The organism is Pseudomonas sp. FG35 (assembly GCF_057809295.1).
Genome location: NZ_JBMDJR010000003.1, coordinates 1 through 57,671 on the forward strand (window position 1 = coordinate 1; position 57,671 = coordinate 57,671).

Annotated in this window: 44 protein-coding genes, 3 tRNA genes and 2 riboswitches (1 of these 49 running past the window's edge); of the genes, 19 read left to right on the forward strand and 28 right to left on the reverse strand. The window is 60.6% G+C overall.

What is annotated here, in order from left to right:
- The 7 genes from ACODTD_RS06560 to ACODTD_RS06590 form a co-directional block, all read right to left on the reverse strand.
- Positions 1-84: transfer RNA gene (locus tag ACODTD_RS06560), tRNA-Leu, on the reverse strand.
- A 195-nt stretch (positions 85-279) separates the two neighbouring features.
- A tRNA-Cys gene (locus ACODTD_RS06565) sits at positions 280-353 on the reverse strand.
- Between the two features lie 47 nt (positions 354-400).
- Positions 401-476, reverse strand: a tRNA-Gly gene (locus tag ACODTD_RS06570).
- Positions 477-536: 60 nt separating this feature from the next.
- On the reverse strand, positions 537-1,097 hold the full coding sequence (gene pgsA / locus ACODTD_RS06575; protein WP_085745522.1) for a CDP-diacylglycerol--glycerol-3-phosphate 3-phosphatidyltransferase: 561 nt from the start codon (positions 1,095-1,097) through the stop codon (positions 537-539).
- A 32-nt stretch (positions 1,098-1,129) separates the two neighbouring features.
- Positions 1,130-2,953, reverse strand: coding sequence for an excinuclease ABC subunit UvrC (uvrC, locus tag ACODTD_RS06580; RefSeq protein WP_489104617.1), 1,824 nt, complete (start codon positions 2,951-2,953; stop codon positions 1,130-1,132).
- 2 nt (positions 2,954-2,955) lie between these two features.
- Positions 2,956-3,597: a response regulator transcription factor GacA gene (gene gacA, locus ACODTD_RS06585; RefSeq protein ID WP_032829778.1), complete on the reverse strand. Its 642-nt coding sequence runs from the start codon at positions 3,595-3,597 to the stop codon at positions 2,956-2,958.
- 127 nt (positions 3,598-3,724) lie between these two features.
- Complete coding sequence (locus ACODTD_RS06590) at positions 3,725-4,168, reverse strand: GNAT family N-acetyltransferase (RefSeq protein ID WP_201818441.1); 444 nt, start codon at positions 4,166-4,168, stop codon at positions 3,725-3,727.
- 615 nt (positions 4,169-4,783) lie between these two features.
- Between ACODTD_RS06590 and ACODTD_RS06595 the strand changes: the two genes are divergently transcribed.
- Positions 4,784-5,860 (forward strand): 3-deoxy-7-phosphoheptulonate synthase, encoded by a 1,077-nt coding sequence (locus ACODTD_RS06595; protein ID WP_221614572.1) that lies wholly within the window; start codon positions 4,784-4,786, stop codon positions 5,858-5,860.
- A 63-nt stretch (positions 5,861-5,923) separates the two neighbouring features.
- On the opposite strand, the gene ACODTD_RS06600 is transcribed toward ACODTD_RS06595, so the two are convergent.
- Complete coding sequence (locus tag ACODTD_RS06600) at positions 5,924-7,036, reverse strand: hypothetical protein (protein ID WP_260411478.1); 1,113 nt, start codon at positions 7,034-7,036, stop codon at positions 5,924-5,926.
- Positions 7,037-7,376: 340 nt separating this feature from the next.
- Between ACODTD_RS06600 and ACODTD_RS06605 the strand changes: the two genes are divergently transcribed.
- The 10 genes from ACODTD_RS06605 (at position 7,377) to ACODTD_RS06650 (ending at position 20,221) form a co-directional block, all read left to right on the forward strand.
- Positions 7,377-8,246 carry an esterase/lipase family protein gene (locus ACODTD_RS06605; protein WP_285354468.1) on the forward strand — a complete coding sequence of 290 codons (870 nt, stop codon included), beginning with the start codon at positions 7,377-7,379 and terminating at the stop codon, positions 8,244-8,246.
- 97 nt (positions 8,247-8,343) lie between these two features.
- Entirely contained in the window at positions 8,344-8,625 is a 282-nt protein-coding gene (locus tag ACODTD_RS06610) for a peptidylprolyl isomerase (protein WP_007952068.1), read from the forward strand.
- A gap of 135 nt (positions 8,626-8,760) precedes the next feature.
- The gene (locus ACODTD_RS06615; RefSeq protein WP_011334468.1) at positions 8,761-10,629 is read left to right on the forward strand and encodes an extracellular solute-binding protein; all 1,869 of its coding nucleotides are present in this window, start codon (positions 8,761-8,763) and stop codon (positions 10,627-10,629) included.
- Positions 10,629-11,690 carry a microcin C ABC transporter permease YejB gene (locus tag ACODTD_RS06620; protein WP_007952064.1) on the forward strand — a complete coding sequence of 354 codons (1,062 nt, stop codon included), beginning with the start codon at positions 10,629-10,631 and terminating at the stop codon, positions 11,688-11,690. Before ACODTD_RS06615 ends, ACODTD_RS06620 begins: the two co-directional genes overlap by 1 nt.
- On the forward strand, positions 11,690-12,712 hold the full coding sequence (locus ACODTD_RS06625; protein ID WP_007952058.1) for an ABC transporter permease: 1,023 nt from the start codon (positions 11,690-11,692) through the stop codon (positions 12,710-12,712). Before ACODTD_RS06620 ends, ACODTD_RS06625 begins: the two co-directional genes overlap by 1 nt.
- A 13-nt stretch (positions 12,713-12,725) precedes the next feature.
- On the forward strand, positions 12,726-14,300 hold the full coding sequence (locus ACODTD_RS06630; protein WP_201818435.1) for an ABC transporter ATP-binding protein: 1,575 nt from the start codon (positions 12,726-12,728) through the stop codon (positions 14,298-14,300).
- A 40-nt stretch (positions 14,301-14,340) separates the two neighbouring features.
- Entirely contained in the window at positions 14,341-15,756 is a 1,416-nt protein-coding gene (locus tag ACODTD_RS06635; protein WP_285354471.1) for a sigma-54 interaction domain-containing protein, read from the forward strand.
- A 273-nt stretch (positions 15,757-16,029) separates the two neighbouring features.
- Positions 16,030-17,421: a GntP family permease gene (locus ACODTD_RS06640; RefSeq protein WP_007952055.1), complete on the forward strand. Its 1,392-nt coding sequence runs from the start codon at positions 16,030-16,032 to the stop codon at positions 17,419-17,421.
- Between the two features lie 7 nt (positions 17,422-17,428).
- The gene (hbdH, locus tag ACODTD_RS06645; protein ID WP_007952053.1) at positions 17,429-18,202 is read left to right on the forward strand and encodes a 3-hydroxybutyrate dehydrogenase; all 774 of its coding nucleotides are present in this window, start codon (positions 17,429-17,431) and stop codon (positions 18,200-18,202) included.
- A gap of 63 nt (positions 18,203-18,265) precedes the next feature.
- A complete protein-coding gene (locus ACODTD_RS06650; RefSeq protein WP_489104618.1) occupies positions 18,266-20,221 on the forward strand; it encodes an acetoacetate--CoA ligase in 1,956 nt (651 codons plus the stop codon).
- Positions 20,222-20,267: 46 nt separating this feature from the next.
- On the opposite strand, the gene ACODTD_RS06655 is transcribed toward ACODTD_RS06650, so the two are convergent.
- Positions 20,268-24,071, reverse strand: a complete 3,804-nt coding sequence (locus tag ACODTD_RS06655; protein ID WP_489104619.1) for a hypothetical protein — start codon at positions 24,069-24,071, stop codon at positions 20,268-20,270.
- A gap of 128 nt (positions 24,072-24,199) precedes the next feature.
- Positions 24,200-25,312 (reverse strand): PilT/PilU family type 4a pilus ATPase, encoded by a 1,113-nt coding sequence (locus ACODTD_RS06660; RefSeq protein ID WP_011334475.1) that lies wholly within the window; start codon positions 25,310-25,312, stop codon positions 24,200-24,202.
- 127 nt (positions 25,313-25,439) lie between these two features.
- Here ACODTD_RS06660 and ACODTD_RS06665 point away from each other — a divergent pair, with 127 nt between their 5' ends.
- Together ACODTD_RS06665 and ACODTD_RS06670 are read left to right on the forward strand one after the other, a co-directional pair.
- Positions 25,440-27,977 (forward strand): PAS domain-containing hybrid sensor histidine kinase/response regulator, encoded by a 2,538-nt coding sequence (locus ACODTD_RS06665; RefSeq protein ID WP_489104620.1) that lies wholly within the window; start codon positions 25,440-25,442, stop codon positions 27,975-27,977.
- Between the two features lie 49 nt (positions 27,978-28,026).
- Complete coding sequence (locus ACODTD_RS06670; RefSeq protein ID WP_007952044.1) at positions 28,027-28,302, forward strand: peptidylprolyl isomerase; 276 nt, start codon at positions 28,027-28,029, stop codon at positions 28,300-28,302.
- A 49-nt stretch (positions 28,303-28,351) separates the two neighbouring features.
- Here the strand turns inward: ACODTD_RS06670 and ACODTD_RS06675 are convergent, their stop codons facing one another.
- From ACODTD_RS06675 to ACODTD_RS06710, 8 genes are all read right to left on the reverse strand, one after another.
- A complete protein-coding gene (locus ACODTD_RS06675; protein WP_489104621.1) occupies positions 28,352-29,287 on the reverse strand; it encodes a sugar kinase in 936 nt (311 codons plus the stop codon).
- On the reverse strand, positions 29,287-30,507 hold the full coding sequence (locus tag ACODTD_RS06680) for an amino acid deaminase (protein WP_011334478.1): 1,221 nt from the start codon (positions 30,505-30,507) through the stop codon (positions 29,287-29,289). The genes ACODTD_RS06675 and ACODTD_RS06680 overlap by 1 nt, the downstream gene beginning before the upstream one ends.
- Before the next feature lie 39 nt (positions 30,508-30,546).
- A complete protein-coding gene (locus ACODTD_RS06685; RefSeq protein ID WP_236196894.1) occupies positions 30,547-31,311 on the reverse strand; it encodes an IclR family transcriptional regulator in 765 nt (254 codons plus the stop codon).
- A gap of 242 nt (positions 31,312-31,553) precedes the next feature.
- Entirely contained in the window at positions 31,554-31,943 is a 390-nt protein-coding gene (locus ACODTD_RS06690) for a RidA family protein (RefSeq protein WP_007912330.1), read from the reverse strand.
- A gap of 31 nt (positions 31,944-31,974) precedes the next feature.
- A complete protein-coding gene (locus tag ACODTD_RS06695; protein ID WP_011334480.1) occupies positions 31,975-32,772 on the reverse strand; it encodes an amino acid ABC transporter ATP-binding protein in 798 nt (265 codons plus the stop codon).
- The gene (locus tag ACODTD_RS06700; protein WP_085745506.1) at positions 32,769-33,431 is read right to left on the reverse strand and encodes an amino acid ABC transporter permease; all 663 of its coding nucleotides are present in this window, start codon (positions 33,429-33,431) and stop codon (positions 32,769-32,771) included. Before ACODTD_RS06700 ends, ACODTD_RS06695 begins: the two co-directional genes overlap by 4 nt.
- A gap of 9 nt (positions 33,432-33,440) precedes the next feature.
- Positions 33,441-34,103: an amino acid ABC transporter permease gene (locus ACODTD_RS06705; protein WP_007960243.1), complete on the reverse strand. Its 663-nt coding sequence runs from the start codon at positions 34,101-34,103 to the stop codon at positions 33,441-33,443.
- A gap of 51 nt (positions 34,104-34,154) precedes the next feature.
- Positions 34,155-35,003: a transporter substrate-binding protein gene (locus tag ACODTD_RS06710; protein ID WP_007960245.1), complete on the reverse strand. Its 849-nt coding sequence runs from the start codon at positions 35,001-35,003 to the stop codon at positions 34,155-34,157.
- Between the two features lie 338 nt (positions 35,004-35,341).
- On the opposite strand from ACODTD_RS06710, the gene ACODTD_RS06715 reads away from it, so the two are divergent.
- On the forward strand, positions 35,342-35,773 hold the full coding sequence (locus tag ACODTD_RS06715; RefSeq protein ID WP_011334483.1) for a thioredoxin family protein: 432 nt from the start codon (positions 35,342-35,344) through the stop codon (positions 35,771-35,773).
- 8 nt (positions 35,774-35,781) lie between these two features.
- On the opposite strand, the gene ACODTD_RS06720 is transcribed toward ACODTD_RS06715, so the two are convergent.
- The 6 genes from ACODTD_RS06720 to cobW all read right to left on the reverse strand — a co-directional run bounded on the left by ACODTD_RS06720 (position 35,782) and on the right by cobW (position 45,886).
- Positions 35,782-37,338 (reverse strand): TerC family protein, encoded by a 1,557-nt coding sequence (locus tag ACODTD_RS06720; RefSeq protein ID WP_489104622.1) that lies wholly within the window; start codon positions 37,336-37,338, stop codon positions 35,782-35,784.
- 335 nt (positions 37,339-37,673) lie between these two features.
- Positions 37,674-39,320 (reverse strand): phospholipase D-like domain-containing protein, encoded by a 1,647-nt coding sequence (locus tag ACODTD_RS06725; RefSeq protein ID WP_489104623.1) that lies wholly within the window; start codon positions 39,318-39,320, stop codon positions 37,674-37,676.
- Positions 39,321-39,360: 40 nt separating this feature from the next.
- A complete protein-coding gene (locus ACODTD_RS06730) occupies positions 39,361-40,023 on the reverse strand; it encodes a vWA domain-containing protein (protein ID WP_489104762.1) in 663 nt (220 codons plus the stop codon).
- 2 nt (positions 40,024-40,025) lie between these two features.
- Positions 40,026-41,027: a magnesium chelatase ATPase subunit I gene (locus ACODTD_RS06735; protein WP_201818400.1), complete on the reverse strand. Its 1,002-nt coding sequence runs from the start codon at positions 41,025-41,027 to the stop codon at positions 40,026-40,028.
- Between the two features lie 8 nt (positions 41,028-41,035).
- The gene (cobN, locus tag ACODTD_RS06740) at positions 41,036-44,809 is read right to left on the reverse strand and encodes a cobaltochelatase subunit CobN (RefSeq protein WP_489104624.1); all 3,774 of its coding nucleotides are present in this window, start codon (positions 44,807-44,809) and stop codon (positions 41,036-41,038) included.
- A gap of 3 nt (positions 44,810-44,812) precedes the next feature.
- Positions 44,813-45,886 carry a cobalamin biosynthesis protein CobW gene (gene cobW / locus ACODTD_RS06745; protein WP_011334489.1) on the reverse strand — a complete coding sequence of 358 codons (1,074 nt, stop codon included), beginning with the start codon at positions 45,884-45,886 and terminating at the stop codon, positions 44,813-44,815.
- A 99-nt stretch (positions 45,887-45,985) separates the two neighbouring features.
- Positions 45,986-46,195, reverse strand: a riboswitch (cobalamin riboswitch).
- A gap of 898 nt (positions 46,196-47,093) precedes the next feature.
- A riboswitch (cobalamin riboswitch) is annotated at positions 47,094-47,314 on the forward strand.
- A gap of 121 nt (positions 47,315-47,435) precedes the next feature.
- Here cobW and ACODTD_RS06750 point away from each other — a divergent pair.
- From ACODTD_RS06750 to cobM, 4 genes are all read left to right on the forward strand, one after another.
- On the forward strand, positions 47,436-47,633 hold the full coding sequence (locus ACODTD_RS06750; RefSeq protein ID WP_007959524.1) for a CbtB domain-containing protein: 198 nt from the start codon (positions 47,436-47,438) through the stop codon (positions 47,631-47,633).
- An 11-nt stretch (positions 47,634-47,644) separates the two neighbouring features.
- Positions 47,645-48,346 (forward strand): CbtA family protein, encoded by a 702-nt coding sequence (locus ACODTD_RS06755; RefSeq protein ID WP_489104625.1) that lies wholly within the window; start codon positions 47,645-47,647, stop codon positions 48,344-48,346.
- Positions 48,343-48,756 (forward strand): cobalamin biosynthesis protein, encoded by a 414-nt coding sequence (locus tag ACODTD_RS06760; protein WP_011334491.1) that lies wholly within the window; start codon positions 48,343-48,345, stop codon positions 48,754-48,756. The genes ACODTD_RS06755 and ACODTD_RS06760 overlap by 4 nt, the downstream gene beginning before the upstream one ends.
- 91 nt (positions 48,757-48,847) lie before the next feature.
- Positions 48,848-49,594 (forward strand): precorrin-4 C(11)-methyltransferase, encoded by a 747-nt coding sequence (gene cobM, locus ACODTD_RS06765; RefSeq protein WP_201819316.1) that lies wholly within the window; start codon positions 48,848-48,850, stop codon positions 49,592-49,594.
- A gap of 47 nt (positions 49,595-49,641) precedes the next feature.
- On the opposite strand, the gene nfuA is transcribed toward cobM, so the two are convergent.
- The 3 genes from nfuA to ACODTD_RS06780 form a co-directional block, all read right to left on the reverse strand.
- A complete protein-coding gene (gene nfuA, locus ACODTD_RS06770) occupies positions 49,642-50,226 on the reverse strand; it encodes a Fe-S biogenesis protein NfuA (RefSeq protein ID WP_007959519.1) in 585 nt (194 codons plus the stop codon).
- Positions 50,227-50,317: 91 nt separating this feature from the next.
- Positions 50,318-51,319, reverse strand: a complete 1,002-nt coding sequence (locus ACODTD_RS06775) for an acyltransferase family protein (protein WP_011334493.1) — start codon at positions 51,317-51,319, stop codon at positions 50,318-50,320.
- 59 nt (positions 51,320-51,378) lie between these two features.
- A complete protein-coding gene (locus ACODTD_RS06780) occupies positions 51,379-53,673 on the reverse strand; it encodes a fatty acid cis/trans isomerase (protein WP_489104626.1) in 2,295 nt (764 codons plus the stop codon).
- A gap of 158 nt (positions 53,674-53,831) precedes the next feature.
- Here ACODTD_RS06780 and metH point away from each other — a divergent pair, with 158 nt between their 5' ends.
- The gene (gene metH / locus ACODTD_RS06785; RefSeq protein ID WP_011334495.1) at positions 53,832-57,542 is read left to right on the forward strand and encodes a methionine synthase; all 3,711 of its coding nucleotides are present in this window, start codon (positions 53,832-53,834) and stop codon (positions 57,540-57,542) included.
- Positions 57,543-57,546: 4 nt separating this feature from the next.
- Here metH and ACODTD_RS06790 read toward each other — a convergent pair whose 3' ends face one another.
- Positions 57,547-57,671, reverse strand: the end of a protein-coding gene (locus ACODTD_RS06790; protein WP_489104627.1) for a dermonecrotic toxin domain-containing protein. It continues 4,657 nt past the right edge of the window; 125 of the gene's 4,782 nt are visible here — the last part of the coding sequence; its start codon lies beyond the right edge, outside the window; the stop codon is at positions 57,547-57,549.

Consider the following 57,671-nt stretch of genomic DNA (forward strand, 5'->3'; position numbering starts at 1 on the left):
TGCCCGAAGCCGGAATCGAACCGGCACGCCCTTACGAGCGGGGGATTTTAAGTCCCATGCGTCTACCAGTTTCGCCATTCGGGCGGTAGCGCGGTGTTGCTTGGCTCTGATGACGATTCGCAGTCCTGACAGGAACTGCATGTCGGCGGCAGAGGGGGAAATATATACATCACTTCCCGGTGAAGCAAGTTTGCAGTTGCCGTTTCAAAGACTAAATCTTTCCGTGCAACGCAAATAAAAAAGCTCCGTAAATCATGGATCTACGGAGCTTGTTTATAGTGGAGGCCGAGGTCGGAATCGAACCGGCGTAGGCGGATTTGCAATCCGCTGCATAACCATTTTGCTACTCGGCCTCAAAACATTTGCTGTCAGTAGCGCAACAACAAACGTTATACAAACTTGGAGCGGGAAACGAGACTCGAACTCGCGACCCCGACCTTGGCAAGGTCGTGCTCTACCAACTGAGCTATTCCCGCTTGGTGTGGCGCATTCTATAGATTCCAGATGCCCCGTCAACCCTTTGATTCAAAAAAGTTTTATTTCTTTTCAACATCGGTCTTCAGATGTGGCCAGGCAGCGCGGAGGTATTGAACCATCGACCACAGGGTCAGGCCTGCAGAGACCATCAGCAACGCATAACCGACCAGAACCCAAAAGCTGAAATCTTTTGGATTGGCCAGCAGGATCACCAGCGCGAGCATCTGTGCAGCAGTTTTCCACTTGCCCAGATTCGACACGGCCACATGGGCCCGTGCACCAAGCTCGGCCATCCACTCACGCAATGCCGAAACTACGATCTCGCGACCGATGATGACAGCCGCCGGAAGTGTGAGCCAAAGATTGCCGTGTTCTTGCACCAGTAGCACCAGGGCAACGGCAACCATCAGTTTGTCAGCGACGGGATCCAGAAACGCACCAAACGGCGTGCTTTGCTCCAGGCGTCGCGCGAGATAGCCGTCGAGCCAGTCCGTTGCCGCCGCAAAGGCGAATACCGAACTTGAGGCCAGATAGCTCCATTGGTAAGGCAGATAGAACAACAGAATGAAAATCGGGATGAGCAGGACGCGGAGAACGGTTATCAGATTAGGGATATTCATCGGCACAACTGGCTACGAGGTGAATGGGCATTCTACTCACTATGCAGGTTTGCATAAATCGACTCTGCTAGCTTTTTGCTGATCCCCGGTGCTTTGGCGATCTCTTCGATGCTTGCACGAGACAGCTCCTGCAATCCACCAAAATGTTTCAACAAGTCCCGACGCCGGGTCGGCCCGACGCCTGCCACACCTTCCAGCGTTGACGTGCGGCGGGTCTTGCCGCGTCGTGCACGGTGGCCTGTAATTGCAAAGCGGTGGGCTTCGTCACGAATCTGCTGGATCAGGTGCAGCGCCGGCGAATCCCCCCGCAAGGTGAACTCGTTTGCCGCATCATTTAGATACAAAGTCTCGAATCCCGCCTTGCGCGTGGCGCCTTTCGCGACCCCCAGCAAGATCAGATCCGGAACCGCCAGTTCGTTGAGCACATCACGCGCCATCGACAGCTGCCCCTTGCCGCCGTCCACCAACAGGATGTCCGGCAGTTTGCCCTCGCCTTCTTTCAGCTTGCTGAAGCGTCGGGTCAGGGCCTGATGCATGGCGGCGTAATCGTCGCCGGCGGTCACACCTTCGATGTTGTAACGACGGTAATCCGACTTGATCGCCCCTTCCGGGCCGAACACCACACAGGACGCAACCGTGGCTTCACCGCTGGAGTGACTGATGTCGTAACACTCCAGCCTTTGTGGCGGCTCATCGAGATTCAACACTTCAGCCAGTGCCTCGAAACGTGCTGCAACGTGTTGACGATTGGCCAACCTGGCGCCGAGTGCCTGTTCGGCATTGGTCACGGCCAGTTGCTGCCAGCGCGCCCGTGTTCCGCGCACCCGATGACTGATGCTCAATTCACGCCCGCGCAGCGCCTGAATGGCCTCGATCAGTGCAGGGAAGTCTTCGTGCACGACGTTGACGATCAGTTCGCTCGGCAAATCGCGCTCCGGGCTACTGATGAAATATTGCCCGAGGAAAGCGGCCATGACCTCGGCCACTTCCTCTTCAATCCCGACTTGCGGGAAGAAATTCTTGCTGCCAAGCACCCGCCCTCCCCGCACGCTGATCAGGTGGACACAGGCACCGCCCGGATTGACGAACGCAGCGATCACATCGATGTCGCCGGTACCGCCCTCCATGCTCTGTTGATCCTGCACCCGACGCAGCAAGGCAATCTGGTCGCGCAGTTCGGCGGCGCGTTCGAATTCGAGGTTGATTGCTGCCTCTTCCATCGCCGTCGACAGCTCATTGGTCAACGCATGACTGCGCCCTTCGAGGAACATCACCGAGTGACGCACGTCCTCGGCGTAAACCTCAGGCTCGACCAATCCGACGCAGGGCGCCTTGCAACGCTTGATCTGATATTGCAGGCACGGCCGGGTCCGGTTCTTGTAGTAACTGTCCTCGCACTGACGCACGAAGAACGTCTTCTGCAAAAGGCTGAGGCTTTCGCGGATCGCCCCGGCACTCGGGTAGGGACCGAAATACTTGCCCTTGCCCTTTTTAGCCCCGCGATGAATGCTCAGGCGCGGAAATTGCCCGTCAGACAAAAAGACATAGGGATAGGATTTATCGTCGCGCAACAGGATGTTGTACGGCGGCCGCCACTCCTTGATGAGAGTTTGCTCGAGCAGCAACGCCTCTGTCTCGTTGGACGTGATGGTGGTTTCGACCTGGGCGATACGCCCGACCAGTGCTGCGGTTTTCGGCGCAAGGCCGGTCTTGCGGAAGTAGCTGGCCAGACGTTTTTTGAGGTTCTTCGCCTTGCCGACGTACAGCAGACGCGCATCGCTATCGAACATGCGATACACGCCGGGGCGCCCGCTGACGGTCGATAGAAAGGCGCCCGAATCGAATGCTTCAGTCATGGTCAGAGGCTGGCATCAACCATGCCGTGACGAACCGCAAGAAGCGTCAGTTCGACATCGCTGCTGATCGAGAGCTTCTCGAATATGCGGTAGCGGTAGGTGTTAACGGTTTTCGGCGACAGGCACAATTTGTCGGAAATGATCTGAACCTTCTGACAGCCGACAATCATCAACGCAATCTGGATCTCCCGCTCCGACAACGCATCGAATGGTGAATCGTTGGTCGGCTGAAAGGATTTTATGGCGAGTTGCTGGGCAATTTGCGGACTGATATAGCGCTGGCCGGCAAACACCAGGCGTATGGCCTGAACCATTTCCGGCAGTCCGGCGCCCTTGGTCAGATAGCCCGCCGCACCGGCCTGCAGCAACCGTGTAGGAAACGGGTCTTCCTCACACACGGTGACCGCGACCACTTTGATGTCGGGATGGCTGCGCAACAGTTTGCGCGTGGCTTCCAGGCCGCCGATGCCCGGCATCTTGACGTCCATCAGCACCACGTCGGGCTTCAACTCACGAGCCTTGATGAGGGATTCTTCCCCGGACTCGGCCTGGCCCACTACCTGCAGGCCATCGATGTCGGCCAGCATACGTGTAATGCCTGTACGAACGAGATCATGGTCGTCGACCACTAGCACCCTAATCAAGCAGACACCTCGCGATATGGTCTTATTGGGATGCCGGACACCTTAGCAAAAAGTGCCGGGCAGACCTAGCGGCAAGCGACATATAAAAAGTTTCAATTCTTCATCGGGGGCTTGCCGGCCGTGGGTTTCAGAGCACAGGTGTACTCAAATCGAGCTGCATTCGCAGGAAACACTCGTCCTCGCCCTGCACCAACATTCCTTTTCTTCGATAAAGGTTTTGCGCCGGATTGTTTTTGAATACCGTCAGGCGCAGCGCCGGCCTGCGCTCCAGCCGGGCCATCGCACTAACCTGATCGATCGCCCAGGATCCCGCGCCCTGGCCTTGAGCGCTTTCGACGATCTGCAATTCGCGGATATACACGGCCCGAGCATCACGACTGAGACTGAAATACCCCGTCAATTCGCCTTCCTGAAGGATCAACCAGTTGTCGCGCCCGGCCCAGGCGACATCGAACGCCTCATCCTGCCACAGCAAGTCATAGTGAATGTAGTAGCGGAGCATGTTTCGGCAAGTCAGCTCTCGCACAAACGACAGGTCGGCGGCCGTTGCCTGGCGCAATTCAAAACTCATTCCCGCCTCGATACGCGTCAAAAGCAGAGTGTGGCACAACCAGGCGAGCGCTCAACCCATAAAGTCCTTCTTACTACTCCGATAGCATTTTCTGATTGCTGATGCGCAGCAGCCTCTAGTAAGCTCGGCGCATTCATCGGAGACAGCTCATGTTCAACGCCCTTTCACAGCCCCATACCAGCAGCGCCTCGCGCTCGGTTGCGGCTGCCCGGGTGAACGGTGCCTCGGCTCCAGCAAGCTTTTATTTTGGGTATTGGTTTAGCCACTGGCGCGCCTGATACCCAACCGGCGCCCATTTGAACGGGTCGCCTACCAGAGATTTCTCAACCCCCGGTCGGCCTCCCGACCGGGGGTTTTGTTTTTTCAGGCCCGAACTTTTTTCAGCAACACACCAGACACTTTGAGGATTCAACCAATGAACTACGCCACTTATTACCGTTACGACAGTTTTACCGCCTGGCGATTTACCAGCCTCCGCTCGGGACAGCCTGCCGCCTCCGATCGGTCACCCACAGGTGGCAAGCCAACACACGTAGCCAATCCGGCCAATTGTCGAACACCCCAGTAGGGCCGATTGAGCGGGAAGACCCCGCCCTCCGCCCTGGAAGACCGAATATGAACTCGTCCGTTTCTGCTCTGCCACTGTCCACCCTGAACCCTGCCAACGAAGCATTGACCCTGCGTCTGCCGAGTTCGCTGCAACTCAAACAGCAATTGCCCCTGAGCAATGCGCTGAACCAGCAAGTCGTTGCACACCGCCAGGCGGTCCGCGCGATTCTCGATGGCCATGACCCGCGTTTGCTGGTGATCGTCGGCCCCTGCTCGATACACGACCCTGAGTCCGCGCTTGAATACGCCAGCAAACTTTCGCATCTGGCCGAAGAAGTCCGTGATGACATGCTGCTGGTGATGCGTGCCTACGTCGAAAAACCTCGCACCACCGTCGGTTGGAAAGGCCTTGCCTATGACCCTCATCTGAATGGCAGCGACGACATGGCTGCAGGCCTCACCCTGTCGCGCGAACTGATGCTCGAAATGATCCGCGTCGGACTTCCGATTGCCACCGAACTGCTGCAGCCCATGGCCGCCGGGTACTTCGATGACTTGCTGAGCTGGGTCGCCATTGGCGCCCGTACTACCGAGTCCCAGATCCACCGGGAAATGGCCAGTGGACTGAGCATGCCGGTCGGCTTCAAGAACGGCACCGATGGCGGCGTGACCGTCGCCGTTGACGCGATGCGTTCGGCAGCACATCCCCATCGTCACTTCGGCGTCGACAGCCAGGGCCACCCGGCAATCATCCAGACCCCGGGCAACCAGGACACACATCTGGTGCTGCGCGGTGGCCACCAAGGGCCGAACTACGACCGCGAAAGCGTTTCCAGAATCAACGCCGAGTTGAACCGCCTGAAGATCCCGAAGCGGATGATGGTTGATTGCAGTCATGCCAACAGTGGCAAGGACCCACTCCGGCAGCCAGGCGTGTTCAACGATGTGCTGGAGCAACGCTTGAAGGGCGACCGCTCGCTGGTCGGCATGATGCTTGAGTCACACCTGTTTGAAGGATGCCAGCCGTTGAGCGAGTCGCTTCGGTACGGAGTTTCGATTACCGATGCCTGCCTCGGGTTCGATTCCACCAGGCAGTTGCTGCTGGACGCAGCGCATCGCATGCGAAAACAGGCCTCAGCCTGACAGTGAACACCGCCCTCCGCTGCGCGTTCTCACGGAGGGCGGTGCAGTGTTCACAACAGATGATCACGCCTGCACTTGCAGCAACATCGCCTCGGACTGCTGACTGACGTCGTCCAGCCGCTCGACCGAGTAGGATAGCCGCACGACGGTATTGACGTGCTCGCGCCAGAACCGATAAGGCACGATGAACACCAAAGACTGCATGGCCATCCCGCTGATGATTTCTCGGTCGTCACGGTGAAAAAACGACTCGCCATCGCACTTGAGATAAACCAGCTCGCCCTCCTCGACTCGCGCATCACTTATCAGCACGCTGACACCATCGATGGCATCCGTCACATTGAGCACTCCATCATCCGCTTCAAGCACCTGAGGAGCCGGCAGCTCACCTCGTACCAATGGAGCAATGCTGACTCGCGTAACACCTGACTCGTGTACGGCTCCGCTCTTCTGCTCGATACGGTAGCGAATCACCACCTCGCCCCCAAAATGCGGGGCGATGAATTCAGGAGCGATCCCGAACACCAGAGGCTGACCAACAGCAAAGAACTCAACGATAAGCGCGTCTCGAAACGATGCCTCCGGTGAAGGCCCCTGCCAGATCAACTGCACCCGATCGCCTGCACTCATGCCTGCATAAGGTTGAAGAATGGCAGTCGTTCCGTAGGGTACGCGAGCCGGATCGAGACTGCCTCCGACGGCATCCTCGACGATGGCTGGCAACAGACTGTAACGGATGTCCCCAACGTCCAGCTGTGTACGCAATGAAGTGACAGGCTCCGATCTCGTGACGCTGGTCAACGTCCAGTAGACTTCCAGAGTCCCCCCGTCCAGCGCAGCGATGTGAGCGTCCCGTACGATCAGAACGATATCCTTGCCCAATTGCCCTTCACTGACGGATCGCGAAATGTCGTGCCGATATGGCAAACCTTGTATATCGAGACCATGCCAACTCAAAACCACCCGGTCCCCGCACGCCATTCCAGGCCAGGGCGCAATCCTGACGACAACCCTGCTCAATGACGGATCAATGACCGCCCCTGTAATGGAATCCAGTGCGGGAGCCGGCAACGGCAGAGCCCGACCACCCTCCCGACACAACCCGGGCGACCGAATACCCTCACCGTCCATCCCTGTGTCCTTTTCTTGCAAAACCGTAGTTTCTGCATCTTTCATCAGTTGCCTCTCCACTCCCTGGAAATGACACGTCGCCTGAGCGCTGTGTCGAAGAGTCTCTATTTAAAGCGTTTCATCATTGACCCGATGTCAGCTCATCACGCTTCAAGCCAGAGCCGAATGCACCAAAGGAAGTAGGCAAAGAAAGGAAAAATACTTTCAACGAGGCGAAAGCTTTCTAAATGTTCCGAAGTGGATTTCATACAGAAGTGAAAATTCACACACACATTGATCGAGTTTCCGATGCATGACGGCGAATCTTCAGGCATCCCAAGCCTCACGACTGTTTTAGAGTGGCACGCAGAAAACATCGACGATCTTCTGCGATCAAGGACGAAAAATGCTACTAAATGCGACAACCAATCATCCCGTTCTACTGGTGCATGGCCTGTTCGGATTCGAGCGCATTGGCCCTTTCGAGCTGTTCCATGACGTCAGGCAGGCGCTCAAGGCGGTCGGCGTCCAGGTATTTGTGCCTCATCTGTCAGCAATCCATGACAATGAAGTTCGCGGGGAACAGCTGCTTTCGCAAATCGGCTCCGTGCTCAGGGGCACAGGCGCGAGCAAAGTCAACCTGATTGGTCACAGTCAGGGCGCACTCACAGCACGCTACGCTGCAGCGCTTGCCCCAGGCAGGGTTGCTTCTGTGACGTCGGTCAGCGGGCCCAACCACGGTTCGGAACTGGCCGACTTCCTGATCAAGGCGCTGAAACCAGGAAGACTGCCGGAAATCGTGGCCCAGAACGTGGCGACACGGTTTGCAGACTTCCTGTCCTTGCTCAGCGGGCGCACGCCGTTGCCACACAGCGCATTGGCGGCGCTGGGTGCGCTGACGACGGAAGGAGTCTGCAACTTTAATGACAAGTACCCGCAGGGCCTGCCACACGTCTGGGGCGGTCAAGGTGCCGAGTGTGTCAATGGCGTTCGCTATTACTCGTGGAGCGGGGTCGTGCCGGAGTTTGACGGGCCGACACTCGACCCCGTACAGGATATCTGCAGCGCCCTGTCCGAATACTTCATTACAGAACCCGCGCAGAACGACGGTTTTGTCGGTCGCTTCAGCTCTCACTTGGGTACGGTGATCCGTTCAGATTACCCACTCGACCATTTGCGCACTCTGCGACGAGCAGCCGGACAGCGCGCCGTGGCGAACGACTCGATCGAACTTTACGTGGAGCATGCTCTGCGTTTGCAAGCCGCTAATCTCTAGCGACCGGCATCAGACAAGCGAATGGAACTTTGCCGAGAAATCGGCCACTGAATCCGGTAGGCTCACCCCTTTACTGATTTGATTGGAGAGTTTCACCATGGCTAAAGCCACTGCCCGCCACATCCTGGTTTCCAGCGAAGCCAAGTGCAACGAACTCAAGGCCCAGATCGAAGGTGGCGCCGATTTCGCCGAAGTGGCCAAGGCCAACTCCACCTGCCCGTCCAGCCGTCAGGGTGGCGACCTGGGTTCGTTCGGTCCTGGCCAGATGGTCAAGGAATTCGACACCGTAGTGTTCAGCGCGCCGATCAACGTCGTACAAGGCCCGGTGAAGACCCAGTTCGGCTACCACCTGCTGGAAGTCACCAGCCGTCAGGACTGATTTTCAGCCCGACCTGCTGTGCAACGGCCCGCCTGATGGCGGGCCGTTTTGTTTTGGTTACACCACACCGCTGGCGAACGGCGCGCCGCTCGCGTACAAATTGCGCTTATCGATTACCCGGCTTTAAGGCTGACAATGCGACTGGCTTTCCCGACATTGATGTTCACTGCCGTAACCCTGCTGCTGGGGATCACCGGTGTGGACGCCGCACCGCAGCATGCAATGACCGTCTATGGCGAACCGGCAAAGTACCCGCCCGGGTTCAGTCACTTCGATTACACCAACGCCCGGGCGCCCAAGGGTGGGACGATGCGCCGCTCGGCCATCGAGATCGGCCACTTCGACCACGTCCTGCCGTATATCGACAAAGGTATCGGCGTCAGCCAGATCGACGGTCTGCTGTATTCCCCGCTGGCCCAGCGTTCGCTCGACGAGCCCTACACCGTATACGGCCTCGTGGCGCAGAAAATGGAACGCTCGGATGACGGCCTGTCGTTGCGTTTCTTTATCAATCCCAAGGCCCGCTTCGCCGATGGCAAGCCGATCACCGCCGAAGACGTGCGCTACACCTATGATTTGCTGATGACCCAGGGCAGCCTGCGTTATCGCACCCAGTTCGCCGACGTCAAAGGCGTCGAAGTCGAAGCCCCGCTCACCGTACGTTTCGATTTCAAGAGCAACGAAAACCGCACCCTGCCCCTGGACATCGCGACCCTGCCGGTATTTCCCGAGCATTGGTGGAAGACCCGTGATTTCGCCGGCGGTGGCGGCTATGAACCGCCGCTGGGCAGCGGCCCGTATCGGGTCGGCAAGGTCGACTCCGGGCGTAGCATCACCTTTGAACGCAATCCCGACTGGTGGGGCAAGGACCTGCCGGTCAGCCGTGGCCTGTACAACTTCGATCACTTCAGCATCGAGTACTTCGGCGACACCGACGTCGCCCGCCAGGTCCTGCGCGGCGGCGCCTACGACTACAACCGTGAGTTCTCCGCCACCGGCTACTCCATCGGCTACGAGAGCCCGGCCCTGAGCGACGGTCGTCTGCAAAAGGCTCATCTGGCCACCGAAGCGCCGCAGTCGGCACAGGGCTTCGTGTTCAACCTGCAAAAGCCGATGTTCCAGGATCGTCGGGTACGCCAGGCGCTGGCCATGCTCTGGGATTTCGAATGGAGCAACCGGCAGATGATGCGCAATATGTACATCCGCCAGCAGAGTTACTTTTCCAACACAGATCTGGCCGCCCGGCAGTTGCCGGATGCCGCCGAGCTGAAGATTCTCGAACCCTTGCGCGGCCAGATTCCCGACGAGGTGTTTACCCGGGTCTTCGAAGCACCGAAGACCGATGGCAGCGGCATTATCCGCGACAAACAACTGCAAGCGCTGGAGCTGCTGGAACAGGCCGGCTGGAAACCCGATGGCGACCAGTTGGTCAACGAACGCGGCGAGCCGCTGAGTTTCACCTTTCTGGTCAGCCAGAACGGCATGGATCGCCTGCTGCTGCCCTACAAGCGCACGCTGAAACAGATCGGCATCAACCTCGACATCCGTCGCATCGATTCCTCGCAGTACGTCAACCGCCTGATGAGCCGCGACTACGACATGATCGTCACCGGCTACCCGGTCACCACCTCCCCCGGCGGCGAACTGTTGAACTACTTCGGTTCGGCATCGGCCAACGATCCCGGCGCCAACAACTACATGGTGCTGAAGAACCCGGCGGTCGACACCTTGATCAACGGCCTGATCCGCGCCTCGACCCAGCCTGAAATGCTGCGCTATGCCCATGCGCTGGATCGGGTGCTGCAATGGAACTACTACTGGATTCCCAACTATTACCCGCCGGGCACGTCCACCGTGTGGTGGAACCGTTTCGGCATTCCCACCGTGCAGGCGAGCAATGACGAAGCGATCGAGAGCTGGTGGGAAATCAGCAGCACGCCGCTGACCAATCAGCAGATGACGGCCGAGAAGATCAGCCGTGGCAGACCCGGAGGGCCGCACTGATGTGGGCTTACATACTGCGGCGCCTGCTGCTGATCATCCCGACGCTGGTGATCATTCTGCTGGTCAACTTCGTGATCATTCAGGCCGCACCGGGTGGTCCGGTGGAACAGGCCATCGCCCACCTGCAAGGCATCGGCGGCGCCAGCGTCGGCGGCGGTGCGAGCGAGACCATGAGCGGCACGTCCCGCGCCAGCCGCGGCCTCGATCCGCAGCTGATCAAGGACATCGAAAAACAGTACGGCTTCGACAAACCCGCCCATGAACGCCTGTGGCTGATGCTCAAGAATTACGCGCAACTGGATTTCGGCAAAAGCTTCTTCCGCGGCGCCACGGTCACCGACCTGATCCTGCAGAAAATGCCGGTGACCATTTCCCTTGGCCTGTGGGCGACGCTGATCACTTATCTGGTGTCGATCCCGCTGGGCATCCGCAAAGCCGTGCACCACGGCAGCCATTTCGATATCTGGAGCAGCACGGCGATCATCATCGGCTACGCCATGCCGGCATTCCTGTTCGCGATGTTCCTGATCGTGGTGTTCGCCGGCGGCACCTCGCTGAACTGGTTCCCGGTGCGCGGGCTGGTGTCCGACAACTTCGAGTCCCTGTCGACGCTGGGCAAGATCACCGACTACTTCTGGCACTTGGTGTTGCCGGTCACGGCCTTGGTGATCGGCGGTTTCGCCACCCTGACCATCCTCACCAAGAACTCGTTCCTCAATGAAATCACCCGCCAATACGTGGTCACCGCGCGCGCCAAAGGCCTGAGCGAAAACCGGGTGCTCTATGGGCATGTCTTCCGCAACGCGATGCTGCTCGTGGTGTCGGGCATTCCCCAGGCGTTCATCAGCGTATTCTTCGCCGGTTCGTTGCTGATCGAAGTGATCTTCTCTCTCGACGGTCTGGGGCGCATGAGTTACGAAGCGGCCGTGTCCCGTGATTATCCGGTGGTGTTCGGCTCGCTGTTCATCTTCACCCTGTTCGGCCTCCTGATAAAACTGATCGGCGACCTGTGCTACACGCTGGTCGACCCGCGCATCGACTTCGCCGCGAGGAACGCCTGATGTTCAAGCTCTCGCCTCTGGGCCGTCGCCGCTTCGAACGCTTCAAGAAAAACCGCCGGGGCTGGTGGTCGCTGTGGCTGTTTATCGGTCTGTTCCTGCTCAGCCTTGGCGGCGAACTGATTGCCAACGACAAGCCATTGGTCGTCAGTTATCAGGGCCAATGGTATTTCCCGGTATTCAAGCGCCACACCGAACAGGAGTTTGGCGGGCAACTGCCGTTCCAGGCCGACTACCGCAGCGATTACGTACAGAAGCTGATCCGCAAGGACGGTGGCTGGCTGTTGTTTCCGCCGATTCCGTTCAGTGACGACACCCCGAACTACGACCTCAACAAACCGGCACCGAGCCCGCCGACTTCTGTCAACTGGCTGGGCACCGACGACCAGGCGCGCGACGTACTGGCTCGGGTGATCTTCGGCGCGCGGGTGTCGATTCTGTTCGCCCTGATGCTGACGTTTGTCAGCGCCCTGATCGGCATCGCGGCCGGCGCCCTGCAGGGCTATTACGGGGGCTGGGTCGATCTGCTCGGCCAGCGTCTGCTTGAAGTCTGGTCAGGGTTGCCTGTGCTTTACCTGCTGATCATCCTTTCGGGATTCGTCGAGCCGAACTTCTGGTGGCTGCTGGGGATCATGGCGCTGTTTTCCTGGCTGGCGTTGGTGGACGTGGTACGCGCCGAGTTCCTGCGCGGGCGCAATCTCGAGTACGTCAAGGCTGCCCGGGCCCTGGGCTTGAGCGATCGCAAAGTGATTGTCCGGCACATCCTTCCCAACGCGATGAACGCGACCCTGAGCTACCTTCCCTTCATTCTGACCGGGGCGATTTCCACCCTGACCGCGCTGGACTTCCTCGGCTTCGGCATGCCCGCCGGCAGCGCGTCGCTGGGCGAGTTGATCGGTCAAGGCAAGCAGAACCTGCAAGCGCCGTGGCTCGGCTTGACTGCGTTTTTCACCCTGGCGCTGATTCTTTCCCTGTTGGTATTCATCGGCGAAGCGTTGCGCGATGCCTTTGACCCGCGCTCATGAACGGATCTTTGAAATGACTGACAACCTGATCGAAATCCGTGATCTGAGCGTCGCCTTCCACGGCCAGACCGTGGTGCGCAACCTGTGCCTGGACATCCGCCCCGGCGAGTGCCTGGCGCTGGTCGGCGAGTCTGGTTCGGGCAAGTCGGTGACGGCCCACTCGATCCTGCAACTGCTCCCCGAATCCGATGCCAGAACGACCGGTAGTATTCGTTATCGCGGGCAGGAACTGGTCGGCGCCGATCCCAAGACCCTTCGCGATCTGCGGGGCAACCGCATCGCCATGATTTTCCAAGAGCCGATGACCTCGCTCAATCCGTTGCACACGATTGAAAAGCAGATCGGCGAAACCCTGTTGTTGCACCGCGGCCTCGGCGGCAAAGAGGCTCAGGCGCGGATCCTCGAACTGCTGGAACTGGTAGGCATCCAGAAACCGAAAGAACGGCTGAAGGCTTATCCGCATCAGCTGTCCGGCGGGCAGCGCCAGCGGGTGATGATTGCGATGGCCCTGGCCTGCGAGCCGGAATTGCTGATCGCCGACGAACCAACCACCGCACTCGATGTGACCGTACAGCGCAAGATTCTGTTGCTGCTCAAATCCTTGCAACGGCGCCTGGGCATGTCGCTTCTGCTGATCAGTCACGACCTCAATCTGGTGCGCAGCATCGCCCAACGGGTGTGCGTGATGAAGGCCGGCGAGATCGTCGAGCAGGCGCCGTGCGAAACCCTGTTCACCGAGCCGAAACACCCTTACAGCTGCGTGTTGCTCAACGCTGAACCGGAAGGCGAAGCGCTCCCGCGGGACGAACGCGAAAACGTGCTCGAAGTCGATGACCTGCGGGTTGATTTCACGGTCGGCGGCGGGCTGTTCCAGCGCAAGCAATACCTGCGCGCGGTGGACGGCATCAGCCTGAACATCCAGCGCGGCAAGACGCTGGGCATCGTCGGCGAGTCCGGTTCGGGCAAGTCTACCCTCGGTCAGGCGATCCTGCGGCTGCTCGAATCCAAGGGCAGCATTCGCTTCCAGGGCACGGCACTCGACGGTCTCGACCAGAAACAGATGCGGCCGTGGCGCCGGCAGATGCAGGTGGTGTTCCAGGACCCGTTCGGCAGTCTCAGCCCGCGCATGTCGGTGGCGCAGATCATCAGCGAAGGGCTGGAGGTGCATTGCCAGTCCACTGCCGACGAGTGCGACGACCAGGTGATCCGCGTGCTCAAGGAAGTGGGCCTCGACCCTGAAAGCCGTCACCGCTACCCCCATGAGTTTTCCGGCGGGCAGCGTCAGCGCATTGCCATTGCCCGGGCACTGGTGCTCAAACCGGCGCTGATCCTGCTCGATGAGCCGACTTCGGCGCTGGATCGCACCGTGCAGAAACAGGTGGTCGCCCTGCTCCGCCAGCTACAGGAAAAACACGGCCTGACGTATCTGTTCATCAGTCATGACCTGGCCGTAGTGCGGGCGCTGGCCCACGACATGATCGTGATCAAGGATGGCAAGGTGGTCGAAAGCGGCGCCAGCCATGACGTGTTCGATTCACCGCAGCATCCCTATACCAAAGAGCTGTTGGCCGCGGCGCATCCGGGATAGGCATAATCGCGCCACCTGACTTCCGCCAATGGACGCCGCCATGAACACCACCGAAAGCCTCAAGGATTACCAACGGGTTCGCACCCTGGCGATCCGTTCGTTGTTCGAGATCATCGAGCAATCCAGTGAAGGCACGGTGATTGTCGACCGCGACGCGAACATCGTCTGGATGAACGAGCGCTACGCTCGGCGCTTCGGGCTCGACTCCGCCGCCGGGGCCATCGGCAAGCCTTGCGAAAGCGTGATCCCCGGCAGCCTGCTGCGCGAAGTGGTGCGCACCGGGCGGCCGATTCTGCTGGACATGCAGGACACCCCGAAAGAACCGCTGGTGGTGATGCGCCTGCCGATCCATGACGACGCCGGCGCGGTGATCGGTGCTATCGGTTTTGCCCTGTTCGACGAACTGCGCACGCTGTCGCCGATGCTCAAGCGCTACCTGAGCATGCAGGAAGAACTGGCCTCGACCCGTTCGCTGCTGCGTGCAAGGCAGACCAAATACAACTTCGCCCACTTCATCGGCACCAGTGCTGCGAGCCTGGAAGTCAAACGCCGTGCCCGTCGCAGCGCCAGTGCCGAGTCGCCGGTGCTGTTGCTGGGCGAAACCGGCAGCGGCAAGGAGTTGCTGGCTCAAGCGATCCACGGCGCTTCGCCTCGGGCACACAAGGCGTTCGTCAGCATCAACAGCGCGGCGATTCCCGAGGCGCTGCTCGAGGCCGAGTTCTTCGGCACCGCGCCCGGCGCCTTCACCGGCGCCGACCGCAAGGGCCGCACCGGCAAGTTGCAGATTGCTCAGGGCGGGACGCTGTTTCTCGACGAGATCGGCGACATGCCGTTGCCGCTGCAAAGCAAATTGCTGCGGGTGCTGCAGGAAAAGGAATTCGAGCCTGTAGGCTCCAACGATGTGATCCAGAGCGATGTGCGGGTGATTGCGGCGACCTCGACGGATCTGGAGGCGGCGATCAAGCGTGGCGAATTCCGCGCCGACTTGTATTACCGCCTCAACGTATTGCCAATTCAGGTGCCGCCACTGCGTGAACGACTGGACGATCTGCCGGCCCTCAGTGAGGCGATTCTTGAAGAACTGCGCAGTCAACATGAACTGAACCGCGAAGCGCTGGAGCTGCTGGGTCAGCATGCCTGGCCAGGCAATATCCGCGAGCTGCGCAATGTACTGGAGCGGGCAGCGTTGCTCAGCGATGACTTGATGCTGACGGCGGATGACATTCGCTCTGCAATTGGAACGTTTACACCGGTTGAGCGAACGCTGGCACCCTTGCCTGAACCGGCAATCAACGAGACCTTCAGTCAAGCCCGGGAGCGTTTTGACCGGCAGTTGATTCAATCCACCCTCGCGCAATGCGGGGGCAAGGTGATTGAGGCGGCTGAGCGGTTGGGACTGGGCCGTTCGACGCTTTACAAGAAAATGATTGCGCTGGGGATCGCAGAGTCTCAATAAGGAGACACAGTTCTCCAAATCAAGACAACATCAAAAGCATCGCGGGCAAGCCCGCTCCCACAGGGGAATGCGTTCAATTGTCGGAGCGGGCTTGCCCGCGAAAGCGTCCTCTCAGTCATAGAAGTCTCAATAAAGAGACAAAACCTCGAAAGCCATCACCAAAAATCAAACTAATTCCTTTTATTTCAACAAGTTAACCATCTGGCACAGATCTCGCTATAGCCCTCCCCACACCCGTTCCACCCACAAAAATAACAATCGAAGGAGCACACCATGAGTGTGATCATCGCCTTGGCAGCCCTCGCGCTGCTGATGCTCGCGGCCTATCGTGGCTACAGCGTTATCCTTTTTGCCCCGATCGCCGCCCTCGGCGCCGTCCTGCTCACCGACCCGTCTGCCGTCGCCCCTGCTTTCACCGGGGTGTTCATGGAGAAAATGGTCGGCTTCATCAAACTCTACTTTCCCGTGTTCCTGCTCGGCGCCGTGTTCGGCAAGCTGATCGAGTTGTCGGGTTTCTCCCGCTCGATCGTCGCGGCAGCGATTCGCTTGCTCGGCACCCGCCAGGCGATGCTGGTGATCGTGCTGGTCTGCGCCCTGCTCACCTACGGCGGCGTTTCGCTGTTCGTCGTGGTGTTCGCGGTCTACCCGTTCGCAGCGGAAATGTTCCGCCAGAGCAACATCCCCAAGCGCCTGATCCCGGCGACCATCGCCCTCGGCGCGTTCTCGTTCACCATGGACGCCCTGCCCGGCACGCCGCAGATCCAGAACATCATCCCCAGCACCTTCTTCAACACCACCGCCTGGGCGGCGCCATGGCTGGGTGTGATCGGCACGATTTTCGTGTTCTGCGCCGGCATGCTGTTCCTGCAGCGCCAGCGCAACAAGGCGCAGCGTGCCGGTGAAGGCTACGGCACCGAACTGCGCAACGAACCGGAAACCGCCGAAGACCTGAAACTGCCGAACCCATGGATCGCCCTGTCGCCGCTGCTGGCGGTGGGCATCATGAACCTGTTGTTCACCCAGTGGATTCCGCAGTGGTATGGCAAGACCCACAGCCTCGCGCTGCCGGGCATGGCCGCACCGGTCACCACCGAGATCGCCAAACTCACGGCGATCTGGGCGGTGCAGGCGGCCCTGTTGGTCGGCATCCTGATGGTGCTGGCATTCGGCTTTAAAGCGATCAAAAGCAAGCTTGCCGAGGGCAGCAAAAGCGCAGTCAGCGGTGCACTGCTGGCGGCGATGAATACCGCGTCGGAATACGGTTTCGGTGCGGTTATCGCCTCGCTGCCAGGTTTCCTGGTGCTGGCCGACTGGCTCAAGAGCATTCCCAATCCGCTGGTCAACGAAGCGATCACCGTGACCCTTCTGGCCGGTATCACCGGTTCCGCTTCGGGCGGCATGAGTATCGCGCTGGCAGCGATGTCCGAACAATTCATCAGCGCCGCCCACGCCGCCAACATTCCGCTGGAAGTGCTGCATCGGGTGGCCGCGATGGCCAGCGGCGGCATGGACACCCTGCCGCACAACGGCGCGGTGATCACCCTGCTCGCCGTCACTGGCCTGACTCACCGTGAGGCCTACAAGGACATTTTCTGTATTACGCTGATCAAGACCCTGGCGGTTTTCGTGGTGATCGGCACTTTCTACGCTACTGGCATTGTGTGAGGTATTGATGACGACTCTTTCTGGCAAGACCGCACTGGTTACCGGCTCCACCAGCGGAATCGGGCTGGGCATCGCCCTGACGCTGGCCAAGGCTGGCGCCAACCTGATCCTAAACGGCTTTGGCGACGCCTCCAAGGTGATCGCCGAAGTCGAGCAGTTCGGCGGCAAGGTCGGCCATCACCCGGCGGACGTCAGCGATCCCGCCCAGATCGCCGACATGATTGCCTACGCCGAACGCGAGTTCGGCGGCGTGGACATTCTGGTCAACAACGCCGGCATCCAGCACGTCGCGGCGGTGGAAGAATTTCCGGTGGAGCGCTGGGATTCGATCATCGCGATCAACCTGTCGTCGGTGTTTCACAGCACTCGCCTGAGTTTGCCGGGCATGCGCGCCAAGGGCTGGGGGCGAATCGTCAACATCGCCTCGGTGCATGGTCTGGTCGGTTCCACCGGCAAAGCCGCGTACGTGGCAGCCAAGCATGGGGTGATCGGCTTGACCAAAGTGGTCGGCCTGGAAACCGCCGCCAGCAACGTCACCTGCAACGCCATCTGCCCGGGCTGGGTGCTGACGCCGCTGGTGCAGAAGCAGATCGATGATCGCGCAGCCAAGGGTGTCGACCCGCAGCAGGCGCAACACGATCTGCTGGCCGAAAAGCAGCCGTCGCTGGAGTTCGTCACGCCGGCGCATCTGGGTGAACTGGTGCTGTTCCTGTGCAGCGAGGCCGGCAGCCAGGTGCGTGGCGCCGCGTGGAATATCGATGGCGGGTGGCTCGCGCAGTAAGCGTGCAAATGATCGCTCCCACGCTGTCGTGGGAGCCTTCTGACCAACAATAAGAGGCAAACCATGTCCGACATTCTCTGGCAGCCCGATGCCAAACGCATTGCCCGGTCCCGCATGGACGGCTTTCGGCGCTTCATCAATCAGCGCCACCACCTGAAGCTCGACGACTACCCTGCGCTGCACCAATGGTCCATCGACCAGCGCGAAGCGTTCTGGCAAGCGATCGTTGATTTCTTCGACATCAGTTTTCACACCCAACCGGACGCCGTTCTGCGCGGAGGCCTGAAAATGCCGGGTGCCGAGTGGTTTCCCGGTGCCACCCTGAACTTCGCCGAGCATCTGCTTAGCCGACGCGACGATGCCATCGCCGTGATCGCTATCGGGGAAAACGGCCAGCGTGAACTGCTGACCTGGGCCGAGCTGGCCCAGCAAGTCGCCGGGTTCCAGGCCAGCCTGCAAGCGGCCGGCGTGTTGGTTGGCGACCGGGTTGCGGCCTGCATGCCCAACACCTGGCAAACCCTGGTGGCGATGCTCGCGACCACCAGTCTCGGGGCAATCTGGTCATGCTCCTCGCCGGACTTCGGCACCCACGGCGTGATCGACCGCTTCGGCCAGATCGAACCGAAGGTGCTGATCACCTGCGCCGGCTACCGTTACGCTGGCAAGGAGATCGACCAGACCGTCAAGGTCAATGAAATCCTCGAACAGCTGCCGTCACTGCAACAGCTGATCATCGTGCCCTACGCGCGACCTCAAGCCCATGCCACGGATTACCGGACACCCGCCAACGTCACGCTGTGGGACGACTTCTACGAACCGGGCGATGAGCCGCAATTCGTCCCGGTGCCGTTCGATCATCCGCTGTACGTGCTTTATTCCAGCGGCACCACCGGCGTGCCGAAGTGCATCGTGCACAGCACCGGCGGCGTGCTGCTGCAACACGTCAAGGAGCACGGGCTGCATGTTGACCTCGGACCCGGCGACCGTTTGTTCTACTACACCACCTGCGGCTGGATGATGTGGAACTGGCTGGTCTCGGCACTGGCGGTCGGCAGCGCGGTGGTGCTGTATGACGGTTCACCGTTTTATCCGGACAACGAGCGCTTGCTGGAGCTGCTGGACGACGAACAGGTCAGCGTGTTCGGCACCAGCCCGAAATTCCTCGCGACCCTGGAAAGCAGCGGCATCAAACCGCGCGAAAGCTACGACCTGAGCCACCTGAGAACCCTGCTTTGCACCGGCTCCGCACTGTCACCGCAGAGTTATGACTTCGTCTATCGCGACTTCAAACCGGATGTGTGCTTGTCCTCGATGTCCGGCGGTACGGACATCGTGTCCTGCTTCGTCAACGGCAACCCGATGTCAGCAGTCCGCCGGGGCGAAATCATGGGCAAGAGCCTGGCCATGGCGGTGGAAGTGTGGAACGACGCCGGGCAACCGGTCGTTGGCGAAAAAGGCGAACTGGTGTGTACCCGGTCATTTCCGGCGGTGCCTATCGGACTCTGGAACGATCCCGATGGCGAGAAACTGCGCGAATCCTATTTCAGCCAGTTCCCCGGCGTCTGGGCCCAGGGTGACTACGCCGAACAACTGCCCCACGGCGGGATGCTGATTCACGGCCGCTCCGACGCCGTGCTCAACCCCGGCGGCGTGCGCATCGGCACGGCGGAAATCTACCGTCAGGTGGAGAAAGTCCCGCAAGTGCTGGACAGCGTCGCCATCGGCCAACAGTGGCAGGACGATGTGCGCGTGGTGCTGTTCGTGCACCTCAAGGACGGCGTAACGCTGGATGACACGCTGCAACAGCAGATCCGCCAGGTGATCCGTGCCAACACCACACCGCGCCATGTGCCGGCGAAGATCGTCGCGGTCACCGACATTCCGCGCACCATCAGCGGCAAAGTGGTGGAGCTGGCCGTGCGCAATGTGGTGCACGGTGAACCGGTGAAAAACACCGATGCGCTGGCCAATCCGCAAGCGCTCGAGCAGTTTCGCGATCGACCGGAATTGAACAGCTGACAACAGCGCTCCTGTGCCAGGAGCGCCGTTCTGTAATGCAGACGGATTATTCAGGTCGGTTCAGGGTCAGCACCACCGGGTCGGCAATCGCACCGGTGCGACGGGTCGCGAGACAGGCTTCAAGCGTGTGGAAGTTGCGCTCGAATTCCGGTTTGTCGGTGTAGTACTGACCAAGCAACGAGATGACCAAGGCCAGTGAGTCGGCGTTTTCAACGGCCTTGGCTGCCGAGTGGTATTGCGTCGTGGCGCCGTCCTCATCCGTGGCAAGTCTGCCGCTGGCAAGATTGAGCAGCGACGCAACGTTCAGCATCTGGTCAGTGCCGCCACTCTTAGCGGTATCGCTGGCGTAGCTGACATCTTCAGTCTGCGCTGCACCGTGCAGCATCTCGTGAATCAGGTCATCCGCCACTACAGCGTGGTTGTAAGCGTGCCCGATGAAATGAGCGTTCAGATTGCGCGTATAGATTTCCATGAACATCACCTTGGGTCGCTCGTTGGCGCTGGCGGCGATCCATTGCCGGTACAACTGCGGATTGAAGGAGGCGATATTGCCGTTGTCCTTGTACGGGTCAAGGATCAGATTGCTCAGGGAAAAACCGGCGAAGTCCGTGCGGATCAGCTTCAGGTATTTCAACAACCGGTCCTTGGCATCCGACGTATTGCTGCCTAGAAAGGCCTTGATGATGAAATCCCGCTCCTTGGTGAAATCATGATCGCCAAGGGCCTTGATCGCCTGTTCGATCTTCGCCTTGGCCTTCGGCAAGCTGTTCTCGATGACGGCCCGGGTGTAACTGATCGGCAGTGTTTTATGGAATTGGCTCACCCTGAAAGGGGAATCGATCGCGAAATGGCTCAGCTTTGGCCCCCAGGCCTTGCCCGTGCGATCAAGTGCGTACCAATGGAAGTCTTCGCGTGCAGCCAGGACGGTCAGGGTGTCGGCACTGACCGCTTTCGGGCGCCAGGTGCCTTGTCCGACGATCGCGTTGTGACGGGTACCGAGCAGTCGCCCGGATTTGTGAGTGCCTTTGATATGACTCATCTGTGATTTGGCCAGGGCAATGATTTCCTGAGTCTGCCGACTCAAACGCATCCCGCCCTTATAGACCAGCTTGCCCGTGCCGCGCACGACTGAAGGCAGGTCATCCAGCGGGTTGAAAATGGCAATCCCGGTGGCAATTGCCAGCTTGGCGAGGTGCCCCAGTCTGGTGGTCAGCGAGGATGCCTTTGACACGATCGAAGCTGTTTTGCTGGCAACACCCGCAACGGTGCCCACTAGTGCAATGGCATCCATGGCGCAACCGTAGAGGCCGTCGACCACCAGATTGTGTTCGCCGGAACTGAGGTCCTGAATGCAGCGTTTGAATGGCACGGCGAGATCCACGATGTAGGTCGCCACCACTTCACCCTTTGCCCGCTCACGTTCGAGTTCCGTGGGCACAGTAGCGGCCGCCCGCAGTTGCTCAAAGGTCATCAACGGATGCCGCGACACGACAAGAGCCGAAATCTGCTCGATCCGCGGGTCAGAGAAATTCTGGTACTCGCTGTTTTTCGGTTTCGAAGGCGTTGTCGGTGCAGACAACACAATCAACTTGTCGATAATCGCTTCGCTGCGCGTGACTTTGAAATCATTCGCCACGCCTTCGATGTAGCACTTGATATTGATCGGCAACCGCTGTTTGGGAGTCGGTGCTACATGGGTCTTCAGATCGCCCTTGAAATCCACCCGGGCCGGGGCCTGGAGCTTGCCACTGCTGACGATCAGCCTGGCCAGTTCATCGTTACGGTGGATTTCACCCCGCAAGGTGAACACTTCATAGCAACTCGTTTTGCCGCCATGGGTGGCACACATGACAACACCGAACCGTCCCGTCGCGGCATCCTTTCCGGCCTGGCTCTCGACGGGCTCTTCTCGGGTCAACGGCCCGCCTATTGGAGTGGTACGAGTGATGACGGCAGAGTCACGTACGGTCAGAAACGTCAATTCACCGCGCAGCACATCCTGCAGGTCGAAATAGGACATCCGCGACAGCGCCAGCTTGAGGGTTGTGGCCAGGGCTTCGTTCAACTGGTCCAGATGACTGCGCAGCTGACGGATGAATTCGACATTGTTATCTACCAACCTCAACAGTTGTGGATAGCGGCGGTAAATGCTCACGACCGATGGATCGTGAAGTGCAGGTCTGCTGCCGGTTATCTGGGATAGCAGATCAGGTGCCTTGCTGTCTGGAAAGACAGGGCGAAAGTTCCACTGCTGTGTTGTGAGGTCGCCGGACATGTGCAGGTCGATCATCGACATGGTGGTCGGAGACGCCCCAAGTCCAGGACGCTGATTGAGCCGCGGCTTTTCCAGAAAGTCGCACCCCGGGGTGGCAGGCTCCAGCGCTGCCCTGGCGATGGCCCTGCGGTCAGGCAGTGGCGTGGAATAGGCAATGCTGACCTGAGAGAAATTCGCCACGTATTGCTGATAGGCGACGATGGCCCGCTGCGTTGTCGCCTGCTCGTCCTGCTTCAGCTCGGTTTCAGTGACGACTGCGTTGATCAACGCCCAGTCCACGATCGGATCGATCAATGCCAGCGTATGCACATCGGCCAGCGCCTGACTGACTGGCTCCAGCTGCGCATACGCCATGATCTGCGCATAAGTCATCACGCGCGCAGCGCCTTGAACGACTGCTTCGACCAAAGCGACACCCCGACAGAAAGCCACCCACTCGAGCGATCCGATCGTGATGGAGGTCGGAACCTGCCTGACAATGAATTCAGGGGCAACCTGTGCCAGACACAAATGAATCGCCAGCGGTGCCGAATCGTGCCTGACCCATTGATTGTTCACCATATGATCACGCAATCCCTCCAGGACAACCGATGCCGGCCTGCCGAGATAACGTGACGAGTACATCTCGTAACTGCCAATAGACTTTCTGTTCTGCGGCTTGCCGATAAATGGATTGATATCCAGCAACAGCGCGGTCACCAACAGCTGGTCAAGTTGCGACTCGGACATCGTCTGCCCCGCCTGCGAGCCATACCAGCCCAACCGCTGCAGGCATGAGCGCGCCCAGTCCTGCGATATCGAATGGCCAATGACTTGTTTTAACAACACCGCGGCATTGTCATGCACTGCGACCCCGATCCGGGAACCCGACATCAAACTGTCCAGCAACCTGGATTGACTGGGTAATTGCTGAGACGTGACGTTTTTGATCGCCAGGCATTGTTCGGAAGACAACGTAATGAATGATTGATCGTCCACGACGAGTTGTCCGCTATAGTTCCCAAGTTCATCAACTTCCGGAAAATCGAACTCGAAGTAAGCAATCAGATTATTCAGCTGAGAGGCCGTAGTGGGCACATCATAGCCATGAAACCCCAGCCATTGTTCCACGGTAATTTCGTTGTCTGTCCATACATACCCACCCGATTCCTTGGCGATATCCGTTATCAGCGACAACACCGACTGATCAAATCCCAACCCTTCGCGATTCTTGTGATCCTTGAAATCAATCCAGCCATCTGGAGCGAATACTTCCATTTTTCCCGACTGAGCAACGCAAATCGGCGGCCGGTCCTGCTGCGTCAGGCCCAGCAACAGACTTTGCATGGCAACTGTTTGGGTCAAACTACTCAAGAGCGCCTTGCCAGGCGCATGAATCAAATCCAGAGAAGAGTTCTTTTGCAATTCGATCTGGTAGTCCCATCCCAGAATTTTCTGGTCTGTCGCACTGTTCGCCAGACTCAACTTAAGTTCCGCCAATACCAGATTGCGCTCTGATGCATCAGCATCGAGGCGCTGTTGCGTGTCTATACCGGCTGCATACTTGAAAAATTTCTCGTTCGCTTTATAGCTCATAGTTCCCTCATGAATAACAATGTATGCCTGCTTGGCGGAGGCGATCCTACTTCCACCCAACAAACTTTCCAGTCGTTATTCATGAGACAACATTTCAATCAAACAAACCGAGGCTGAAATCAACCCCTTCAATCAGCCAGCCCCCATTCACCCGAACTTGAAGTGGGCGTCTCGCCTTGGCGCTCCAACTTCAACTTCAACTTCAACTTCAAATTATTGATTGAGTCCGCATGTTTAAGTGCCTCCTGCACACTTAAAACACCTTCAGCCACCAACTTGTAAAGTGCGTCATCGAAAGTCTGCATGCCCAGCTCTGTGGATTTTTCCATGATGACTTTCAACTCGCCCAGTTCATTGCGACGAATGAGGTCGGCAATGGTGGGCGACCCCAACATGACTTCCACTGCCGCCCGTCGCTGGCCATCAAGCGTGCGTACCAGACGTTGGGAAACGAAGGCCTTCAAATGATTGCCTAAACTGTGCAGCAATTGCGGGCGACGCTCTTCGGGAAAGAAATTGATGATCCGGTCCAGCGCCTGATTGGCGTTGTTGGCGTGCAATGTCGACAGCACCAGATGCCCGGTTTCGGCGAAGGCCAGCGCATGCTCCATGGTCTCGCGGTCACGGATCTCGCCGATCAGCACCACGTCCGGGGCCTGGCGCAGGGTGTTTTTCAGTGCAGCGTGAAAGCTGCGGGTATCGACCCCGACTTCGCGCTGGTTGATGATCGATTTCTTGTGGCGATGGATGTATTCCACCGGGTCTTCAATGGTGATGATGTGCCCGCTGCTATGGCGATTGCGATGATCGATCAATGCCGCCAGCGAGGTCGACTTGCCCGAGTCCGTAGCACCGACAAACAGGATCAGCCCCTGTTTGAGCATCACCGTTTCCAGCAATACCGCTGGCAATTTGAGGTCTTCGAATCGCGGAATGTCGAGTTTGACGTTACGGATCACGATTGACACATCGTTGCGCTGTTTGAATATATTGACCCGGAAGCGGCCGATGCCGGTGCGGGAAATCGCCAGGTTCATTTCCAGATCCCGGTCGAACTCCCGGCGCTGCTCGGCGTCCATCAGGGAGGTGGCGACAGTCGCCACTTCGCCGGGCTTGAAGGGCTGATCGTTCAAGGGCGTGAGCACCCCGTCGAACCGCGCACTGGGCGGTGCGCCCGTGGACAGGAACAGATCCGAACCGTGACGGCTCGCCAGTTGTTTGAGCAATGCGTCGATTTCCATGGCCAAAAGCACCTGCGAAGCTTTCAATGAACTTAAGACCGTGCGTCGTGACGCGACGGGCCTTACAGCGTCTACCGCTCTAGGATAGTAGACGCCGCCTCACCGACCGACGCCCAGGATTGATGTGATGAACGCTGTACCGAACACCAACGACGCCCAGACATTGATCGCCCGAACCGACTGGAGCCGCAGCCCGCTGGGCGCCGCCGGCACCTGGCCTCAGAGCCTGCGCACCGCGGTGGACATCGTGCTTCACTCGCCGATGCCGATGCTGCTGTTGTGGGGCCCGCAATTGACCCAGATCTACAACGACGGCTTCGCGCTGCTGGCCGGCAACAAGCATCCGCACGCTTTCGGACAACCAGCGCACCAGATATGGCCGGAACTTCGAGACTTTACCGACCCTATTTACAGCGCCGTCCTACAGGGCCAGGTGCGAACCTACAGCGAACGACGCTTCACCCTGCAACGGGACGGCCAGGAGTCCGACTTCTGGCTTGACCTGACCTACAGTCCAATCCGCGACGAAAGCGCGCAGGTGGCCGGAATTCTGGTCACCGCCATCGAAACCAACGAACGTCGGCGCATTGCCCTGGAACTGCAGCAGCGCTCCGAAGACAGCCTCAAGGCCCAGCGCGAAAGCGAAGAGCGCCTGCAACTGGCGCTGGCAGCCACCGATGCGGTCGGCACCTGGGATTGGGACATCGGCGAAGACCGCTTCATTGCCGACGCGCATTTCGCCCAGTTGCACGGTGTCGATCCGGCGCTGGCCGGTCAGTTGCCGATCAGCGAGTATCTGCACGGCGTGCACCCCGAAGACCGCGCAATGATCGCCCGCAGTATCAAGCATTGCATTACCCACGGCACCGAATACGCCGAGGAATACCGCCTGCTGCAGGCCAACGGCGAACTGCGCTGGGTGTTCGCCCGCGGGCGTTGCTACAAGGATCATCATGGTCGGCCGACGCGCTTTCTCGGCGCTGCGCTGGATCTGACCGAACGCAAGCACACCGAACAGGCATTGCGGCAAAGTCAGACCGAGCTGCAACTGATCATCAACGCCATGCCGATCCTGATCAGTTATGTCGACCACGAGGAACGCTTTCGCCTGAACAACGCCGCGTACCTCGACTGGTACGGGCTCACGCCGCAGGAGCTGTACGGTCGCACGATCCGCGAGGTGATCGGCGAAGAGGCCTATTTCCTGCGGGCACCTTACATCGCCGAAGCACTCGCCGGTCGCCCCTGCTCGTTCAGCCTGTACACGCCGCACCGCGACGGCAGCCAGCGGCATGCCTTGATGAATTACCTGCCGCGCCACGGTGCGGACGGTGCAGTGAACGGTTTCTACATCTTCGTGATCGACGAAACCGAACGCAAAAAGACCGAAGAAGCCCTGCGCAACCTCAATGAAACCCTTGAGGAGCGTGTGAGTGCGCGCACCGAACAACTGGCCCAGGCCAACCAGCGTTTGCAGAACGAAATGTTCGAACGCGAGCGCGCCGAAGACGCTCTGCGTCACGCACAGAAAATGGAAGCGGTCGGCCAGCTCACCGGCGGCATCGCCCACGACTTCAACAACATGCTGACCGGCATCATCGGCAGCCTCGACCTGATGCAACGCTACATCGCCAGTGGCCGCGCCGATGAGATCGGCCGTTTCACCGACGCGGCGGTGTCTTCGGCCAACCGCGCGGCGGCATTGACCCACCGTCTGCTGGCGTTCTCCCGGCGTCAGTCGCTGGATCGCAAGACTATCGACGTCAATGAACTGATCCACTCGCTGGAAGACCTGATCCGCCGCACTAAAGGTGATCCGATCGAGCTCAAGTTGCGCCTGGCCGACAATGTATGGCCGGTCAGCACCGATGTCAGCCAACTGGAAAACGCCCTGCTCAACCTGGTGATCAACGCCCGCGATGCCATGCCGGACGGCGGTGAACTACTGATCGAAACGGCCAACGTCTACCTCGACGGCAACGACATCACTACCCTCGAACCGGTCAAGGCCGGTGATTACCTGATGCTGGCGGTGAGCGACAACGGCACCGGCATGACGCCTTCAGTACGTTCCAAAGCGTTCGATCCGTTCTTTACGACCAAACCCATCGGGCAAGGCACCGGGCTCGGCTTGTCGATGATTTATGGCTTTGCCCAGCAATCGGGAGGGCACGTCAGCCTCGACAGCCTGCCGGGCCAGGGCACCTGCGTGCGCCTGTACTTGCCGCGTTTGTATGCACTGGAAGCGGAGCAGCCGGCAATCGAAGCGGTTGCCGAGGCTCCGGCTGTCGCCACTGGCGAAACCGTGGTGGTGGTCGAGGACGATCCGGCAGTGCGCATGCTGGTCATGGACCTGCTCAAGGAGCTGGGTTATCGCGCCCATGAGGCCGAAGACGCCAAGGGTGCCTTGCCGCTACTGGAATCCGACCTGCGGGTGGACTTGCTGGTGACCGACGTCGGCCTGCCGGGCATGAACGGCCGGCAAATGGCGGAGATCGCCCGCCAACATCGTCCGGGGCTCAAAGTGTTGTTCATGACCGGGTACGCGCAGAAAGCCGCCGAACGTCAGGGCTTCCTCGAGGACGGGATGGACATGGTCGCCAAGCCGTTTTCCATCGAACAACTGGCCGGCAAGATCCGCACGATGATCAGCCAAAACCCGTGACTTGAGGCATAATCCGCGCCCGCCGTCACCCCGCTACAGGTATTGCACGATGAAAGCCCAAGCCCGCCACATTCTGGTGAAAACCGCCGAAGAGGCTGAAAAACTCAAGCAACGCATCGCCAACGGTGAAGCGTTCGATGTGCTGGCGAAGAAATTTTCGACCTGCCCGTCCGGCAAGCGCGGCGGCGATCTGGGTGAAGTGCGGCCGGGGCAGATGGTCGGTGCGATCGATGCGGTGATCTTCAAAAAACCGCTGCGCACCGTGCATGGGCCGATCAAGAGCAAGTTCGGGTATCACCTGGTGCAGGTGTTTTACCGCGACTGATCCAGTGCCCTGAAGGCGCGGCTTTCGGCAGCGCCTTCAGGGATCGGCATCAATCCTTGGGGATCAACGCCCCAGGCACTTGAATGACCTGACTGGCCAAGCGATGCCCCGCCTCCGCCGCCCGCACAGGGCTTGCCCCGGACAAGCGACTCGCCAGATACGCCGCACTGAACGAATCCCCCGCCGCCGTGGTGTCCACCACCTTCTCGACCTTCTGCGCCGGGACTTCGAACGCTTCCCCGGCGCAACGGATCAGACAGGCTTCAGCGCCACGCTTGAGCACCACTTCCGGCGTGCCGATCTGCGCGTACGCTTCAAACACCGCGTCACAGTCTTCGAAATGGAACAGCGCCTGCTCGTCGTCCACCGTCAGCAATGCCAGATCGACGTGAGGCAACACGCTGCGATACGCCGCCCGCGCCTCTTCCACCGAAGCCCACAGGCGTGGGCGGTAGTTGTTGTCGAAGACGATTCGCGCGTCACGCTGACGGGCTTCGATCAAGGTCTCGATCAGTTTTTCCCGACCCAGGGCTCCGAGTACCGCCAGCGTGATACCGCTGAAATACAGCACGTCGTAATCCGCCAGCGCCGCCAGAATCGGCGCGGACGCCGGCGTGGTGAAGCAGTCGCGCACAGCGGCTTCGTTGCGCCAGTAAAGGAAACGACGTTCGCCGGCAGCGTCCGTTTGAATGCAATACAGGCCCGGCAAACGACCGGGCAAGCGCTGGACCAGATCCAGACCAATGCCTTCGTCGGCCCAAATGCGGCACATCGCATCGCTGAAGCTGTCGTCGCCCAGCGCCGTGACGTAATCGACCTGCGCCTTGCCGCCCATCGCGCGGGACAGATAGACCGCCGTGTTCAGCGTGTCACCGCCAAAACTCTGTTGCAGGCTGCCGTCGGCACGTTGCTGGAGTTCGATCATGCATTCGCCGATCAGGGCGATGCGCGGGGTGTTCGGACTCAAAGGACTGAGCGCGCTCATCAGAAACAGGTTTCCATGGTTTCGATCACCGACAGTTGCTCGTCCACCAGCAGCCCCACGCGCCACTTGTCGAAGGTCAGGCATGGGTGCGAAGTGCCGAAGGAAATGATGTCGCCCACGCGCAACTCCACGCCCGGCGCCACGGTCATGAACGCGTGCTGGTCCATCACCGCCGTCACCTTGCAGGCGCCGACATCGTCGCCCACCGCCGGCAGCACGCCGGCCTTGTAACGCAGCAGCGGCACCGGCATCCCGGCATCGAACGCCACGTCACGCTTGCCCAGGGCAATCACCGCGAAGCCCGGCTCCGGCAGCGACTGCACGTGGGCCCAGACCTCCAGCGCCGGACGCAGCCCTTCGTGCAGGTCACTGCGACGATCGAGCACGCAGCACTGCGCCTCCTTATAGATGCCATGGTCGTGAGCCACGTAACTGCCGGGACGCAGCACGCTGAGGAAACGCCCGCCAGCGTTCTGCGCTTCGAACGATTCGGCAATCAGGTCGTACCACGCCGAACCCGACGCAGTGATGATCGGCTTGGCAATGGCGAATGCGCCGCTGTCCTGCAACTGCACGGCCAGGCGTACCAGCGAAGCCGCGAATTCACGGATGCCGCTGACGGCGTGATCGCCATGGATCACGCCTTCGTAACCTTCGATACCGGTCAAGGCCAGCGCCGGTTGCGTACCGATAGCCTTGGCCAGTTCAATGACTTCCTGCTCGCTGCGGCAACCGCAACGGCCGCCGACCACGCCGTATTCGATCATCACGTTCAGACGCACACCGCGCGATGCGAAATAAGCGCCCAGATCGGCGACGTTGTCCGGGTGATCGACCATGCAATAGAAATCGAAGCCGGAATCGGCCGCCAGCAGATCGGCAATCAGCGCCATGTTCGGCGTACCGACCAGTTGGTTGGCCATCAACACCCGGCGCACGCCGTGGGCGTAAGCAGCTCGGGTCTGGGTGGCGCTGGCCAGGGTGATGCCCCACGCGCCGGCGTCGAGCTGACGACGAAACAGCGCCGGGGTCATGCTGGTCTTGCCGTGGGGCGCGAGTTCGGCGCCGCTGTCGCTGACGAACTTCTGCATCCAGCGGATGTTGTGTTCCAGCGCTTCACGGTGCAGCACCAGCGCCGGCAGGCTGATGTCACGCACCAGTTGCGCGCCGAGGGCTGCATCGCCCTTTTCCACGGCAGCAGTGTTGTTGGCAGTCGTCATGGTCGAACTCCTCACAGTCGCGCCCGCAGGCAGGCGCGGTTATTCGTTGATTCGCCGGGCGAGGCTGTTGGCGCTCTCGATCAAGACCCGGCGATAGTCGTTGTAATTGTTCTTGGCATCGGCACGCGGGGCGACGATGCACAGGGTGCAGATGGCAACGCCTTGAGGGTCTTTGACCGGGGCGGCGAAGCAGTGGGTAAAGGTGTCGGCGACACTGTCGAAGGAGAAGAAACCGTCGATGCCGGCCTGACGGATTTCCGCCAGAAAGGTTTCCATCGGCAGGCGTTCGCCATCCGGCAGGATGAAGTCGTCGGGGTCGATCAGCTCGCTGATCTGCTGATCGCTCAAGTGCGCCAGCAGCAAACGACCGGACGCCGTCCACGGGATCGGCGCGTTTTCGCCGATATCGGAAGAAATGCGGAAATGCCGCTCGCCCTCCTTCATCAGCGCCACCGTGTATTTGCGCCCGTTGAGCAGGCACATCTGCGCGGTTTCCCGGGTCTGGCTGACGATCTCCTGCAAGGCGTGATCGGCCTCGCGACTGAGGTCGAAATGCCGCAAGTGCGCCTGGCCGAGGAAGTACAGCTGACGACCGAGATAGACGTGACCGTCCTTGCCCACCGGCTCCAGAATCCGACGTTCGAGCAATGACGCCACCAGTTCGTAGACCGTGGATTTCGGGCTGCCGATACCGTTGGCGATATCGTTCGGGCGCAGTGGCTGGCCGATTTCCTTGAGGAAATCGAGGATATCGAACGCCCGGTCCAGACCGCGTGCCCGGCGCTTGATGGTGTCTTCGGTCATTTCAGTGGTTCCCTTAAAAGATGCCGGGATGGTAACTGCCCCTTGGCGTTGTGTCAGTTGGATCGCAGCCCTCACCCCCCGCCCTCCCGAAACGTCGGACCGCCCGGAGGGAGAGGGAGCCTGATCGCATCGATGCAAATGCCGTCGTCTGACACAACAATCTGCATCGATGGAAATCAGTCCCCTCTCCTGGGGGAGAGGGCCAGGGTGAGGGGGCTATGGGCTCAGCAACGCCACACCTCTCAAGCCTTCTTCTTGTACGCAATGCAGTCGATCTCGACCTTGCAGTCGACCATCATGCTCGCCTGTACGCAGGCTCGGGCCGGTGCGTGTTCAGGCTTGAAGTATTCGCCGAAGACCTTGTTGAAACTGCTGAAATCCCGCGGATCGTCCAGCCACACGCCGGCGCGCACTACATCTTCCAGGCCATAACCGGCCTCTTCGAGAATCGCGATCAGGTTCTTCATGGTCTGGTGCGTCTGCTCGACGATGCCGCCCACGATGATCTCGCCATCCACCGCCGGCACCTGCCCGGAAACGTGCAGCCAGCCATCGGCTTCAACGGCGCGGGCGAATGGACGAGGCTGGCCGCCAGCGGCGGTGCTGCCGGTGCCGTAACGAGTAATGCTCATGGGTATTTCTCCTGATTGAAAAAGTGAAAAGTCAGAACCGCGTGCTTTTGAGAAATTCCGCCAGCCGCGGCGATTGCGGACGCTCGAACAGTTCCTTGGGAGGCCCCTGCTCTTCGATGCGCCCCTGATTCATGAAAACGATCTTGTCCGAGACCTCGAAGGCAAAACGCATTTCGTGGGTCACCAGCAACATGGTCATGCCGTCCTCGGCCAGGCCTTTGATCACGTTCAGCACTTCGCCGACCAGTTCCGGATCGAGGGCCGAAGTGACTTCGTCGAACAGCATCAGGCTCGGGTTCATCGCAATCGCCCGGGCAATCGCCACGCGCTGTTGCTGACCGCCGGACAACTGACCGGGAAAGTGATTGCGCCGCTCCAGCAGGCCGACCCGTTCCAGCCATTTTTCGGCCAGGGCCACGGCTTCGTCCTTGTGCATCTTTTTGACTTTCAGCAGGCCGAGCGTGACGTTTTGCAACGCGGTGAGATGCGGGAACAGGTTGAATTGCTGAAACGCCATGCCGGTCATCGCGCGATGACGGGCGATGACTTTTTCCGGGTGACGCACGCGCTTGCCGTTGAGTTCGTCATAGCCGATGGATTCACCGTCGAGCAGGATCTGCCCGCCCTGGAACTCCTCGAGCATGTTCACGCAGCGCAGCAGCGTGGTCTTGCCCGAACCGCTGGAGCCGATCAGCGTCACCACGTTGCCACGCTGCATGCTCAGGTCGACGCCCTTGAGCACTTCGACCGCGCCGTATTGTTTGTGCAGGCCACGGATGTCCAGCAAGGGCTGACCGTTCTGGACGTTGGAAACTTGAGCTTGAGTCATGGCAGGGCCACCCGCTTTTCAATGTGCCGGCCGAGTAATTCGATGCCGTAGTTGATGACGAAGAACAGAAAACCGGCGAACAGATAAAACTCCAGAGTCATGAACGTCCGGGCGATGATCTGCTGAGTGCTGAGCAACAGCTCGGCCACGCCGATCACCGACAGCAAGGTCGAGGCCTTGACGATTTCCGTGGACGAGTTGACCCAGGTCGGCAGGATCTGCCGCAGTGCCTGAGGCAACAGCACGTAACCGAGGGATTGATAGAACGTCAGGCCAATGGCTTTGCCGGCTTCCATCTGCCCGCGTGGCAACGCCTGCAACGCGCCGCGCACTATTTCGGCCACGTGGGAGCCGCAAAACAGCGTCAGGCCCAATGCGCCGGCCTGAAATGCGCTGATCTGCCAACCAAGCGCCGGAGCCATGTAGAAGCACGCCAACACCAGCACGAACACCGGCGTACCGCGAATCAGGTCGACATAAAAGCGGAACGGCGCGCGCATCCAGAACTTGCCGTAGGTCAGCACCAGTCCGGCGAAAACGCCGATGACCGTGCCGAACAGAATGGCCAGCGCCGACACCTGCACGCTGGTCAAAAAGCCTTGCCACAAGACTTCGCGGGCAATCCACAACTCATGCAACCAACTGGGGGATTGGTACATCGCAGCCTCCTATCGGCGGATCGCCAGACGCTGCTCCAGGTAACGCAGCAGCATGGCAATGAGGTAACAGGCCGCGACATACAACGCCGTGGTCACCAGCCAGGTTTCGATCACCCGGTAGCTCTCGACGTTGATCTTGCGCGCATAGTAGGTCAGCTCCGGCACCGCGATTGCGGCGGCCAGCGAGGTGTCCTTGAACAGCGAAATGAAGTTGTTCGACAGCGCCGGCAGCACGTTGCGCAACATCACCGGCACGGTGACGTAGGCTTTCACCTGCCACTCGCCCAGACCAATGGCCAGCCCTGCTTCGCGCTGGCCCTTGGGAATGCTCAACAAACCACCGCGGAACACTTCGGTCAGGTACGCCCCGGCATACAGCGACAGGGTGATGATGAACGACGGGATCTTGTCCAGCCGGATCCCCAGGCTCGGCAGCGCAAAGTAGATCAACAGAATCAACACCAGAATCGGCGTGTTACGGATCACCGTCACATACACCGATGCCAGCACCCGCAAGGCGCGATGCCTGGACAGCAAGGCAAACGCCATCAGCAGGCCGATCACGCAACCGATGGCGATCGACACCAGCGCCAGTTCGAGGCCCAGACCGAGCCCCGCCAGCAAGGTGTCGAAATCGCGCCACACGGCGGCAAAGTTCAACTGATAGTTCATGGTCGGCAGTACCTTGAGCGGGGCGCATCAGGGCGCCCCACTCTCACGGGATCATTTGAATTCGACAGGGAAACCGATGGCAGGCGATGGCAGATCCACGCCGAACCATTGCTTGAACGACGCGGCATAAGTCGGGAACTCGACGCCGGTCATGGCTTCATGCAGGGCGGTGTTGACGAAGTTCAGCCAGTCCTGATCGCCGCGTTTGACGGCGCAGGCGTAGGTCTGCGGGCTCCAGGCATACGTCGGGCTACGGTAGCGGCCAGGGTTCTGCACCATCAGGTATTTGACCGAAGACTGATCGGTCGCAGCGGCATCGGCGCGACCGGAGTTAACGGCCTGGTACATCAGATCGACGCTGTCGTACTGATCGACCTTGGCCTTGGGCAGCGCCTGATGCACCAGCTCTTCGGCGTACACGTTCTGCAGCACGGCTACGGTCACGCCGTCACCACCGGCCTGCAGGTCTTCGATTTCCTTGTACTTGCTGTTGTTCGGCAGCAACAGGCCGACGCCTTCGCGGTAGTACGGCAGGGTGAACGCCACTTGCTGCGCACGGCTGGCGGTGACGGTGATGAACTGGCAGCTCATGTCGACCTTGTCGGTCAGCAGGTTGGGAATCCGCGCATCGGACGACTGCACTACGAACTCGACTTTGCTCGGGTCATTGAACAGACCTTTGGCCACCATCCGGGCGATGTCGATATCAAAGCCCTGCAACTTGCCGTCCGCGCCCTGGAAGTGCCACGGCGCATTGGTGCTGCCGGTGCCCACAATCAGTTTTCCACGGGCCAGGACGCTGTCGAGCTTGCTGTCGGCCGCCTGGGCCATACCCATGACAGCGGACGAAGCCGCGAGAACAAAAACACACGCTTTGAACAAGGAAGGTCGGCGATGCATGGCAAGCACTCCTGGAAGTTGTTTATTCCGCTATACCGGAACACGGTTTGTTACTACGGAATAGACAGCAGAAAGTGTGCCACAGGATTCATGGGGAATCTGCAAAGGATTGAATTTTGTTTTGAATCAAAGGGATGGAAGAAACCTGCGAAACGCTGCAACCAACATTGATTAATCACTTCGCTACTTTGCGCCACACAGGGAGGGTATCCGGGCCACATCCTGGTGCGCGATGCACGATTGAGCGCGGGCTGCACCTGTCAACTCTGACAGTTGCGGCAACGGCCGCGCGCGCCCTAACGTCGTACCACCCAGCACATCGAATAAAGGAGGCTCCGATGACGACGCCGACTCGATATTCAGCGTTGCCCCCCACATATCGGAAGGTCTTGAAAGCCAGGCGCCTTGTCGTCCTGTATTTTTTCAACAGGCGCTGCGGGGCCTGCGAATTTTCCGGCCCGGTCTTTCTTGAGATCGCCAAGCCCTTTCGGCCCTGGATGGATATCTTCATGCTCGATACCGCACAGTCGATTCGCCATCCGGATGTCAAGGGCACACCGACCGTGTTGTTCTACAAGGAAGGCGTTCTGGTCAAAAAACTGAAAGGCATTGGTTCGGAAGAATCCCTCCTGCAAGACTTCACCCAACTCCTCGGCAAAACCCGTCACCCCGCTGTGCCGCACAAATCGGCCCATGACCTGAACTGGCTGCGTGACACCCTCCGCACCCTTTGCACCGTCCACCGCGCAAAACGGCGGAACCTTTCATGAAAGTGCCGTCACGCCTCACGCACCAGCAACACCCGCGTCACGCGACGTTCTTCGACTGCCATTACGGTCATGCCCCAGCCTTCATGCTGCAGACGATCGCCCTTGATCGGCAGGCGATCCAGCAGGCTCATCACCAGCCCGGCCAGGGTCTGGTAATCCTCGGTCGGCTCGGCGCGAAAACCGGTGTGTTCGCGGATACGGGACAGGTTCAACGCACCGTTGACGATAAACCCGCCCTGCTCCTCGACCACGTCGGGGCCAGCGATTTCGCTGGCGTCCGGCAGTTCGCCGGCAATCGACTCGAGAATATCGGTCATGGTCAACACACCCACAAAGTCACCGAACTCGTTCACCACAAAGGCAATGTGGGTCGAGGCCGCACGCATTTGTTCCAGTGCGTTGAGGATCGAATAACTGTCCAGCAGATTGACGGTCTTGCGCGCCAAGTGTTCAAGGTTCGGCTCGTTGCCGGCCAGGTATTCCTTGAGCAGTTCCTTCTTGTGCACGAAGCCCAGCGGCTCATCCACTGCGCCGTTACGAATCAACGGCAAGCGCGAATAGGACGAATGCATCAACCGTGTACGAATAGCCTCGGCGTCGTCGGCCAGATCAATGTGATCGACATCGGCGCGCACCGTCATCAAGGCACGAATCGGTCGCTCGGCCAATTGCAGCACACCGCTGATCATCACCCGCTCGCGACGGTCGAACAGCTCCGTGCTCGGCGCTTCACCATTGTCCAGCAAGTCGGAGATTTCCTCGCCGACTTCTTCCACCGCCAGTTTGCGACCACCCAACAGACGCATCACCGCGTGAGCCGTGCGCTCACGCATCGGTCGCAAGCCCTGCATCGAGCGCTTGCGACGAGCGCGGGCGATCTGGTTGAAGATCTCGATCAGGATCGAGAAACCAATGGCAGCGTACAGATAACCTTTCGGAATGTGGAAGCCCAGGCCTTCGGCCGTCAGGGCAAAACCGATCATCATCAGGAAGCCCAGACACAGCATGATCACCGTCGGGTGGGCATTGACGAAGCGGGTCAGCGGCTTGCTGGCAACGATCATCACACCGATGGACACGATCACCGCAATCATCATCACCGCCAGTTCATCGACCATGCCCACGGCCGTAATCACCGCGTCCAGGGAGAACACGGCGTCGAGCACGACGATCTGCGCCACGATCGGCCAGAACAGCGCATAAGCGGTGTTGGTCGAGCGCTCGCCGATATGGCCTTCCAGCCGTTCGTGCAATTCCATGGTCGCCTTGAACAACAGGAACACACCACCGAACAGCATGATCAGGTCACGGCCGGAGAAGCTCTTGCCGAACACCTCGAACAACGGTGCCGTGAGGGTGACCAGCCAGGAAATACTCGCCAGCAGGCCAAGACGCATGATCAGCGCCAGGCTCAAACCGATGATGCGTGCGCGGTCGCGCTGATGCGGCGGCAGTTTGTCCGCCAGGATCGCGATGAACACCAGGTTGTCGATACCCAGTACCAGTTCCAGCACGATCAGTGTCAACAAGCCCAGCCATGCCGTGGGATCCGCTAACCATTCCATAATCTGTCTCTATCTCTCGTCAGTGAATTCAGGCTGCCGGACACGGCAAAGTGCGGCGCGAAAGCTCGAAGGCTGCGCCTACAACGATAGTCGGTAGTCGGAAGACCGGATGTTGCGAGTGCGTCAAGACCGCGCCATGGCGCGAGGGGAACGGGGTTCCTGGAATAGAACTGGGAGGCTCCGAGAGGGTGTTCATGCAAATCCTGAATGAAAAAAGGCCTTGAAGCGTACAGGCTCAGATGACTTTTCCTACAGCTGGAAATCATTTCAAAATCTGTACGCCGCCAGCTTATCGCCGTCCCCGTCAGCATCGGCAACCAACGGAGGTGTAAGGGCTAACGCCCGGCAAACCTGAGGCGAGACAACCGGCGCAGGTCGCCCTCGACGTAGTAATCGTTGGTCCAGCTGTCATCCGCCGCCAACGGCTGCACCTGCTTCAACGCCAGTTTTTTCGCGAAGTAGCGAAAACGATAATGCTCGTAGAACCGCAGCAGCTCCAGGCCATAGCGGTCCGCCAGATCGGTGTCGCCGCGAATGATCAGGTAGTTCTCGTCATTGCCGGTGCTGGCAGAGGTGCTGAGGTTGTGGCTGCCGCTGATGATCGTCGGGCTTTCGCTGGTGAAGTCGGAGACCACCGCTTTGGTGTGCACCAGCAAGTTGCCCTTCTGGCCTTTCATGTTCTCCCGCAGCCAGCCTTCCAGCCCGGTGTTGAGCAACGCGGTGGCGGCGAATTCGGCGGTTCGGTCGGCGTGAAACCCGGTGATGCGGCTGACGGTGTTTTGCAGGCCGTAACGCAGGATGTCGTCGTGGGGCTGGCCGAGCAACGCGTTGAGAATCGCGTCGGGCAAGGCGAATGCGGTGACGAACAGCAGGTCTTTCTTCGCCCCCTCGATGATCTCGACGAACTCCCGCAAGTCGGCGCCGCCGGTGCGCGGGGAAAATCCGGCGAACAAAGACTGCGCCGGATTCATAGGGTTGTGTTGGCTGATCCAGTCACGGGTGGCGCCAACATCCGCCGGCTCGGCCCAGATCTGCTCGAAGGTTTTCAGGTAACTCGCGCTGACCGGCGAATCGTCCAGCACATGCACCACGTTGGCCTGCCGGTATATGCCGTTGGCGGTGAAGTTGGTACTGCCGCACAGCACCGCTTGCGGCTGACGTTCGCCGCCTGCGTCGAGGCGGCTGAGGACGATGAATTTGTTATGGAAAATATTGTGGGTGACCCGCCCGCGCTTGCTGCTCGCCGGCAGTTTCGCAAGGCTCGCTTCATTGATCGTGGTGTCTTCGTCGTCTGGCCGGGCGTGATACAGCACGCGCACCTGAACACCTCGATCGAACGCTGCGTTCACCGTGTCGATGATGGCTTGCAACTGATATTCGTAGATCGCGATGTCCAGCGCCCACTGGCCGTCCACCGCACGCTCGATAAAACCTTGCAGACGCCCGAGCAGGCCGTTCTCCAGCCATTGCCGTGCAGCGTCGGGCCAGGCTTCGATGGGCATGTTCTTGTTGGCGCTGATCTGTGCGTCGAGATCGGGAAACTTGCGCTGAAACGCCTGACTGGCGGCCACGGCGCGGTTGAAGATCACGCCCTGATTGGCGGGATGACCGTCGTCGGAGCAGATTGTCAGTTCCAGCGCCTCACCGAGTTGCGGCGCATCCGGCGAGCCATACGCCAAGTGCACGCGATAGTGAATCGTCATGCCCGGATTGACCGCGTAATCGGCCCAGCGAAATTTCTGCAACGGCGCCTTGTCGCTCGGCGTGGCGTGGAACTGCGCGAAGGTATGGGCCCTGCCGGGAAAGGTCAGGCTGTTGAACAGGAACAGCCACGGTTTGTCGCCCTGCTGCTTTTCGATGGCAAACCCCAGCAAGCCTTTGCGGCGGGGTTCGGCGAGGTCCATGGCGAGCAGCACGCCGTTGGTGCCGGCGTACGCCTTGACGCGAAAATCGTCCTGCGGATTGGCGACCAGTACGCGCATGATTCACTCCCTGTGATTTGGCCTTACTGCAGCATAGCTCTCAGACCGACAACAACTCGTCGATATGCCGGTAATCGGCGTCCAGTGCTGTCGCCAATTGTTTCGCGCGGCCCAGGCGAATCGGCCCGCGCTCGATATCGATCAGCAGGCTGGGACACGCGAGCGCTGGCAGTTCCGGACAGTTTTTCAAACGGCCATCGGTGATCACCAGCAACCGCTGTTGTTCCGCGGGAAAACGCTTGCGCCGCACCGCCAGCCAATGCCCGGCCTCCGTCAGCGCTGCCAACAGAGGCGTGCCGCCTCCCGCGCCCAATCCATCGAGCCACGCGCGCAACCCGTTGGAGGCCTTCAGCCCTTGCACCTGCCATTTCGGCGCCGCGCCGCTCGCGGTCAACAACGCCAGGCGCGCGCGCTGCCGGTAAGCGTCGTCGAACAGTTGCGCGAGTACGCCCTTGGCATCGCTCAGTGCCTGATGGCGACGGGTCGAGGCCGAGGCGTCGACGATCACCAGCCACAGTTCATGGGGCGTGCGGGTGCGCAGTTGAAACAGCAGATCCGCCCGGGTTTTCGGACGGCCATTGAGCAAGGTTCCGGGCCAGTTCACCGAGCCACTGCAAGCCTCGTGACGCTTGCCCTGGCGACCGTTATCGAGGCGTCCGGCGCGGGGTCTGGCATTCGCCCCCGCGTCGGACCGGGGGCGAATGCCTAAAGCTTTTTTGGCCAGGTCGGAACTTCACGGCGTGCGCCGGTAACCAATGCCGGTGCCGGCATTTCACCCCATTGCCCCTGCCCTTCGCTCGGTTCGGCGTGAGTACCGGACGGCGATTGCGCCGGTGGCTGTGCAGGGGATGAAGACTGTTCGCGGCGACGATGGCGCAATGCAAACTCAGCCACGGCATCAATGTCTTGCTCGGCGATGGTTTCAGCCCCGCGCCACGCCGCATGAGCCCGCGCCGCACGCAGCCAGACCAGATCGGCGCGCAAACCGTCGACGCCTGCCGCAAAGCAGCGCTCGGTGATCTGTGCCAGCGCTTCATCGTCGAGGGGAATATTCGCCAAGGCATGGCGGGCGCTTTCACAACGCTCACGCAGAGCTTGCTGATCAGCCTCCCACTGCGCACAAAACACCTGCGGGTCGCTGTCGAAATCCAGCCGACGACGAATGATCTGCCCCCGCTCGGCCGGCGCCGTATGACCGCTCAGCGCGACGTTAAGGCCGAAACGATCAAGCAATTGCGGACGCAATTCACCCTCTTCCGGGTTCATCGTCCCGATCAACACAAACTTCGCCGAATGCCGATGGGAAATGCCGTCGCGCTCGATCAGGTTGGTGCCGCTGGCAGCCACATCAAGCAGCAGATCCACCAGATGATCCGGCAACAGATTCACCTCATCGACGTACAACACGCCGCCGTCCGCCTTCGCCAGCACACCCGGAGAAAACTGCGCACGACCGTCGCTCAACGCCGCGTCCAGATCCAGCGTGCCGACCAATCGCTCCTCAGTAGCGCCCAACGGCAATGTGACGAACTGACCACTGGCCAGCAGATCCGCCAGACCCCGGGCCAGCGTCGACTTGGCCATGCCGCGCGGGCCTTCGATCAGCACGCCGCCAATCTTCGGATCGATGGCCGTCAGGTACAGCGCCAGTTTCAGATCATCGGCGCCGACCACGGCGGAGAGCGGGAAATGCGGGGTGTCGGTCATGTTCAGTCTCAGCTCTCTTCTTCTATGTCCAGCAGCAGGTTTTCCAGGGCTTCTTTGTAGGCGCCCGGCTCCTGCCACATCCCGCGCTGCTGCGCTTCGAGCATGCGTTCGGTCATGTCGCGCAGTGCGTGGGGATTATGCTCGCGCACGAACTCGCGGGTCGCCGGGTCCAGCAGATAGGCATCCGCCAGCAATGCGTATTGGTGATCGTCGATCAGTTGCGTGGTGGCATCGAAGGCAAACAGGTTGTCGACCGTCGCCGCCAGTTCGAACGCGCCTTTATAGCCGTGGCGCTTGACCCCGTCGATCCATTTCGGATTCGCCGCCCTTGAGCGGATAACCCGGTTCAGTTCTTCCTTCAAGGTGCGGATTTTCGGCAGGTCCGGCTGACTGTGATCGCCGTGATAACTGGCCGCCGCCTCGCCACGCAGGCTTTCCACGGCAGCAAGCATGCCGCCCTGGAACTGGTAATAGTCGTTGGAATCGAGCAGGTCATGCTCGCGGTTGTCCTGGTTTTGCAGCACCGCCTGCACCTGGCTCAGGCGCTGGACGAATTGCTCGCGGGCGGCGGTGCCCTCGTCGGAACCGCCGTAAGCGTAGGCGCCCCAGTTCAAGTAGACCTCGGCCAGATCCTCGCGGGTTTGCCAGAGGCGTCCGTCGATGGCGCCCTGCACGCCCGCGCCGTATGCGCCGGGTTTGGCACCAAAGATTCGCCAGCCGGCCTGACGCCGGGCAGCCTCGTCATCCAGCCCCGACTGACGTAACGCCTCACGTTCGGCACGCACCTTGGCGGCCAGCGGGTTGAGGTCGTCCGGCTCGTCCAGTTCGGCCACGGCTTGCACGGCAGCGTCGAACAGGCGGATCAGGTTGGCGAACGCATCGCGGAAAAATCCGGAGACCCGCAGCGTTACATCGACCCGAGGCCGGTCGAGCAGGCTCAGCGGCAGAATCTCGAAATCATCGACCCGCTGACTGCCGGTGGCCCACACCGGACGCACGCCCATCAGCGCCATGGCCTGGGCAATGTCGTCACCGCCGGTGCGCATGGTCGCGGTGCCCCAGACCGACAGGCCGAGTTGGCGCAGGTGATCGCCGTGGTCCTGCAAGTGTCGTTCGAGAATCAGGGTCGCGGACTGGAAACCGATCCGCCACGCCGTGGTGGTCGGCAGATTGCGCACGTCCACCGAATAGAAATTGCGCCCGGTGGGTAGCACGTCGAGGCGACCTCGACTTGGCGCACCACTTGGGCCAGCGGGGACGAATCGGCCGCTCAACGCGTCGAGCAAGCCGCGCATTTCGGCCGGGCCGCAGGCGTCGAGGCGTGGGGCGATCACTTCGCGCAGGGCGTGGATGATCGCCTGCACATCTGACCAGCCTGAAGCATCCAGTTGCGCCACATCACCCACCAGCGACTGCTCGATCAAATGCGCCGCGAACAGCTCAAGGCGTTCACGGGTATCCCCCGCCGTACGCCAGACTTCATCGCTCAACGATTGCAGTTCCATTGGGCGCAGGCCAGTCCAGGGTTCGGCAAGTGCACAATCCAGCGGATCGAACCCCAACTGAAACGCCTTGGCCAGCGCCCGCAACAGACTCGACTGAGCCCCTTTGCCATCGCCGCGCGGAATCCGCAGCAACGCCAGCAAGGTGTCGATGCGCAAACGCCCGGTCGGCGACTCACCGAAAATATGCAGGCCATCGCGGATCTGCGATTCCTTCAAGTCACACAAATAAGTGTCCAGACGCGGCAGCCAGATCGCCGCATCGGCGTCGCTGTCGAGGGCGGCATCCAGCTGCAATTCGCGATCAATCTGCGTGTCACGCACTAACTGGAGGATGTCGCGCTGCAACTCGCGGGCGCGGCGCGGATCGAGCAACTGAGCTTCGTAATACTCGTCCGCCAACAATTCCAGATTGCGCAGCGGACCGTAGGTCTCGGCGCGGGTCAGCGGCGGCATCAAGTGGTCGATGATCACTGCCTGAGTGCGACGTTTGGCCTGAGCACCCTCGCCCGGATCGTTGACGATAAACGGGTAGATATTCGGCAGCGGCCCGAGCAATGCGTCCGGCCAGCAGTTTTCCGACAGGCCCACGCCTTTGCCGGGCAACCATTCAAGGTTGCCGTGCTTGCCGACGTGAATCACGCCATGAGCGCCGTAGGTCTGGCGCAGCCAGAAATAGAACGCGAGGTACGCGTGCGGCGGCACCAGATCGGGATCGTGATACACCGCGCTCGGATCAACCTGATAACCCCGCGCCGGTTGAATGCCGACGAAAGTCAGGCCAAAGCGCAGGCCGGCGATCATCATGCGCCCGTCCCGGCACATCGGATCGTTTTGCGGCAAGCCCCAGCGCTCCAGCACCGCCGCGCGATTGGCTTCTGGCAGCGCATTGAACATCTTCAGGTAATCGTCCATCGCCAGGCTTTGCTGGCACGGGCGCTGATCGAGCGTATCGAGATCGTTGCTGACACCGCCGAGCAATTGTCGGATCAGTTCGGTGCCGCTGTCCGGCAGTTCGGCCGGCAGCGGATAACCTTCGGCCTGCAACGCCCGCAGGATATTCAACCCGGCGGCGGGCGTGTCGAGGCCGACGCCATTGCCGATGCGTCCGTCTCGGGTCGGGTAATTGGCGAGGATCAGCGCGATGCGCTTTTCAGCGTTCGTCACCCGCGCCAGATCGACCCAGCGGCGCGCCAGTTCGGCGACGAAATCCATGCGCTCGGGTTGGGCCCGATAACACACCACGTCGGACTGACTGCGCTCGCTGCGCCAGGCCAGATCCTTGAAGCTGATCGGTCGGCTGATGATCCTCCCGTCCAGCTCCGGCAACGCGATGTGCATCGCCAGATCCCGCGGGCCGAGGCCCTGCTCGCTCTCGCGCCAGCCGGGCTCGTTGTCCTGGGCGCAGATCGCCTGAATCACCGGAATGTTGCGACGGAATGGCCGCAGATGCGGCGCTTCCGGGCTGGACTGAGCGAAACCGGTGGTGTTCAGAATCACCGAGGCTCCGGCCTCATCAAGCCAGTCCTCGACCACCGACAGGCAGCCGGGCTCTTTCAAACTGGCCACGGCGATCGGCAGCGGATTGAGTCCGGCAACCTGCAGCCGTTGGCAGAACACGTCGATAAACGCCGTGTTCGCCGCTTGCAAATGCGAGCGATAAAACAACACCGCCGCGACCGGTTGACCGGGCCGCCAATCGGCTTGCCAGTCACTCAGTGCGGCGGTGTTTTTATTCGGGTGATAAATCGCCGTGCGCGGCAGCGCTTGCGGCTCGCCCCACACGTAATCCCGCGCCAGCCAGCGATTGGCCAGGCAGTGGAAAAAGTCCAGCGCATTGCCAAGGCCACCCTGGCGCAGGAACTGCCAGAGACGGTCGCGATCCTCGGCGCCCACGGTGCTCAGGTCGCTGAGTTCCGGGTCGGGACGGTCATCGCCCGGCACCAGAATCACCTGCACGCCACGCTCGGACAATTCGACCAGCCGCTCGACGCCATAACGCCAATAAGCGATGCCGCCGTGCAGCGAAATCAGAATCACCTTGGCGTGGCGCAGCACTTCATCGACGTACAGGTCGACCGACGCATGGTTCTGCACCTGCATGGGGTTGGCCAGCCGCACGCTCGGGTAATCCTCGGGCAGTTGCTGCGCCGCTTCGGCGAGCAGCGCGAGGCTGGAATCGCCGCTGCACAGGATCACCAGCTCGGCGGGGGTTTGTCCAAGGTCGGCAATGTTGTCGTCCGACACGAATCCGCCGGGCTGGGTCCTGAGCAGGTGCATGGCTTAAACGCTGAGCGCGGCGCGCAGTTGCGCTTCGAGCTGGGCAGCGTCCAGTGCCTGACCGATCAACACCAGACGCGTCACGCGTACCTCGTCGGCGCCCCACTGACGATCGAAGTGCTTGTCGAAACGCGTGCCCACGCCCTGGATCAGCAGGCGCATCGGCTTATTCGGGATCGCCGCGAAGCCTTTGACCCGCAGGATGCCGTGCTGAACCACCAGTTGCGTCAGCGCGTCGAGCAGCAGGCTTTCGTCAGCTTGCGGCAGTTCGATGGAGATCGAATCGAAGGCGTCGTGATCGTGGTCGTCGTGATCGTCATCGCCTTCACCGTGGTGGTGATCGTGATGGCTGTGGCGGCCGTCGATGTGTTCTTCGGAACCGGCACCGAGGCCGATCAGCACGTCCAGCGGCAGGCGACCGTTGCTTGCTTCGATGATTTTCACGGCTGGCGGCAGCTCTTCGGCGACTTCCAGGCGGACACGCGCGAGGTCTTCAGGGCTGGTCTGGTCGGCCTTGTTGAGGATCACCAGATCGGCGCTGGCCAGTTGGTCAGCGAACAGTTCGTGCAGCGGAGATTCGTGATCCAGGTTCGGATCGAGCTTGCGCTGGGCATCGACCTGATCCGGGAACGCGGCGAAGGTGCCGGCGGCCACGGCCGGGCTGTCGACCACAGTGATCACCGCGTCGACGGTGCAGGCACTGCGGATTTCCGGCCACTGGAAGGCTTGCACCAGCGGCTTTGGCAGGGCCAGGCCCGAGGTTTCGATCAGGATGTGGTCGAGGTCGCCGCGACGGGCCACCAGCTCGCGCATCACCGGGAAGAACTCTTCCTGAACCGTGCAGCACAGGCAGCCGTTGGCCAGCTCGTAGACGCGGCCGGTGGCTTCTTCTTCGGTGCAGCCGATGGTGCACTGCTTGAGGATTTCACCGTCGATGCCCAACTCGCCAAACTCGTTGACGATCACCGCGATACGGCGGCCCTGGGCATTGTCGAGCATGTGCCGCAGCAAGGTGGTTTTGCCCGAGCCGAGGAAGCCGGTGACGATGGTGACGGGGAGTTTGGCCAGTGTTTTCATCGGATGCCCTTTGGCAAGGTGGCGGGCATACGGGACGAGACCGGCAACGCGGGTGCGTGCCTGGAGAGTTCGCCACCGGATCACCCCGCCCGGTTGAAAGTGAGAATCTGTGACGAGGCAGGTCTCCTGGCTGACGGTGTTCGGGCCTTGGCCCGGTATTCGCTGCGCCTTCCCGCTGGCTCTGGATTGAGTTGGCAGTGGCGTGGCAGCGAACAGCACCGTTCACAGTTGCGGGGGCAGCCGCGGCTTGGACCGCGTTCCCTTCTTAGCTTCGGCGTGGGCCGAAGAACCTCGAAAGCGCAAGGCTACGCAGGGTGTGGGGATGGGTCAATGGTTGGTGGATTTTGGGATTTGGGGCATATCCGTTGCTTCGGGTGCTGCCGCTGGCGGTTTCGCTCTTACAGCGAGTCCCTTTTTCAAACGCCAAAAAGGAACCAAAAGGCTTTTGCCCCGGCGTACGGCACTTCGCTTAGGCGCAGTGTTCCCTCGCTACGGTGTCCATCAGGGGGCATCGCCTACGGTTTGCTTCGCTGCACCTCCTCTCGATGTATGCGGCTGCGCCGCACGGCGCTGCGCGCCTACCCCCTGATGGACACCTCCGCTCGGCCTGCCGAAGGGGCTAAAGATCAAAAGCAGATCAAGAGCCCCTCACCCTAGCCCTCCCGAAACGTCGGACCGCCCGTAGGGAGAGGGAACCGACCGAGTTGATTGGGAGAGTTGCGCCGACATGAAATACCGAGTCGAACTCAGACTTTGAAAAGCCCACAAATCGGCTCCCTCTCCTCGGGGAGAGGGGTAAACCCACCAAAAAACCAAAGCCGAACACCCGCCCCTCACCACTCAACACGATGAGCGTTAGCTCGAGTACCGCTTTTGATCGCAGGGCCCGTCGGCAGGCTGAGTGGAGGGATTGATCCGGGGGTGGGAGCGCAGCGACCGTGCGGCGCAGCCGCATGCATCGAGAGGAGGTGCAGCGAAGCAAACCGTAGGCGATGCCCCCGGATCAATCCCGGAGCGAAGGAACCCCGAGCCTCAGCGAGGGGCCGTACGTCAGGGTGCAGCCTTTTTGGTTACTTTTTCGGCGTTTGGAAAAAGTGACCCGCCGTAAGGGCGGAACCCTAAGCAGCCATAACCGCAGCAACGGATCTGCCCCCAATCCCAATCCCAATCCCAATCCCAATTGACTCAAATCCCCCGCCCATGGTCTCCTACACAACTTGTTACGGGTGCCCCTCACAGGGTGAAACGGGAAACCGGTGAATCATGTGCTTTACTCTAAAGCCATGTCAGTCCGGTGCTGCCCCCGCAACGGTAAGCGAGCGAAGCGTCAGATCCACTGTGCCCACGGGCATGGGAAGGTGACGCTTGCAGGTCGGCAGACAGCCACCCCTCGTGAGCCCGGAGACCGGCCCGCAACACACAGTGCGCATCTTGCGTTACTGAACATAACAAACCCGCGGTGGGCGGGCGCTGTTCGAACCTCTGCGCGCCCGGCCGCAGGGGTTTTCATGCGCTCTATTCACCCGCTGACACTTCAGAGGGAAGCGCCATGTCGATCATCAGCAGCACCGGCAGCAATTCGGACAAGATCTCCAGCACCACCACCCTGAGCCAACGCCTGACCGCCGCCGTCTGCGCGTCGATCCTCGGTGCGTGCCTGGTGTACTTCGCCGGTTTCTCGCACATCGAAGCGGTGCACAACGCCGCGCACGATACCCGCCACAGCGCCGCGTTCCCGTGCCACTGAGACCTGCCGACATGATCAAGCGTATTGCGCAGACCGCAAGTTTCACCGGCCTTCTGGCCGCCCTGCTCCTGACGTTGCTGCAAAGCTTCTGGGTTTCGCCGCTGATTTTGCAGGCCGAGACCTTCGAGAAAGCCGAACCGGTGGCCGAAGTTCACGAACACGCCGCCGGCACCGCCGCCCACACCCACGATGCCGAAGCCTGGGAGCCGGAAGACGGCTGGCAGCGCGTGGTGTCCACCACCGGCGGCAATCTGGTGGTAGCCGTGGGTTTCGCCCTGATGCTGGCGGGCCTGTACACCCTGCGTGCGCCGACCAAAACTTCGCAAGGCCTGCTCTGGGGTCTGGCCGGTTATGCGACCTTCGTACTCGCGCCGACCATGGGCCTGCCACCTGAGCTGCCGGGCACCGCCGCCGCGGATCTGGCCTCGCGGCAGATGTGGTGGATCGGCACTGCGGCCTCCACCGCTGTCGGCCTGGCCTTGATAGCGTTCAGCCGCCACTGGCTGATGAAGACCCTCGGCGTGGCGATCCTTGCCGTGCCGCACGTGATCGGCGCGCCGCAACCGGAAGTGCATTCGATGCTCGCCCCGGAAGCCCTCGAAGCCCAGTTCAAAATCGCTTCGCAGCTGACCAACGTCGCGTTCTGGCTAGCCCTGGGCCTGATCAGCGCCTGGTTGTTCCGCCGCAAAAGCGAAGGTCAGTACCACGCATGACCGATGACAGCGCAGCGCCGACCTTCGTGGTCGGCCTGGGCTGCCAGCGCGGCTGCCCGGCCAGTACGCTGCGTGCATTACTTGATCAGGCATTGCAGGCTCATCGGATTGATCTTGAGAAGGTCAAGGCACTGGCCAGCATCGACCTGAAACGCGACGAACCCGGTTTGCAGGAACTCGCCGCCCAACTGGCGCTGCCGTTGCTGTATTTCAGCAGCGAGGAACTGGCCAGTTATCAGCAACGCTTGAGTCACCATTCCCAAATCGCCTTCGAACGCACCGGCTGTTATGGCGTAGCGGAAAGTGCCGCGCTGGCGCTCGCCGAACAATTGATCAGCGGCCCGGCAAAACTGCTGATTTCCCGGCAAAAGTACGCCCAGGCAACTCTGGCATTGGCCGGCGCGGCGTAAATTCCCGATAATCCCCGCTTTCGATCATGAGCATTCTTCATCTGAAGGGCTGGTGAAGCACCGCCCTGCCCCTTTTCTACAGGATCCAACGATGACCGTTTACTTCATCGGCGCCGGCCCCGGCGACCCGGAATTGATCACTGTCAAAGGCCAGCGGCTGATCCGCCGTTGTCCGGTGATCATCTACGCAGGTTCGCTGGTGCCGACGGCAGTGCTGGAAGGTCATTGCGCTGAAACCGTGGTCAACAGCGCCGAACTGCACCTGGAACAGATCATCGACCTGATCAAGACCGCCCACGCCAAGGGCCAGGATGTGGCGCGGGTACATTCCGGGGATCCGAGTCTGTATGGCGCCATTGGTGAGCAGATTCGTTATCTGCGTGAGCTGGATATTCCGTTCGAGATCATTCCCGGTGTGACCGCCACCGCCGCGTGCGCCGCGCTGCTGGGCGCCGAACTGACCCTGCCGGACATCTCGCAAAGCGTGATCCTGACCCGTTATGCGGACAAGACCGCGATGCCTGCCGGCGAAGAGCTCGGCAACCTGGCGCAGCACGGGGCGACCATGGCGATTCATCTGGGGGTCAATCATCTGGAGAAGATCATTGCCGAACTGCTGCCGCATTACGGCGCGGATTGCCCGATCGCGGTGATTCACCGGGCGACGTGGCCGGATCAGGACTGGGTGACGGGGACGCTGGAAGATATTGCCGAGAAGGTGGCGGCGAAGGGCTTTCGGCGTACGGCGTTGATTCTGGTCGGGCGGGTGTTGGGCAGCGATCATTTCAGCGAGTCTTCGCTGTATCGCGCCGGGCATGCGCATTTGTACCGGCCATAAAAAAACGGCGCTCACGGGGCGCCGTTTTTCATGCCGCAGCGAACACCTTAGTAGTAGGCGTTTTCTTTCTGCGTGTGGTCGGTCACGTCGCGCACGCCCTTGAGCTCCGGAATGCGCTCAAGCAGGGTGCGCTCGATGCCTTCCTTCAGGGTCACGTCCGCCTGGCCGCAGCCCTGGCAACCGCCGCCGAACTGCAATACGGCAATGCCGTCTTCAACCACATCGATCAGGCTGACCTGACCGCCGTGGCTGGCAAGTCCCGGGTTGATTTCGGTTTGCAGGTAGTAGTTGATGCGCTCGTTGATCGGGCTGTCGGCGTTGACCATCGGGACTTTGGCGTTTGGCGCCTTGATGGTCAGCTGGCCGCCCATGCGGTCGGTGGCGTAGTCGACGACGGCATCATCGAGGAACGCTTCGCTGAACGAGTCGATGTAAGCGGTGAAGCTTTTCAGCCCCAGCGCCGTGTCTTCTGGTTTCTCTTCGCCCGGCTTGCAGTAGGCAATGCAGGTTTCGGCGTACTGGGTGCCAGGCTGGGTGATGAAAACGCGGATGCCGATGCCCGGGGTGTTCTGCTTGGAGAGCAGATCGGCCAGGTAATCATGGGCGGCGTCGGTAATGGTAATAGCGGTCATGGAGACTCCTCGCAGGCTTGAGGCGGAGTTTACGCCAATCGGCGCGCGGCACAAAGTCCTACTATTTACGTAGGAATAGTTCACAAATCGGCTAAGCGCCAGGTTCGCCGTCAATCCGTGCCCTAAGCCATTGATAACTGCGTTTTTCCACCCATTCGTAGCTCAGCCACGAACCGATAGCAATGGCCAGCGCACAGACGATAAACATCAAATACGGGTTGATTCCGTAGCGCCGGGCCAGATAACCACCGGCCGACAGCACCAGCACATGCATCAGATACACCGAGTACGAACAGTCGCCCAGCAGCTTGAGCAGCCTGTTGCGTTCGACATGCCGCTCCAGCGCCATGCTGGCCATGACCAGCACCGCACTGGGCACGCCCCAATTCAGCAATCGAGGTTCCGGCGGCAGATGATAGATCGCCACTAATGCCGCACCGATCCCCAGTAATGGCAGCCAGAGCGCCGGCCGGATCCATCCCCGACGGTAAAGCATGCCGATGCCGATCCCCAGCAGGAATTCATAAACGATGTCCGAGCGATAAAACGCGCTGACCCAGCCAAACCCGGTCCAGGCCTGGCACACCGCAAACAGCAGCGCCGCGACCACCAGCAAACGCACTTGCAGCCGGAACAACAGCGCCCAGGCGAACAGTACGTAGAACAGCATTTCGTAATTCAGGGTCCAGCCGACATTCAGGGTCGGATAGATCCCGTAGCCGCCGGGGTTCTCGGTCGGAATGAACAGCAACGACAGGAGCAAATGCCCCCAATCCACCGTCTGGTCCGGCAACAGCGGCCGGGCGAACACCACCAGCAACGCCATCAGCACCGTGTAGAGCCAGTACGCCGGGACAATCCGAAACAGTCGATACAGCAGAAAACGCGTCGGCGGCAATGCCTTGCCTTCAGTGGACAGGAAAATCACCAGCCCGCTGATCACGAAAAATATATCGACGCCCACGGCGCCCTTGTCGATGAACAACTGACCGATCGGCCCACGCGCCTCGAAGTCGAAGAAAATCTGCATGAAGTGATGGCAGACCACCGCCCACGCGGCGAGCGCTCGCAGGGCCTGCACTGAAATCAACATCGATGGCGCTCCCGATTCCGTACATCACAGGATTGGGACAACCGCCATCGTTCAAACGATCAAAGATTCTCGTACCGGTTCATATCCAGCACGCCCTCTTCCACCGGCTCGGTTTCGTGGATGTACTGGCTCAAATCGTGGAAATAGAACCAGAACTGCGGATGACTGCGGCGAATCCCCCAGCGCTCGACGACTTTCTCGAACTGCGCCGCGTCCTTTGCCCCTTCCATCGCATCGACAAACGCCGGCACCTGGTCTGCCGGAACGTTGAACATGAAATTCGGGTAGCTGCTGAGCACGCCCGGGTAGATCGTCAGCGTGTCCAGCCCCGGTTGATAGCGCAGCGATTCGCCGAGCAGGAACGCCACGTTGCTGTGGGCGCGGTTGCGCAGCAGGCTGTAGACCTCGCGCTTGCCGCTACGGGTTTCGACCCGCAGCATGGTGGCTTCCGGCAATTGATCGATCACTTTCAGCCCCGCCGCCGGGCGCGAAGTCAGGCGACTCAGCGCTTGCTCGGCATTTTGCAGCGCCGGGTCGATGTTCGGGCGCGAGCAATAGGCGTCTTCGCAGCGGTTGATCGGATCCGGACGCGCGTTGAGATCGCCGTAGCGCGCCAGCAACTGCATGGCGAAATCGTGTTTCGGGTCTTTCTCGTCGAGTTTCAGTGCGGTCGGCTTGTCGTCGTCGATGGCTTCGTAATCGAGCCACATCTTGAACTGGCCGCTGCTCTGGTACCAATCGTCAAGGTAACCCTCGCGGGAATCGGCGGGCATCAGGCGCAGGAAGTTCTGTTCGGCGCCGTTACGGATCAGGTCGAAATACAAGCGCGTTTGCGCCTGATGGGAGACGTTGCCGAACACATCGAAATTCACCGCCAGCTGGTAATAGGTGCGCTCCAGCAGCGGATAGTCGAACAGCCACATCGTCTGCGGCACCTCGCCGATCAGGCCCTTGGTCACCGAAGCGCTGTCGAAGTGGCGAAAGATGCTGAGCAAGGCGTTGTCGTTGCCGGCCCACAGCGTCGACCAGCTCGGTGCCGGCAGGTCGGCGTAGCTGTCACGGCGCAGGGCTTCGTATTGGTTTCGCTTGTTGCGGTAGTTGTGCCACAGGCTCAGGACACTGCCGACATCGTCGTTCTGCCCCGGCATGGCCAGCAACGGCGTGGCCTGGCCGCGATAGTTCGGGTCAGTGATGTACAGATCGTGTTCCGGGGCCTGGAACAGCGCCCAGAAGTTGTCGCGGATCACGTCGGTCGCGATCTGCCCACGGCACACCGGGCCGCGAATGAAGGTGCGTACGAAGTATTCGGCGTTATCGAGCATGAACTGGTAACGCGCCTGCGCCGGGATCGCCTCGAAGGTCGCGAACGGGTTGGCTCGACTCTGCGGCCCGTAGCCCGGCAAAGCGTTGACCTGCCAGTTGCCGTTGTAGAACAGGCTTTTGACCCGCGCCATCTTCGCCGCGCTCAGCGGATAGGTGATGTGGGTCTTGTGCACGATCACGCCCTGCACCGGCCACAAGCGATAGTAAACCTGGGTGCCCGGATCGTCGTTCGGGCGACGCGTGGCGATCAGATCGATCGGCTGGCCGGTCGGTGTGCGCGAACGCACCCACTGGAAGTAATGCCCCGGCTCGCCGTCCTTGAAATAGATGTGCGCCAAAAACCAGTGTTCGAACAACCAGCGCCCGACCAGACTTTCCCGCGCGCCAGGCTGGTTGAGCAGGTTTTCCCACTGGACGATCTGCATCGCCTCCTTAGCGCTTGGCGCCAGGCCTTGCTCGTCGATCGGCGCACCGGAAGCGAGCCAGCGTTGCAGCATCTGATATTGCTGATCGGTCAGACCGGTCACCGCCAGCGGCATGCCCTCTTTCGGATGGGCGCCGGCATAGCCGTCGAACTCGGCGGGCATCGCGCACAGGTTCTCGCGATTGAGGCCCAGCACGATGTCTTCAGGCAATTTGGCGTTGGGGGTCAGTGGCGTTTTGTGCCCCAGCTCCAGCATGCGCGCCATCAGCGCCGCCTGACTGCCCTGGGCGTCGAGCACCGAGTAGAAATCTTTCTGCTGCCAGGCGCGTTTGCCGAAGGCGTCATAGAACAGCCGCGTGGTCGGCGCCGCCTGGGTGCGTTCGCCATCGTAGACGGGCATCTTGCTCGCGCCACGGGCCGCGCCCTCGCCGCTGCCCAGATTAAGCTGGCAAGCAGAGTCGTAACACGCATGGCAGGCCACGCACTTCTCGGTGAAGATCGGCTGGATGTCCCGGGTGTAGGAGATAGAAGAAGAAACAGCGGGACTCTGCGCCGCCGCGCCAAAGCTTAAAAACAGCAATGCAATGCTGATGACGCGGTACGACATGTCCCTGATCCTGATCCTGAAGAAAAAACGCCGCGATTCTACCGTTATGACGCCCGTACCAACATGAGCGATATTCATGCAAAAGCGCCACATGCTCTAAATCCGCACAGGTTTGTTATGATCCCGCTCCTTCGTCATGGTCTTTTCGAGTAGTCCCAATGTCCGATCGCAGCGTCCGCCTTCAAGCTCTCAAGCAAGCTCTCAAAGAGCGCATCCTGATTCTCGACGGCGGCATGGGCACGATGATCCAGAGCTACAAGCTCGAAGAGCAGGATTATCGCGGCAAACGCTTCGCCGACTGGCCGAGCGACGTCAAGGGCAACAACGACCTGTTGGTGCTGACCCGCCCGGACGTGATCGGCGGCATCGAGAAAGCCTATCTGGATGCCGGTGCCGACATCCTCGAGACCAACACCTTCAACGCCACGCAGATTTCCATGGCCGACTACGGCATGGAAGAACTGGTCTACGAACTCAACGTAGAAGGCGCCCGTCTGGCACGCAAGGTCGCCGACGCGAAAACCCTCGAGACCCCCGACAAGCCGCGCTTCGTCGCCGGCGTTCTCGGCCCGACCAGCCGCACCTGCTCGCTGTCGCCGGACGTCAACAACCCGGGCTATCGCAACGTCACCTTCGATGAGCTGGTCGAAAACTACACCGAGGCCACCAAAGGCCTGATCGAGGGCGGCGCGGATCTGATCCTGATCGAAACCATCTTCGACACCCTCAACGCCAAAGCCGCGATCTTCGCCGTGCAAGGCGTGTTCGAAGAACTGGGCTTCGAATTGCCGATCATGATCTCCGGCACCATCACCGACGCCTCCGGCCGTACCCTGTCGGGCCAGACCACCGAAGCGTTTTGGAACTCTGTGGCTCACGCCAAACCGATTTCCGTCGGCCTTAACTGCGCCCTCGGCGCACGCGAACTGCGTCCGTACCTGGAAGAGCTGTCGGACAAGGCCAGCACCCACGTTTCGGCGCACCCGAACGCCGGCCTGCCGAACGAATTCGGCGAGTACGACGAGCTGCCGGTGGACACCGCCAAGGTCATCGAAGAATTCGCCCAGAGCGGTTTCCTCAACATCGTCGGCGGTTGCTGCGGCACCACGCCGGGCCACATCGAAGCCATCGCCAAAGCCGTCGCCGGTTACGCGCCTCGGCAGATTCCGGACATTCCCAAGGCCTGCCGCCTGTCGGGTCTGGAACCGTTCACCATTGATCGCAGCTCGCTGTTCGTCAACGTCGGCGAGCGGACCAACATCACCGGGTCCGCGAAATTCGCCCGTCTGATCCGTGAAGACAACTACACCGAAGCCCTGGAAGTCGCCCTGCAGCAGGTCGAGGCCGGCGCCCAGGTGATCGACATCAACATGGACGAAGGGATGCTCGATTCGAAGAAGGCCATGGTGACCTTCCTCAATCTGATTGCCGGCGAACCGGACATTTCCCGCGTACCGATCATGATCGACTCCTCGAAATGGGACGTGATCGAAGCCGGCCTCAAGTGCATTCAGGGCAAGGGCATCGTCAACTCGATCAGCATGAAAGAAGGCGTCGAGCAGTTCATCCACCACGCCAAACTGTGCAAGCGCTACGGCGCCGCCGTGGTGGTGATGGCGTTCGACGAAGCCGGCCAGGCTGACACCGAAGCGCGCAAGAAAGAGATCTGCAAACGCTCCTACGACATTCTGGTCAACGAAGTCGGCTTCCCGCCGGAAGACATCATCTTCGACCCGAACATCTTCGCCGTGGCCACCGGCATCGAAGAACACAACAACTACGCTGTGGACTTCATCAACGCCTGTGCCTACATCCGCGACGAGCTGCCGTATGCCCTGAGCTCCGGCGGCGTGTCCAACGTGTCGTTCTCGTTCCGCGGCAACAACCCGGTGCGCGAGGCGATTCACTCGGTGTTCCTGCTGTACGCGATCCGCGCCGGCCTGACCATGGGGATCGTCAACGCCGGTCAGCTGGAGATCTACGACCAGATCCCGCAGGAACTGCGCGACGCCGTTGAAGACGTGATCCTCAACCGCACGCCGGAAGGCACCGACGCCCTCCTCGCCATCGCCGACAAGTACAAGGGCGACGGCAGCGTCAAGGAAGCCGAGACCGAAGAATGGCGCGGCTGGGACGTCAACAAACGTCTGGAACATGCGCTGGTCAAGGGCATCACCACCCACATCGTCGAAGACACCGAAGAATCCCGTCAGTCCTTCGCGCGCCCGATCGAAGTGATCGAAGGCCCGCTGATGTCCGGTATGAACATCGTCGGCGACCTGTTCGGCGCCGGCAAAATGTTCCTGCCGCAAGTGGTGAAATCCGCCCGCGTGATGAAGCAGGCCGTAGCTCACTTGATCCCGTTCATCGAACTGGAAAAAGGCGACAAGCCGGAAGCCAAGGGCAAGATCCTGATGGCCACCGTCAAGGGCGACGTGCACGACATCGGCAAGAACATCGTCGGCGTGGTGCTGGGTTGCAACGGCTACGACATCGTCGACCTCGGCGTGATGGTGCCGGCGGAGAAGATCCTGCAGGTGGCCAAGGAGCAGAAGTGCGACATCATCGGCCTGTCCGGGCTGATCACCCCGTCGCTGGATGAGATGGTCCACGTGGCCCGCGAGATGCAGCGCCAGGACTTCCACCTGCCGCTGATGATCGGCGGCGCGACCACCTCCAAGGCGCACACGGCGGTGAAGATCGAGCCTAAGTACAGCAACGACGCAGTGGTCTACGTGACCGACGCCTCCCGCGCCGTGGGCGTGGCGACGCAGTTGCTGTCCAAGGAACTGAAAGCCGGTTTCGTCCAGAAGACCCGCGAAGAGTACATCGACGTCCGCGAGCGCACCGCCAACCGCAGCGCCCGCACCGAACGCCTGAGCTACGCCGCCGCGATCGCCAAGAAGCCGCAGTTCGACTGGGCCACTTACACCCCGGTCAAACCGACCTTCACCGGCACCCGCGTGCTGGACAACATCGACCTCAACGTTCTCGCCGAGTACATCGACTGGACGCCGTTCTTCATCTCCTGGGACCTGGCCGGCAAGTTCCCGCGCATCCTCGAAGACGAAGTGGTCGGCGAAGCGGCGACCGCGCTGTACAAGGACGCTCGCGAGATGCTGACCAAGCTGATCGACGAGAAACTGATCAGCGCCCGTGCGGTGTTCGGCTTCTGGCCGGCCAATCAGGTGCACGACGACGATATCGAGCTGTACGGCGATGACGGCAAGCCAATGGCGCGCCTGCATCACCTGCGCCAGCAGATCATCAAGACCGACGGCAAACCGAACTTCTCCCTCGCCGACTTCGTTGCGCCGAAGGACAGCGAAGTGACCGACTATGTCGGTGGTTTCATCACCACCGCCGGGATCGGCGCCGAAGAAGTGGCCAAGGCCTATCAGGACGCCGGCGACGATTACAACTCGATCATGGTCAAGGCCCTCGCCGACCGTCTGGCAGAGGCGTGCGCCGAGTGGCTGCACCAGCAGGTGCGCAAAGAGCACTGGGGTTACGCCAAGGATGAAGCCCTCGATAACGAGGCGCTGATCAAAGAGCAGTATTCCGGCATCCGCCCTGCCCCCGGCTACCCGGCGTGCCCGGATCACACCGAGAAGGCCACCCTGTTCGCCCTGCTCGACCCTGAAGCACAGGAAATGCGCGCCGGCCGCAGCGGTGTGTTCCTCACCGAGCACTACGCGATGTTCCCGGCGGCAGCCGTCAGCGGCTGGTACTTCGCCCATCCGCAGGCTCAGTACTTCGCCGTGGGCAAGGTCGACAAGGATCAGGTGCAGAGCTACACCTCGCGCAAAGGCCAGGAATTGAGCCTGACCGAGCGCTGGCTGGCACCCAATCTGGGCTACGACAACTGAGCCATCAGATTCGGTCCGAGTCGTCGGAAGAGGAGGAACCGTCCGGTTCCTCCCACTCGCGATCAGCCATCCATTGCTCAAGCGTCTCCCGGGATATTCCCAGCACCGACTGAGCGCCCGTTCGCTCAG

Bases quoted from the DNA above. Each gene is read 5' to 3' on its own strand.
- ACODTD_RS06605 (WP_285354468.1), top strand. From the start codon at position 7,377: ATGCTACTAAATGCGACAACCAATCATCCCGTTCTACTGGTGCATGGC.
- ACODTD_RS06720 (WP_489104622.1), bottom strand. From the start codon at position 37,338: ATGGAATGGTTAGCGGATCCCACGGCATGGCTGGGCTTGTTGACACTG.
- ACODTD_RS06630 (WP_201818435.1), top strand. From the start codon at position 12,726: ATGACTGACAACCTGATCGAAATCCGTGATCTGAGCGTCGCCTTCCAC.
- ACODTD_RS06680 (WP_011334478.1), bottom strand. From the start codon at position 30,507: ATGACGACTGCCAACAACACTGCTGCCGTGGAAAAGGGCGATGCAGCC.
- ACODTD_RS06650 (WP_489104618.1), top strand. From the start codon at position 18,266: ATGTCCGACATTCTCTGGCAGCCCGATGCCAAACGCATTGCCCGGTCC.
- cobM (WP_201819316.1), top strand. From the start codon at position 48,848: ATGACCGTTTACTTCATCGGCGCCGGCCCCGGCGACCCGGAATTGATC.
- metH (WP_011334495.1), top strand. From the start codon at position 53,832: ATGTCCGATCGCAGCGTCCGCCTTCAAGCTCTCAAGCAAGCTCTCAAA.
- ACODTD_RS06635 (WP_285354471.1), top strand. From the start codon at position 14,341: ATGAACACCACCGAAAGCCTCAAGGATTACCAACGGGTTCGCACCCTG.
- ACODTD_RS06690 (WP_007912330.1), bottom strand. From the start codon at position 31,943: ATGAGCATTACTCGTTACGGCACCGGCAGCACCGCCGCTGGCGGCCAG.
- ACODTD_RS06725 (WP_489104623.1), bottom strand. From the start codon at position 39,320: ATGCGCGTACTGGTCGCCAATCCGCAGGACGATTTTCGCGTCAAGGCG.
- pgsA (WP_085745522.1), bottom strand. From the start codon at position 1,097: ATGAATATCCCTAATCTGATAACCGTTCTCCGCGTCCTGCTCATCCCG.
- ACODTD_RS06655 (WP_489104619.1), bottom strand. From the start codon at position 24,071: ATGAGCTATAAAGCGAACGAGAAATTTTTCAAGTATGCAGCCGGTATA.
- ACODTD_RS06735 (WP_201818400.1), bottom strand. From the start codon at position 41,027: ATGACCGACACCCCGCATTTCCCGCTCTCCGCCGTGGTCGGCGCCGAT.
- ACODTD_RS06670 (WP_007952044.1), top strand. From the start codon at position 28,027: ATGAAAGCCCAAGCCCGCCACATTCTGGTGAAAACCGCCGAAGAGGCT.
- nfuA (WP_007959519.1), bottom strand. From the start codon at position 50,226: ATGACCGCTATTACCATTACCGACGCCGCCCATGATTACCTGGCCGAT.
- ACODTD_RS06700 (WP_085745506.1), bottom strand. From the start codon at position 33,431: ATGTACCAATCCCCCAGTTGGTTGCATGAGTTGTGGATTGCCCGCGAA.
- ACODTD_RS06675 (WP_489104621.1), bottom strand. From the start codon at position 29,287: ATGAGCGCGCTCAGTCCTTTGAGTCCGAACACCCCGCGCATCGCCCTG.
- ACODTD_RS06780 (WP_489104626.1), bottom strand. From the start codon at position 53,673: ATGTCGTACCGCGTCATCAGCATTGCATTGCTGTTTTTAAGCTTTGGC.
- ACODTD_RS06695 (WP_011334480.1), bottom strand. From the start codon at position 32,772: ATGACTCAAGCTCAAGTTTCCAACGTCCAGAACGGTCAGCCCTTGCTG.
- cobW (WP_011334489.1), bottom strand. From the start codon at position 45,886: ATGAAAACACTGGCCAAACTCCCCGTCACCATCGTCACCGGCTTCCTC.
- ACODTD_RS06595 (WP_221614572.1), top strand. From the start codon at position 4,784: ATGAACTCGTCCGTTTCTGCTCTGCCACTGTCCACCCTGAACCCTGCC.
- ACODTD_RS06710 (WP_007960245.1), bottom strand. From the start codon at position 35,003: ATGCATCGCCGACCTTCCTTGTTCAAAGCGTGTGTTTTTGTTCTCGCG.
- ACODTD_RS06600 (WP_260411478.1), bottom strand. From the start codon at position 7,036: ATGAAAGATGCAGAAACTACGGTTTTGCAAGAAAAGGACACAGGGATG.
- ACODTD_RS06715 (WP_011334483.1), top strand. From the start codon at position 35,342: ATGACGACGCCGACTCGATATTCAGCGTTGCCCCCCACATATCGGAAG.
- ACODTD_RS06625 (WP_007952058.1), top strand. From the start codon at position 11,690: ATGTTCAAGCTCTCGCCTCTGGGCCGTCGCCGCTTCGAACGCTTCAAG.
- ACODTD_RS06705 (WP_007960243.1), bottom strand. From the start codon at position 34,103: ATGAACTATCAGTTGAACTTTGCCGCCGTGTGGCGCGATTTCGACACC.
- ACODTD_RS06615 (WP_011334468.1), top strand. From the start codon at position 8,761: ATGCGACTGGCTTTCCCGACATTGATGTTCACTGCCGTAACCCTGCTG.
- hbdH (WP_007952053.1), top strand. From the start codon at position 17,429: ATGACGACTCTTTCTGGCAAGACCGCACTGGTTACCGGCTCCACCAGC.
- uvrC (WP_489104617.1), bottom strand. From the start codon at position 2,953: ATGACTGAAGCATTCGATTCGGGCGCCTTTCTATCGACCGTCAGCGGG.
- ACODTD_RS06775 (WP_011334493.1), bottom strand. From the start codon at position 51,319: ATGTTGATTTCAGTGCAGGCCCTGCGAGCGCTCGCCGCGTGGGCGGTG.
- ACODTD_RS06750 (WP_007959524.1), top strand. From the start codon at position 47,436: ATGTCGATCATCAGCAGCACCGGCAGCAATTCGGACAAGATCTCCAGC.
- ACODTD_RS06760 (WP_011334491.1), top strand. From the start codon at position 48,343: ATGACCGATGACAGCGCAGCGCCGACCTTCGTGGTCGGCCTGGGCTGC.
- cobN (WP_489104624.1), bottom strand. From the start codon at position 44,809: ATGCACCTGCTCAGGACCCAGCCCGGCGGATTCGTGTCGGACGACAAC.
- ACODTD_RS06660 (WP_011334475.1), bottom strand. From the start codon at position 25,312: ATGGAAATCGACGCATTGCTCAAACAACTGGCGAGCCGTCACGGTTCG.
- ACODTD_RS06590 (WP_201818441.1), bottom strand. From the start codon at position 4,168: ATGAGTTTTGAATTGCGCCAGGCAACGGCCGCCGACCTGTCGTTTGTG.
- ACODTD_RS06640 (WP_007952055.1), top strand. From the start codon at position 16,030: ATGAGTGTGATCATCGCCTTGGCAGCCCTCGCGCTGCTGATGCTCGCG.
- ACODTD_RS06620 (WP_007952064.1), top strand. From the start codon at position 10,629: ATGTGGGCTTACATACTGCGGCGCCTGCTGCTGATCATCCCGACGCTG.
- ACODTD_RS06755 (WP_489104625.1), top strand. From the start codon at position 47,645: ATGATCAAGCGTATTGCGCAGACCGCAAGTTTCACCGGCCTTCTGGCC.
- ACODTD_RS06665 (WP_489104620.1), top strand. From the start codon at position 25,440: ATGAACGCTGTACCGAACACCAACGACGCCCAGACATTGATCGCCCGA.
- ACODTD_RS06685 (WP_236196894.1), bottom strand. From the start codon at position 31,311: ATGACCGAAGACACCATCAAGCGCCGGGCACGCGGTCTGGACCGGGCG.
- ACODTD_RS06610 (WP_007952068.1), top strand. From the start codon at position 8,344: ATGGCTAAAGCCACTGCCCGCCACATCCTGGTTTCCAGCGAAGCCAAG.